Origin of the sequence: Saccharopolyspora flava (assembly GCF_900116135.1) — a bacterium.
GTDB classification, from domain to species: Bacteria; Actinomycetota; Actinomycetes; order Mycobacteriales; family Pseudonocardiaceae; genus Saccharopolyspora; species Saccharopolyspora flava.
This window is the reverse complement of the sequence record NZ_FOZX01000011.1, coordinates 1-57,671: the sequence shown is the minus strand read 5'-3', so window position 1 is coordinate 57,671 and position 57,671 is coordinate 1. Positions and strand designations below refer to the sequence as shown.

At 71.2% G+C, this 57,671-nt stretch carries 50 protein-coding genes and 1 riboswitch (1 of these 51 running past the window's edge); of the genes, 15 read left to right on the top strand and 35 right to left on the bottom strand.

The features are described from left to right. The 9 genes from BM424_RS24585 to BM424_RS24545 all read right to left on the bottom strand — a co-directional run. Nucleotides 1-125 carry the 5' portion of an energy-coupling factor ABC transporter permease gene (locus BM424_RS24585; protein WP_093422796.1) on the bottom strand. It extends 544 nt beyond the left edge of the window, so 125 of the gene's 669 nt are visible here — the first part of the coding sequence; the start codon lies at nt 123-125; its stop codon lies beyond the left edge, outside the window. Nucleotides 126-355: 230 nt separating this feature from the next. Beyond that, nucleotides 356-625: a HesB/YadR/YfhF-family protein gene (locus BM424_RS24580; protein WP_093422580.1), complete on the bottom strand. Its 270-nt coding sequence runs from the start codon at nt 623-625 to the stop codon at nt 356-358. 84 nt (nt 626-709) lie between these two features. After that, nucleotides 710-3,595, bottom strand: a complete 2,886-nt coding sequence (gene gcvP / locus BM424_RS24575) for an aminomethyl-transferring glycine dehydrogenase (RefSeq protein WP_093422577.1) — start codon at nt 3,593-3,595, stop codon at nt 710-712. Nucleotides 3,596-3,758: 163 nt separating this feature from the next. Continuing rightward, nucleotides 3,759-3,861: riboswitch (glycine riboswitch) on the bottom strand. A gap of 103 nt (nt 3,862-3,964) precedes the next feature. Beyond that, nucleotides 3,965-4,543 carry a MerR family transcriptional regulator gene (locus BM424_RS24570; protein WP_093422575.1) on the bottom strand — a complete coding sequence of 193 codons (579 nt, stop codon included), beginning with the start codon at nt 4,541-4,543 and terminating at the stop codon, nt 3,965-3,967. A gap of 281 nt (nt 4,544-4,824) precedes the next feature. Further along, the gene (locus BM424_RS24565) at nt 4,825-5,301 is read right to left on the bottom strand and encodes a bifunctional nuclease family protein (RefSeq protein ID WP_093422794.1); all 477 of its coding nucleotides are present in this window, start codon (nt 5,299-5,301) and stop codon (nt 4,825-4,827) included. Nucleotides 5,302-5,699: 398 nt separating this feature from the next. Next, a complete protein-coding gene (gene garA / locus BM424_RS24560) occupies nt 5,700-6,167 on the bottom strand; it encodes a glycogen accumulation regulator GarA (protein WP_093422572.1) in 468 nt (155 codons plus the stop codon). A 118-nt stretch (nt 6,168-6,285) separates the two neighbouring features. Continuing rightward, a complete protein-coding gene (gene gcvH / locus BM424_RS24555) occupies nt 6,286-6,669 on the bottom strand; it encodes a glycine cleavage system protein GcvH (protein ID WP_093422570.1) in 384 nt (127 codons plus the stop codon). 100 nt (nt 6,670-6,769) lie between these two features. After that, entirely contained in the window at nt 6,770-7,456 is a 687-nt protein-coding gene (gene clsA / locus BM424_RS24550) for a cardiolipin synthase ClsA (RefSeq protein ID WP_093422567.1), read from the bottom strand. Nucleotides 7,457-7,607: 151 nt separating this feature from the next. Continuing rightward, the gene (locus BM424_RS24545; RefSeq protein WP_139274151.1) at nt 7,608-7,853 is read right to left on the bottom strand and encodes a hypothetical protein; all 246 of its coding nucleotides are present in this window, start codon (nt 7,851-7,853) and stop codon (nt 7,608-7,610) included. 330 nt (nt 7,854-8,183) lie between these two features. On the opposite strand from BM424_RS24545, the gene BM424_RS24540 reads away from it, so the two are divergent. Both BM424_RS24540 and BM424_RS24535 read left to right on the top strand, forming a co-directional pair. Next, on the top strand, nt 8,184-10,064 hold the full coding sequence (locus BM424_RS24540; RefSeq protein ID WP_093422561.1) for a propionyl-CoA synthetase: 1,881 nt from the start codon (nt 8,184-8,186) through the stop codon (nt 10,062-10,064). A gap of 119 nt (nt 10,065-10,183) precedes the next feature. Beyond that, nucleotides 10,184-11,761, top strand: coding sequence for a beta-N-acetylhexosaminidase (locus BM424_RS24535; RefSeq protein WP_093422559.1), 1,578 nt, complete (start codon nt 10,184-10,186; stop codon nt 11,759-11,761). 49 nt (nt 11,762-11,810) lie between these two features. On the opposite strand, the gene BM424_RS24530 is transcribed toward BM424_RS24535, so the two are convergent. The 7 genes from BM424_RS24530 to BM424_RS24500 all read right to left on the bottom strand — a co-directional run bounded on the left by BM424_RS24530 (nt 11,811) and on the right by BM424_RS24500 (nt 19,426). Then, complete coding sequence (locus BM424_RS24530) at nt 11,811-12,047, bottom strand: phosphopantetheine-binding protein (RefSeq protein WP_093422556.1); 237 nt, start codon at nt 12,045-12,047, stop codon at nt 11,811-11,813. A gap of 32 nt (nt 12,048-12,079) precedes the next feature. Then, nucleotides 12,080-12,733: an isochorismatase family protein gene (locus tag BM424_RS24525; RefSeq protein ID WP_093422553.1), complete on the bottom strand. Its 654-nt coding sequence runs from the start codon at nt 12,731-12,733 to the stop codon at nt 12,080-12,082. A 39-nt stretch (nt 12,734-12,772) separates the two neighbouring features. Then, nucleotides 12,773-14,398 carry a (2,3-dihydroxybenzoyl)adenylate synthase gene (locus BM424_RS24520; RefSeq protein WP_093422550.1) on the bottom strand — a complete coding sequence of 542 codons (1,626 nt, stop codon included), beginning with the start codon at nt 14,396-14,398 and terminating at the stop codon, nt 12,773-12,775. An 11-nt stretch (nt 14,399-14,409) separates the two neighbouring features. After that, nucleotides 14,410-15,666 (bottom strand): isochorismate synthase DhbC, encoded by a 1,257-nt coding sequence (dhbC, locus tag BM424_RS24515; RefSeq protein ID WP_093422548.1) that lies wholly within the window; start codon nt 15,664-15,666, stop codon nt 14,410-14,412. 27 nt (nt 15,667-15,693) lie between these two features. Further along, nucleotides 15,694-16,479 (bottom strand): 2,3-dihydro-2,3-dihydroxybenzoate dehydrogenase, encoded by a 786-nt coding sequence (locus BM424_RS24510; RefSeq protein WP_093422791.1) that lies wholly within the window; start codon nt 16,477-16,479, stop codon nt 15,694-15,696. 177 nt (nt 16,480-16,656) lie between these two features. Further along, a complete protein-coding gene (locus BM424_RS24505) occupies nt 16,657-17,991 on the bottom strand; it encodes a carboxyl transferase domain-containing protein (RefSeq protein WP_093422545.1) in 1,335 nt (444 codons plus the stop codon). Then, nucleotides 17,984-19,426, bottom strand: a complete 1,443-nt coding sequence (locus BM424_RS24500; protein WP_093422543.1) for an acyl-CoA synthetase — start codon at nt 19,424-19,426, stop codon at nt 17,984-17,986. Before BM424_RS24500 ends, BM424_RS24505 begins: the two co-directional genes overlap by 8 nt. A gap of 171 nt (nt 19,427-19,597) precedes the next feature. On the opposite strand from BM424_RS24500, the gene BM424_RS24495 reads away from it, so the two are divergent. The 4 genes from BM424_RS24495 (at nt 19,598) to BM424_RS29005 (ending at nt 22,690) form a co-directional block, all read left to right on the top strand. Further along, nucleotides 19,598-20,299 carry a FadR/GntR family transcriptional regulator gene (locus BM424_RS24495; RefSeq protein WP_093422540.1) on the top strand — a complete coding sequence of 234 codons (702 nt, stop codon included), beginning with the start codon at nt 19,598-19,600 and terminating at the stop codon, nt 20,297-20,299. A gap of 71 nt (nt 20,300-20,370) precedes the next feature. Continuing rightward, complete coding sequence (locus BM424_RS24490) at nt 20,371-20,853, top strand: VTT domain-containing protein (protein WP_093422537.1); 483 nt, start codon at nt 20,371-20,373, stop codon at nt 20,851-20,853. A gap of 165 nt (nt 20,854-21,018) precedes the next feature. After that, on the top strand, nt 21,019-22,458 hold the full coding sequence (locus BM424_RS24485) for an amino acid permease (RefSeq protein WP_425442065.1): 1,440 nt from the start codon (nt 21,019-21,021) through the stop codon (nt 22,456-22,458). 64 nt (nt 22,459-22,522) lie between these two features. Further along, nucleotides 22,523-22,690 (top strand): hypothetical protein, encoded by a 168-nt coding sequence (locus BM424_RS29005; RefSeq protein WP_175548252.1) that lies wholly within the window; start codon nt 22,523-22,525, stop codon nt 22,688-22,690. A gap of 48 nt (nt 22,691-22,738) precedes the next feature. Here BM424_RS29005 and BM424_RS24480 read toward each other — a convergent pair whose 3' ends face one another. From BM424_RS24480 to BM424_RS24470, 3 genes are all read right to left on the bottom strand, one after another. Beyond that, nucleotides 22,739-24,115 (bottom strand): FAD-binding oxidoreductase, encoded by a 1,377-nt coding sequence (locus tag BM424_RS24480; RefSeq protein WP_093422532.1) that lies wholly within the window; start codon nt 24,113-24,115, stop codon nt 22,739-22,741. 177 nt (nt 24,116-24,292) lie between these two features. After that, entirely contained in the window at nt 24,293-25,558 is a 1,266-nt protein-coding gene (locus BM424_RS24475; RefSeq protein WP_093422530.1) for an SLC13 family permease, read from the bottom strand. Between the two features lie 2 nt (nt 25,559-25,560). After that, the gene (locus BM424_RS24470; protein ID WP_093422527.1) at nt 25,561-26,751 is read right to left on the bottom strand and encodes a pyridoxal-phosphate-dependent aminotransferase family protein; all 1,191 of its coding nucleotides are present in this window, start codon (nt 26,749-26,751) and stop codon (nt 25,561-25,563) included. A 169-nt stretch (nt 26,752-26,920) separates the two neighbouring features. Between BM424_RS24470 and BM424_RS24465 the strand changes: the two genes are divergently transcribed. Continuing rightward, nucleotides 26,921-29,818: an FAD-binding and (Fe-S)-binding domain-containing protein gene (locus BM424_RS24465; RefSeq protein ID WP_245776104.1), complete on the top strand. Its 2,898-nt coding sequence runs from the start codon at nt 26,921-26,923 to the stop codon at nt 29,816-29,818. Between the two features lie 145 nt (nt 29,819-29,963). On the opposite strand, the gene BM424_RS24460 is transcribed toward BM424_RS24465, so the two are convergent. From BM424_RS24460 to BM424_RS24450, 3 genes are all read right to left on the bottom strand, one after another. After that, complete coding sequence (locus BM424_RS24460) at nt 29,964-30,902, bottom strand: NAD-dependent epimerase/dehydratase family protein (RefSeq protein ID WP_093422521.1); 939 nt, start codon at nt 30,900-30,902, stop codon at nt 29,964-29,966. A 165-nt stretch (nt 30,903-31,067) separates the two neighbouring features. Continuing rightward, nucleotides 31,068-31,271: a cold-shock protein gene (locus BM424_RS24455; protein WP_093422519.1), complete on the bottom strand. Its 204-nt coding sequence runs from the start codon at nt 31,269-31,271 to the stop codon at nt 31,068-31,070. A gap of 312 nt (nt 31,272-31,583) precedes the next feature. Beyond that, complete coding sequence (locus BM424_RS24450; RefSeq protein ID WP_093422516.1) at nt 31,584-32,777, bottom strand: Glu/Leu/Phe/Val family dehydrogenase; 1,194 nt, start codon at nt 32,775-32,777, stop codon at nt 31,584-31,586. Between the two features lie 511 nt (nt 32,778-33,288). On the opposite strand from BM424_RS24450, the gene BM424_RS24445 reads away from it, so the two are divergent. The 3 genes from BM424_RS24445 to BM424_RS24435 all read left to right on the top strand — a co-directional run bounded on the left by BM424_RS24445 (nt 33,289) and on the right by BM424_RS24435 (nt 38,085). Next, entirely contained in the window at nt 33,289-34,116 is an 828-nt protein-coding gene (locus BM424_RS24445; protein WP_093422514.1) for a hypothetical protein, read from the top strand. Nucleotides 34,117-34,173: 57 nt separating this feature from the next. Beyond that, on the top strand, nt 34,174-35,772 hold the full coding sequence (locus BM424_RS24440; protein WP_093422511.1) for an amidohydrolase: 1,599 nt from the start codon (nt 34,174-34,176) through the stop codon (nt 35,770-35,772). A gap of 132 nt (nt 35,773-35,904) precedes the next feature. After that, entirely contained in the window at nt 35,905-38,085 is a 2,181-nt protein-coding gene (locus BM424_RS24435; protein ID WP_093422508.1) for a terpene synthase family protein, read from the top strand. Here BM424_RS24435 and BM424_RS24430 read toward each other — a convergent pair. The 7 genes from BM424_RS24430 to BM424_RS24395 form a co-directional block, all read right to left on the bottom strand. After that, on the bottom strand, nt 38,046-38,837 hold the full coding sequence (locus BM424_RS24430) for a serine hydrolase (RefSeq protein WP_245776103.1): 792 nt from the start codon (nt 38,835-38,837) through the stop codon (nt 38,046-38,048). The genes BM424_RS24435 and BM424_RS24430 overlap by 40 nt on opposite strands. A 409-nt stretch (nt 38,838-39,246) precedes the next feature. Then, nucleotides 39,247-39,474: a helix-turn-helix domain-containing protein gene (locus BM424_RS24420; protein ID WP_093422502.1), complete on the bottom strand. Its 228-nt coding sequence runs from the start codon at nt 39,472-39,474 to the stop codon at nt 39,247-39,249. Then, nucleotides 39,461-39,970: a DUF6879 family protein gene (locus BM424_RS24415; protein WP_245776102.1), complete on the bottom strand. Its 510-nt coding sequence runs from the start codon at nt 39,968-39,970 to the stop codon at nt 39,461-39,463. The genes BM424_RS24420 and BM424_RS24415 overlap by 14 nt, the downstream gene beginning before the upstream one ends. 64 nt (nt 39,971-40,034) lie before the next feature. Further along, nucleotides 40,035-40,889, bottom strand: coding sequence for a helix-turn-helix domain-containing protein (locus BM424_RS24410; RefSeq protein ID WP_093422497.1), 855 nt, complete (start codon nt 40,887-40,889; stop codon nt 40,035-40,037). Beyond that, on the bottom strand, nt 40,876-41,385 hold the full coding sequence (locus BM424_RS24405; protein ID WP_093422494.1) for a DUF6879 family protein: 510 nt from the start codon (nt 41,383-41,385) through the stop codon (nt 40,876-40,878). The genes BM424_RS24410 and BM424_RS24405 overlap by 14 nt, the downstream gene beginning before the upstream one ends. Further along, nucleotides 41,382-41,585, bottom strand: coding sequence for a hypothetical protein (locus tag BM424_RS24400; protein ID WP_093422492.1), 204 nt, complete (start codon nt 41,583-41,585; stop codon nt 41,382-41,384). Before BM424_RS24400 ends, BM424_RS24405 begins: the two co-directional genes overlap by 4 nt. A gap of 102 nt (nt 41,586-41,687) precedes the next feature. Next, a complete protein-coding gene (locus tag BM424_RS24395; RefSeq protein ID WP_093422488.1) occupies nt 41,688-42,626 on the bottom strand; it encodes an ornithine cyclodeaminase family protein in 939 nt (312 codons plus the stop codon). A 188-nt stretch (nt 42,627-42,814) separates the two neighbouring features. Here BM424_RS24395 and BM424_RS24390 point away from each other — a divergent pair, with 188 nt between their 5' ends. Genes BM424_RS24390 through BM424_RS24370 form a run of 5 tightly spaced genes read left to right on the top strand, consistent with a single transcriptional unit; the run spans nt 42,815 to nt 49,775 of the window. Continuing rightward, nucleotides 42,815-44,395, top strand: a complete 1,581-nt coding sequence (locus tag BM424_RS24390) for an aldehyde dehydrogenase family protein (RefSeq protein ID WP_093422485.1) — start codon at nt 42,815-42,817, stop codon at nt 44,393-44,395. Beyond that, nucleotides 44,395-45,531 carry an NAD(P)/FAD-dependent oxidoreductase gene (locus BM424_RS24385; RefSeq protein WP_093422483.1) on the top strand — a complete coding sequence of 379 codons (1,137 nt, stop codon included), beginning with the start codon at nt 44,395-44,397 and terminating at the stop codon, nt 45,529-45,531. Before BM424_RS24390 ends, BM424_RS24385 begins: the two co-directional genes overlap by 1 nt. 12 nt (nt 45,532-45,543) lie before the next feature. Next, nucleotides 45,544-46,695, top strand: a complete 1,152-nt coding sequence (locus BM424_RS24380; protein ID WP_175548251.1) for a Glu/Leu/Phe/Val family dehydrogenase — start codon at nt 45,544-45,546, stop codon at nt 46,693-46,695. A gap of 9 nt (nt 46,696-46,704) precedes the next feature. Beyond that, nucleotides 46,705-47,619 (top strand): LysR family transcriptional regulator, encoded by a 915-nt coding sequence (locus tag BM424_RS24375; protein ID WP_093422480.1) that lies wholly within the window; start codon nt 46,705-46,707, stop codon nt 47,617-47,619. Further along, nucleotides 47,616-49,775 (top strand): thiamine pyrophosphate-dependent enzyme, encoded by a 2,160-nt coding sequence (locus BM424_RS24370; RefSeq protein ID WP_093422478.1) that lies wholly within the window; start codon nt 47,616-47,618, stop codon nt 49,773-49,775. Before BM424_RS24375 ends, BM424_RS24370 begins: the two co-directional genes overlap by 4 nt. On the opposite strand, the gene BM424_RS24365 is transcribed toward BM424_RS24370, so the two are convergent. The 6 genes from BM424_RS24365 to BM424_RS24340 form a co-directional block, all read right to left on the bottom strand. Continuing rightward, on the bottom strand, nt 49,765-51,219 hold the full coding sequence (locus tag BM424_RS24365; protein WP_093422475.1) for a carboxylesterase/lipase family protein: 1,455 nt from the start codon (nt 51,217-51,219) through the stop codon (nt 49,765-49,767). The two genes, BM424_RS24370 and BM424_RS24365, sit on opposite strands and share 11 nt — an antisense overlap. Before the next feature lie 182 nt (nt 51,220-51,401). Then, complete coding sequence (locus tag BM424_RS24360; protein ID WP_093422473.1) at nt 51,402-52,802, bottom strand: FAD-binding oxidoreductase; 1,401 nt, start codon at nt 52,800-52,802, stop codon at nt 51,402-51,404. A 68-nt stretch (nt 52,803-52,870) separates the two neighbouring features. Then, nucleotides 52,871-54,382, bottom strand: coding sequence for a carboxylesterase/lipase family protein (locus BM424_RS24355; protein WP_245776101.1), 1,512 nt, complete (start codon nt 54,380-54,382; stop codon nt 52,871-52,873). Between the two features lie 3 nt (nt 54,383-54,385). Next, complete coding sequence (locus BM424_RS24350; protein WP_093422470.1) at nt 54,386-55,735, bottom strand: wax ester/triacylglycerol synthase family O-acyltransferase; 1,350 nt, start codon at nt 55,733-55,735, stop codon at nt 54,386-54,388. Between the two features lie 608 nt (nt 55,736-56,343). Next, nucleotides 56,344-57,231, bottom strand: a complete 888-nt coding sequence (locus tag BM424_RS24345) for a mycobacterial-type methylenetetrahydrofolate reductase (RefSeq protein ID WP_093422468.1) — start codon at nt 57,229-57,231, stop codon at nt 56,344-56,346. Between the two features lie 224 nt (nt 57,232-57,455). Beyond that, a partial coding sequence (locus BM424_RS24340) for an adenosylhomocysteinase (protein WP_175548250.1) occupies nt 57,456-57,671 on the bottom strand: 216 nt, incomplete at its 5' end.

Below are 57,671 nucleotides of genomic sequence, written 5' to 3'. Positions count from 1 at the left end.
ATCGGGGCCGTGCGGTCGTCGAGGTCGGCCCGCGCGCGCACCAGCGCCACCGCGAGGCCGGCTATCGCCACGACGGCGAACAGCACCGCCGTCTGGGCGTTGAGCAGCCCGTCGCTCATGTGCATCGCGAGCGTCGTGGTCGGCACTGGCCTTCCTCTCCCCGAACCGGAGGTCCCCCTGCGGGACTACCGCCGATCCAGGGTAGTTGCCGATCACCCGCTATCACCAGATGGTGGCAAGAGGCGCTCGTCGCAATCCTGTGCGAAAAAAGCCGTCGACCCGGGCATTCCACCCGGGTCGACGGCTCACGAGCCCGGCCGGGCGGTCCCGGTTGCGGGACCGCCCGGCCGGCAGGTCAGTCGCGCACGGCGAGCGCGAGTTCGCCGTTGCTGTCCTTCTCCGCGTCGAGCGTCTTGTCACCGAGGAGCTCGGAGACCTCCTTCTCCAGGAAGACCCGGACCCCGTTCTCCTCGATCACTTCGTCCCCCTCCTGGGGCGACTCGGCGATCGACGCCTGCAGCCCCTCCCCGGCCGGCGCGATGCGCAAGCCCGAGCTGGCCGGAGAGTCGCCGCCGACGAGGACGAGCTTGATGACCTCCACGGCGCTCTCACTGATGGTGAGCATGGTGCTCAACTCCTCTCGGAGCCGGTCGGTTGAAGGGGCCACCGTGTCACCGGCGCGACCGCGCGCGCAAACCGACCCGCCGACTCAGCTCTGGTAGGCCTCCAACGGAGGGCACGAGCACACCAGGTTCCGGTCGCCCTTGGCCCCGTCGATCCGGCGGACCGGCGGGAACACCTTGATCGCGTCGGTGCCCAGCGGGTAGGCGGCCTCCTCGCGGGAGTAGGCGTGGCGCCACTCCTGGGCGAGGCTGGCGGCCGTGTGCGGGGCGCCGACCAGCGGGTTGTCGTCGGCGGGCCACTGCCCGGCCACGACCTTGTCGATCTCGGCGCGGATGGCGATCATCGCCTCGCAGAAGCGGTCCAGCTCGGCGAGGTTCTCGCTCTCCGTCGGCTCGACCATCAGCGTGCCCGCGACCGGGAACGACATGGTCGGCGCGTGGATGCCGTAGTCGGCGAGCCGCTTGGCCACGTCGTCGACGCTGATGCCGCTGGTCTTGCTGATCTGGCGCAGGTCCAGGATGCACTCGTGGGCGACGAAGCCGCCCGCGCCGGTGTAGAGCACCGGGAAGTACTCGCCGAGCCTGCGGGCCACGTAGTTGGCCGAGGCGACCGCGGTCAGCGTCGCCCGGCGCAGCCCGTCGGCGCCCATCATCCGCACGTAGGCCCAGGAGATCGGCAGGATCGAGGCGCTGCCCCACGGAGCGGCGCTGATCGGGCCGACACCGGTGCCGGGACCGGCGGCGGGCTGCAGCGGGTGGTTCGGCAGGAACGGCGCCAGGTGCTCGCGCACCCCGATCGGGCCGACGCCCGGACCACCACCGCCGTGCGGGATGCAGAACGTCTTGTGCAGGTTCAGGTGCGAGACGTCGGAGCCGAACTTGCCCATCCGGGCCAGGCCGATCAGCGCGTTGAGGTTCGCGCCGTCGACGTAGACCTGGCCGCCCGCGTCGTGCACCAGCCCGCACACCTCGCGCACGGTGTCCTCGTAGACGCCGTGCGTCGACGGGTAGGTGATCATGATCGCGGCGAGGTCCTCGGCGTGCTTGCCGACCAGTTCGCGCAGGTGCTCCATCTCGATGTTGCCCTGCTCGTCGCAGCGCACCACGACCACCCGCATGCCGGCCATGACGGCGCTGGCGGCGTTGGTGCCGTGCGCGCTGGCCGGGATCAGGCACACCTCGCGCGCGGTCTCACCACGGTTGTGGTGGTAGGCGCGGATGGCCAGCAGCCCGGCGAACTCGCCCTGGCTGCCCGCGTTGGGCTGCAGGCTGACCGCGTCGTAGCCGGTGACCTCGGCGAGCCAGTCCTGCAGGTCGGAGACGACCTTGAGCAGCCCCTCGGCGTCCTCGGCGGGCGCGAACGGGTGCAGCGAGGAGAACTCCGGCCAGGTGATCGGCTCCATCTCCGCGGTCGCGTTGAGCTTCATCGTGCACGAGCCCAGCGGGATCATGCTGCGGTCCAGCGCGATGTCCTTGTCGGAGAGCTGCCGCAGGTAGCGCAGCAGCGAGGTCTCCGAGCGGTGGGTGCGGAACACCGGGTGCGTCAGGTATTCGGAGGTGCGCGCCAGCGCGCTCGGCAGCGCGTCGGGGGTGTCGGCGTCGAGCGCGTCGACGTCGCCGGTCAGGCCGAAGGCCTCCCACACGGTGGCCAGGTGGGCGCGGGTGGTGGTCTCGTCGCAGCTGATGCCGACGTGGTCGGCGTCGACGCGGCGCAGGTTCACCCCGGCCCGGCGGGCCGCGGCCACCACGTCGTCGGCCTTGCCCGGGACGCGCGCGAGCACGGTGTCGAAGAACTCCGCGTGCACGACCTCCACGCCACCCTTGCGCAGGCCGGCGGCGAGCACGCTGGCCATCCGGTGCGCGCGAGTCGCGATCGCCTTGAGCCCGTCGGGACCGTGGTAGACCGCGTACATCGAGGCGACCACGGCCAGCAGGACCTGCGCGGTGCAGATGTTGCTGGTGGCCTTCTCGCGGCGGATGTGCTGCTCGCGGGTCTGCAGCGCGAGCCGGTAGGCCTGGTTGCCGTCGGCGTCGGTGCTCACGCCGACCAGGCGGCCGGGCAGCTGCCGCTCCAGGCCCTTGGCCACGGCCATGAACCCGGCGTGCGGGCCGCCGAAGCCCATCGGCACGCCGAAGCGCTGGGTGGAGCCCACGACCACGTCGGCACCGATCTCGCCGGGCGCGCGCAGCAGGGTCAGCGCGAGCAGGTCGGTGGCCACCACGACCTTGGCGCCGCGCTCGTGGATCGCGCCGATCAGCGCCTCGTGGTCGCGCACCGCGCCGGAGGCGCCCGGGTAGGACAGCAGGGCGCCGAAGAACTCGCCCTCCGGCAGCTCACCGGCCGACAGGTCGGCCACCACGACCTCGATGCCCAGCGGCTCGGCGCGGGTCTCGATGACGGCGATGGTCTGCGGCAGCGTGTCGGCGTCGACCAGGAAGCGCGGCGACTTCGACTTGCCCGCGCGGCGCACCAGGGTCATGCCCTCGGCCGCAGCGGTGGCCTCGTCGAGCATCGAGGCGTTGGACACCGGCACGCCGGTCAGGTCGGCGACCATCGTCTGGAAGTTCAGCAGCGCCTCGAGCCGGCCCTGCGAGATCTCCGGCTGGTAGGGCGTGTAGGCGGTGTACCAGGCGGGGCTCTCCAGCACGTTGCGCAGGATCACCGGCGGGGTGATCGTGCCGTAGTAGCCGAGCCCGATCATCTCGGTGTGCGGGGTGCAGCGGCCCGCGAGCTCGCGCAGCTCGGCCAGCGCCTCGGTCTCGGTGGCCGGGTCCGGCAGCGACAGCTGCAGGTCGGACTCGCGGATGGTGTCCGGGACGGCCTTCTGGCCCAGCTCCTCCAGGGAGCCGACGCCGATGACGTCGAGCATGCGGGCCAGCTCGGCGGGCATCGGCCCGACGTGGCGGTCCGCGAACGGCCTTCCGTGCTCCAGCGCGGCAAGTGGGATGCGGTCGTGCGTCGCGTCGGTCATCGCCAAAACCTCAATCATCGCGGCGAACAAAGGGCGGCAGCTCACGCTGCTCTCCCCCTCTGTCCCCGTTCGCGAAGCGAACGCCTGAGAGCTTCACCCGGCGGGCCGGGCTTGCACCGTCGGCGGGGCGCACCTGGTGGGTGTGCCCGCTTTCCAGAGGTATCTCGCCCGTGCGGTCCAGGTGGCCTGAGAGGTTGTCGGGGAGAGTTGCTCCTTCGGCGCCTGCCCTGGCCAAAGCCAGGACCGGACTCTCCCGCACGGGGTCGGCGATGCCGCTCAGAGTACCCGATCAACCGCGCTTATCAGACCATCAATGTCGTCTACCGCACAGATGGCCGAGGGTGCTCGCGCAGGTGCGGCCGGTCAGGTTCAGCCGGTCTCGGCCTGGCGGTCGCGGCGGCGGGCCGCGAGCTCGTCGGTCATGGCCGACTCGATGTTCTCGCCGCCGTCGGCGCGCTCGGCGGGGAACTCGTGGATCGTGCCGCTGATCTCGCGCATCGCTCCGCTGACGGCGATGCCGAACACTCCCTGGCCGCCCTGGAGCAGGTCGACCACCTCCTCCGCGGAGGTGCACTCGTAGACCGTGGTGCCGTCGCTGAACAGCGTCAGCTTCGCCAGGTCCTGCACGCCGCGCTTGCGCAGGTGCTCCACCGCGACCCGGATGTTGTGCAGCGAGACCCCGGTGTCGAGCAGTCGCTTGACCACCTTGAGCACCAGGATGTCCTTGAAGGAGTACAGCCGCTGGGAACCCGACCCGGCCGCGCCGCGGATGGACGGGCCGACGAGCTTGGTGCGCGCCCAGTAGTCCAGCTGTCTGTAGGTGATGCCGGCGATCTGGCAGGCCGCCGGCCCGCGATACCCGACCAGTTCGTCGGAAGCCGAAGCGTCGGGGAACAGCTCACCCTGCTCGGCAGCTTCGGCATCCGCGTTCGCCGCTTGCTCCACCACGCCTGCCTCCCCTCGTCCGGCCCGCAGCCGACGACGACGATCACCAGCTCCCGGACCGTGGGCGATCCGGGGCCGCGAAGCCGTACACCGGCTGAATCACACCGGGGCAATTCGCGTACTTCCGAAGGTAGGCCTGCTCAGCAAGCGGGTCAACGCGACGCGCGGGAGGCCCGCGCTCTCGTTCGCCTCGCACAAGATCCGGCCCCCGAGCCGCTCGTGCAACTCGGGGGCCGGGGTGGTCTGTTCGGCCTAGGACCGCTGGTCCGCCACGTCCGGCGCGCTCACGTGTCCGCGCCGCGGAAGTCCTCCGGGGAGACCGAGTCGAGGAACTCGCGGAACTTCTCGACCTCGTCCTCCTGCTCGTCCGGGATGATCAGCCCGGCCTCGTCGAGGACCGACTCGTCGGCGTGGATCGGCACTCCGATGCGCAACGCCAGCGCCACCGAGTCGCTCGGCCGCGCCGACACCCGCACATCGCCGTCGAACACCAGCTCGGCGAAGAACGTGCCCTCCTGCAGATCCGTGATCCGCACCTGCTCCAGATCCCGGCCCAGGGCGCCGATGACGTCCTTGAGCAGGTCGTGGGTCAGCGGCCGCTGGGGCCGCACGCCCTGCTGCTCCAGGGCGATGGCCGTCGCCTCCACCGACCCGATCCAGATCGGCAGGTAGCGCTCGCCCTCGGCCTCGCGCAACAGCAGGATCGGCTGGTTCGCCGGTAGTTCCACTCGCACGCCGACGACGCGCATCTCGCTGCTCATCGTCACATCGCCTCCTCCAGCGCGCCGAAGCGTGACTTCCCCCGTCGAGGGTCCCGCACCGGCGCCTCCGACGCTACCCGCGATACGGCGGACACGCCCTTTCCGACCGGCGGTCCCTGCGGACCGCCCACCGTCGCGGTCGTTGCGAGTCGGGGCCCGCGGCCCGGACCGCCTGCTGAGCTCGTCGTCGAGCATCACCCAGCACGATACACCGCGCAGGAGATCACCGAATCCACCGGAAATGCCCTGCTGTGCTGTGGAAACCGCTTGTGGTTCCGGGAAATTCCCGGTGCGGAGGGGTCGCGCGCACGCGGGTGCGCAGTTGCCTCATGCGTCAGCGGGGCGGCGCCGCACGGCGCCGCCCCGCTGACGGGTTGAAAAAGCCCTGTTCGACGGCCTCAGCGGCCGCCCTGGCCCCCATCGATCGGCCCGGTCAGGAACACCAGGCGGAACTTCCCGATCTGCACCTCGTCGCCGTTGGCCAGCACCGAGGTGTCCACCGGTTCGCGGTTCACGTAGGTGCCGTTGAGGCTGCCCACGTCGACCACCACGAAGTCGTTGCCCTCGCGGCGGAACTCGGCGTGCCGCCGGGACACCGTCACGTCATCCAGGAAGATGTCGCTGTCCGGGTGGCGTCCGGCGCTGGTGGTCTCGCGGTCCAGGAGGAACCGCGAACCCGCGTTCGGGCCGCGCTTGACCACCAGCAGGGCGGAACCCGCGGGCAGCGCATCGACCCCGGACGCGGCGGCAGGCTCCGGGGCCGCGCTCTCGGTGCTTTCCGGCTCCGAGAGGAAGGGCCTGAAGACCGAGGTGGTCTCCGGTGACTGCTCCGGCGGAACGTCGCCGAAGCCGCTGTTTTGGCTCACCTGAGCTCTCCTCTACGCGGATAGATCGTGCCAAGTATGCGCCCAACGTACCGTGCCTGGACACCCCCACGACGAGCGACTCCCGTCATCGTCGCACGGAGGCGGACCCTCCGGACGATCATGCCTGGTCGATCAGGCTCTGGTAAGCCTCGGCGTCGAGCAGACCCCCCAGTTGGTCCGGATCGGCGAGCCGGATCTCCGCCATCCAGCCGCCGCCGGTGGCGTCCGAGTTGACCAGCTCCGGCTGCTCGTCCAGCTCGGTGTTGACCGCCGTGATCTCACCGCCCACCGGGGCGTAGATGTCGGACACGCTCTTGGTGGATTCGACCTCGCCCATCGAGTCCCCGGCGGCGACCTCCTGCCCCACCTCGGGCAGCTGGACGAACACCACGTCCCCGAGCTGCTGCTGGGCGTAGTCGGTGACGCCGATGCGCACGGTGTCTTCACCGACGCGCTGGACCCACTCGTGCTCTTCGGTGTACTTGATCTCCGGGGCCGCCACTGGTCCCGCCTTTCGTCCGCCGTGTGCAACGTGCCGAGTGATCGGCGCGGCGAGCGTATTCACCGGCCGCCGAGGGCCGCAAGACGACGCGCAGGCAAGATCAGGTCCGGGTCGTCCGGGCGACGTGGACGGCGGCGATGACCTGCCCCAGGTAGAGGATGCCCGCCCACAGGTACAGCGCCCCGCCCCAGGCGGTGAACGCGTAGGCGATCGGACGGACCACGTCGGCACCGGTGAAGTCGTCCTGCACGAGCAACAGCAGCGGGAACGCGTACATCAGGCAGAACGTGGCGGCCTTGCCGAGGTAGTGCACCTCGGGCGGCTCGTAGCCGTGCCAGCGCAGCACCGGCAGGCACAGGGTGAGCACGACGTCGCGGCCGACCAGGGCGACCGCCACCCACCACGGGATGACGTCGCGCAGCACGAAGGCGATCAGGGTCGCGACGATGTAGAGCCGGTCGGCGGCCGGGTCGAGCAGCTCGCCGATGCGGCTGTACTGGTTGAGCCAGCGGGCCAGCTTGCCGTCCAGCCAGTCGGTGGCGCCGCTGACCACCAGGACCAGCAGCGCCAGCAGGTCGGCCTGCGGCCCGAGGAGCAACCAGAGGAAGACCGGCACGCCGGCCAGGCGGATCACGCTGAGCAGGTTCGGCAGCGTCCACCAGGGATCGGCCCAGACCCCGCGGGCGACCTCGCGGATCCGGTCCAGGCCCGGATCACCGGGCCCACCGGTCTCGGCCCGCGAGCCGCTCGTGGTGTTTTCCGTGGTGCGCTCAGCGTCCTGCACCACGAGCCTCCCCTGAATGGTTGTGCGCACTGACCCCGCATCGGGTGCACACCTGTGCATCCTTACCCGATCAGGGTCTCATATCGGCAGCGCAACCCACCTGGCGGCCAGCCGGAGCCCGGACCTCCTGCGACGCGGGGAGATCCGGCGCCCGTCAGTCCCGGGTGCGGCTCCAGCCGCGACGGCGCAACTCGGCATCGGTGAGGAACCGGGCTCTGCCGCGATCGTCCACGCCCGCCCAGCGGGCGCCCGCGCTCCCCTCGCGGACGTAGGAGTGACCGCCACTCCACACCACGCTGCACGGCGCGGTCGGGAGGTCGTGGGACTCCTCGGCGGTCGGCGCGCCGTCGAGCGTGGCGGTGGCCGACCCCGGAGTCCGGGAGGGTTCTGCCGGTTCCATCGTGCCCATAGTTCGTAGCACCTCCGATTCATTTGTCGGCGCGGGACACCTCGGTGTTAGCCCGGCCATCGGCTCGCCGCCGATTGTGGGGTCTGGAAGTCGCGCTGTCGCGCCGAAAACGCCCCCGCCGCGCCCAGCGGCCGTGCGCCGTCGCCGAACCGCAGCGGGGGTGAGCGCGACCGAACTCCGTTCGCCCGTTCATCCGAACATCGATGTTTCGCTCGTGACGAACGCGTTTCGGCCGAACGGACGCGCCGGGCTCTGGCGTCGTGATCCGATCTCGGGTACTACACAGGCGGTGTCACAGCGGACGCGGGAGGTAATCGGCCGATGGGCGAGTACGCGGAGAACTACCGGCGGAGCCTGACCGACCGCGAGGGCTTCTGGCTCGACGCGGCGCGGGCGATCGAGTGGGACAGCGAGCCGACGCGGGCGCTGGACGAGTCGGCGGCGCCGATGTACCGCTGGTTCCCGGACGGCGAGCTCAACACCTGCTTCAACGCGCTGGACCGGCACGTGCGCGACGGTCGCGGCGAGCAGCCCGCGCTGATCTGGGACTCGGCGATGACCGGTGTGGTGCGCACCTGGACCTACCGCGAGCTGCTGGACGCGGTCGCCCGCTTCGCGGGGGCGTTGCGCGCGCAGGGCGTGAACCGGGGCGATCGGGTGGTGCTCTACCTGCCGATGATCCCGGAGGCGGCGATCGCGATGCTGGCGTGCGCGCGCATCGGCGCGGTGCACTCGGTGGTCTTCGGCGGTTTCGCGCCCAAGGAGCTGGCGGCGCGCATCGACGACGCCCGGCCGAGCGTGGTCGTGGCCGCTTCCTGCGGGCTGGAGCCCAACCGGGTCGTGGAGTACAAGCCGATCGTCGACGAGGCGCTGCGGCTCACCGAGCACCAGCCGGGCCGGGTGATCGTGCTGCAGCGCGATCAGGCGCGGGCCGAGATGGGTCCGCGCGACGTGGACTGGCAGGACGCGATCGCCGAGGCGCAACCGGCCGAGTGCGTCCCGGTCGCGGCGACCGATCCGCTCTACGTGCTCTACACCTCGGGCACCACCGGCAAGCCCAAGGGCGTGGTCCGCGACAACGGCGGGCACGCGGTGGCGCTGCGCTGGTCGATGGCCAACATCTACGACATCTCCCCCGGCGAGGTCTTCTGGACGGCCTCGGACGTGGGCTGGGTGGTCGGCCACTCCTACATCGTCTACGCGCCGCTGCTGACCGGGGCGACGACGGTGGTCTACGAGGGCAAGCCGGTGGGCACGCCGGACGCGGGCGCGTTCTGGCGGGTCATCGCGCAGCACCGGGTGAAGGCGCTGTTCACCGCGCCGACGGCGCTGCGGGCGATCAAGCGGGTCGACCCGGACGGCCGGCTGATGGCCGAGCACGACCTGTCCTGCCTGGAGACGCTGTTCCTGGCCGGTGAGCGGCTGGATCCGGAGACCTACCACTGGGCGGCCGACCGGCTGAGGGTGCCGGTGATCGACCACTGGTGGCAGACCGAGACGGGCTGGCCGATCTGCGCGAACCTGCGGGGCCTGGAGCCGATGCCGGTCAAGGCGGGCTCGCCGACGGTGCCGGTCCCGGGCTACGAGGTCGCGGTGCTGGATCAGGCGGGCAATCCCCTGCCGCCGGAGACCGACGGCGCGATCTGCCTGAAGCTGCCGCTGCCCCCGGGCACGCTGCCGACGCTGTGGGGCGACGACGAGCGGTTCCGGGAGTCCTACCTGTCGCGCTACGAGGGCTACTACCTGACCGGTGACAACGGCTACGTCGACGCCGACGGCTACGTGTTCGTCATGGGCCGCACCGACGACGTGATCAACGTGGCGGGGCACCGGTTGTCGACGGGGTCGATGGAGGCGGTGCTGGCCGCGCACCCGGCGGTGGCCGAGTGCGCGGTGATCGGCGTGCACGATCAGCTGAAAGGTCAAGTGCCGCGCGGGTTCGTGGTGCTCAAGTCCGGTGTGGACATCGCGCCGGAGACGCTGCGCGAGGAGCTGGTGACGGCGGTGCGCGAGCAGATCGGCCCGGTGGCGGCGTTCCGCGACGTCGCGGTCGTCGACGGGCTGCCCAAGACCCGCTCGGGCAAGATCCTGCGCAAGTCGATGCGCGAGATCGCCGACCGCGGCGACACCACCGTCCCCTCGACCATCGAGGACCCGTCGGTGCTGGACAAGCTGCGTCCGTCGCTGCGCGGGCAGGGCTGAGCCGGGCCGCGGCGAGTTCTCGCCAAACCGAGTCCGATACGTCCGTTCGGAGGCTTCCGGCTCGCGCCGTGGTCTATACCTTTGTGCTCTGCCGTTCCCCGGAGAATGGAGCCACGACGATGAGCGCACGACCCCGATCGAGGGCGGCGAGGGCCGGACTGGCCGTCGTCGCCGGAGCTCTGCTGGCCGCCGGAGGCGTCGTCCCGGCCGGTGCCGCACCCGCGCCCTCCGCGATGGACAGCATCGTGCCCGCGCCGGAGTCGGTGACGCCGGATCCGGCGGCCGAGTTCGAGCTGTCCGAGCGGACCGCGGTGCTGGCGCCCGGCGAGGCCGCCGGGGTCGGCGAGTACCTGGCGGGCGTGCTGCGGCCCGCGACCGGTTTCCCGGTGCCGGTGAACCCGGCCCTGCCGGGCACCGGGGACATCGCGCTGGCGCTCGACGGCGATCCGGCGCTGGGACCGGAGGGCTACCGGCTGCAGGTCACCGACGAGGCGGTGCGGGTGCACGCGACGAGCCCGGACGGGCTGTTCAACGCGGTGCAGACGCTGCGCCAGCTGCTGCCGGCCGGGATCGAGAGCGCCACGGCGCAGCCCGGTCCGTGGACGATGCCGGGTGGCGAGATCACCGACAAGCCGCGCTTCGGGCACCGCTCGGCGCAGCTGGACCCGGCGCGGCACTTCTTCACGGTCGACATGGTCAAGCGCTACATCGACCAGATCGCCAAGTACAAGATCAACCGGCTGCACCTGCACCTGACCGACGACCAGGGCTGGCGGCTGCAGATCAACAGCTGGCCGCGGCTGACCGAGGTCGGCGGGCAGACGGAGGTCGGCGGCACGCCGGGCGGGTTCTACACGCAGCAGGACTACACCGACATCGTGAACTACGCGGCGTCGCGGCACATCTCGGTCGTCCCCGAGATCGACATGCCGGGCCACACCAACGCCGCGCTGGCCTCCTACGCGGAGCTCAACTGCGACGGCGTGGCGAAACCGCCCTACACCGGCATCGACGTCGGGTTCAGCTCGCTGTGCGTGAACAAGGACATCACCTACCGGTTCGTCGAGGACGTCATCCGCGAGGTGGCGGCGCTGACGCCGGGCGAGTACCTGCACATCGGCGGCGACGAGGCGCACTCCACCACCGACGAGGACTACACCGCCTTCATGGCGAAGGTGCTGCCGCTGGTGGAGAAGTACGGCAAGAAGCCGCTGGGCTGGCACGAGTACGGCAAGGCCGCCCCGCAGGGCGACGCAGCGCTGCAGTTCTGGGGCACCACCAACGGTGATCCGCTGCTCGACGACGCGGTGGCGCGCGGCAACAAGATCCTCGCCTCACCGGCGAACAAGTCCTACCTGGACATGAAGTACGACGAGAACACGCCGCTGGGCCTGCAGTGGGCCGGGTTCATCGAGGTCGCCGACGCCTACGGCTGGGACCCGGCCGACCACCTGGGCGTGCCGGAGGAGTCGATCCTCGGCGTGGAGGCGCCGATGTTCAGCGAGACGCTGGAGACCTCGCAGCACATCGAGTTCATGGCGTTCCCGCGACTGCCCGCCATCGCCGAGCTGGGCTGGTCGCCGAAGCAGTCCCGGGACTGGGAGTCGTTCCGCACCCGCCTCGCCGCGCAGGGGCCGCGCTGGCAGGCGGCGGGCCAGGACTTCTACCGGAGCCCGCAGATCCCCTGGACCGAGTAGGCCCGTCGTCCGCGGGAGTCGGCTTCCTCGCCGACTCCCGCGGGCGCGGTCAGCCGAGCTTCGGTTCGATGACCTTCCACCAGTCGGCGAGGGTGGGGCGTTCGGCGAGGTCGGCGAAGGTGATCTGGACGCCCTGCTTGCGCCACTGCTCGACCAGGGTCATGATCCGCACCGAGTCCAGGCCCCAGTCGATGAGGTCTTCGTCGTCGGTGAGTTCCGAGGGGTCCTCGTAGAGGAGTTCGGCGACCTGCTCGCGGACCGCCTCGAGGGTGAGTTCGTCAGCCATGGTTCGGGTTTCTCCTGCTGTGGCGGTCGGTTTCAGGCGACTTCGGATTCCGGCGCGGCGAACTCGCCCGCCAGGTTCCGGGCGGTGTCGACGACACCGCAGTTGCGGGCCGCGTAGGAGACGGCCATGTCGTGGTCGGCGCGGGAGAAGTCGGCGACCGCGTCGGCGACGAAGAACGCCTGGACCTCCTGCTGGAAGGCCTCCGCGGCGGTCATCAGGCAGCCGATGTGGGCGTAGATGCCGGTGATGACGAGCTGGTCGCGGCCCCACTTGCGCATCCGCTCCCGCAGGTCGGTGCGCTGGAAGGCGCTGTAGCGCCACTTGGTCAGCCGGACGTCGCCGGGGCCGGGCGCGAGCTCGTCGATGATCTCCTCCATGGCGGGGTCGGCGACCCCGGGCCCCCACCACTCCAGCTGCAGACCCCGCTGCTCGGGGGTCTGCCCGCCCGGCTGAGCGCAGTAGACCACCGGAACGCCTGCGGCGCGGGCGCTCTCGCGCAGCAGCGCGATGTTCGGCACGACCTGGTTCAGCGGGTCGGTGCCGGGGGCGAAGGCGTTGACGAAGTGCCGTTCCATGTCGTGGATCAGCAGCACCGCGCGTTCCGGGTCGGGTCGCCAGGAGACCTTCCCGGCGGGCAGCTCCTCGGCCTGCGGAACGCGGTAGGGTGCGATGCTCGGAAGCGCCACGGGCTCCCCCTTCACAGTCTGGTACGTGGAAAGTCGTTGTCAGCGACCGAGTTTCGGAACGAGTTCGCGGCTGATGGCCTCGCGCAGGTCGCGCTTGGAGACCTTGCCGACGCCGGTCTGCGGGAACTGCTCGACGAACACCACCCGGTCCGGCACCTTGTAGCCGGCCAGGCCGCGCTCGCGGACGAACTTGATCAGCTCGCGCGCCTTGGGCGCGGTGCCGCGCGGGACGACGAACGCGCAGGTCCGCTCCCCCAGGTAGTCGTCGGGCATGGACACCACGGCGGCGTCGTGCACGGCGGGGTGGGCCAGCAGGTGGTTCTCGACCTCCTCGGCGGCGACCTTCTCGCCACCGCGGTTGATCTGGTCCTTCGCCCGGCCCTCGACGACGATGTTGCCCTCGGCGGTGAACCGGACGACGTCGCCGGTGCGGTAGAAGCCCCCGGGGGTGAAGGCGCGCGCGTTGTGCTCGTCGGCCCGGTAGTAGCCGCGGATGGTGTAGGGGCCGCGGGTGAGCAGGTGCCCGGTCTCCCCCGCCGGGACGGGGTTGTCGGCGTCGTCGACGACCAGCACCTCGTCGTCGGGCGAGATGGGCCGCCCCTGGGTGGTGACGATGACGTCCTCGGGGTCGTCCAGCCGCGTGTAGTTGACCAGGCCTTCGGCCATGCCGAAGACCTGCTGCAGCGTGGCGCCGAGCACCGGGCGCACCCGCCGGGCGACCTCCTCGCTGCACTTGGCGCCGCCGACCTGCAGCACCTCGAGGCTGGACAGGTCGTGGGCGGTCTCGGCGGCGGCGTCGAGCCACAGCAGCGCCAGCGGCGGCACCGCGGCGGTCAGGGTCACCCGCTCGCTCTCGATGAGCGGGAACACCTCGTCGGGGCTGGGCCGCCGGGCGAGCACGACGCGGCCACCGGCGTGCAGCACGCCGAAGGTGCCGGGCGAGCTCATCGGGAAGTTGTGGGCGGCCGGCAGCGCCACCAGGTAGACGGTGTCCTCGGTGACGCCGCAGAGCTCGTTGCTTGCGCGGAACGAGTAGATGTAGTCGTCGTGGGTGCGCGGGATGAGCTTGGGCACGCCGGTGCTGCCGCCGGAGAGCTGCAGGAACGCGATGTCACCGGGCACCGGCTCGTCCAGCTCGCCCGGCTCGGCGTCCACATCGGACAGCGCGGTGAACTCGCCCGCGTCGCCGACGACGAACACCCGCAGGCCCTCCTGCTTCGCGGCGACCTCGGCGGCCAGGGCGCGGTGGTCGAACCCGGCCTCGGTATCAACGGTGATGTAGGCGGCGGCCTCGCTGAACTCGCAGAAGTAGGAGATCTCGGTCAGCCGGTGCGAGGGCAGCGCGAACACCGGGACCGCACCGAGCCGGAACAGCCCGAAGCAGACCTCGAAGAACTCGGCGACGTTGGGCAGCTGCACGACGACCCGGTCGCCCTTGCCGATGCCGCGCTCGCGCAGCCCGGCGGCCAGCCGGTCGGCGCGGGAGTCCAGCTCGCCGTAGGTGATCCGGCGGTCGCCCTCGACGACGGCGACGCGGTCGGGATGCCGGGTGGCGCGCACCCGCAGCATCTGACCGAAGGTGTAGCCCTGCCAGTACCCGGCGGCGCGGTAGCGCTCGGCGAACTCGTCCGGCCAGAGCGTCACGCCCGGCAGATTCGCGATCATGGTGTGTCCCCTCAGACGGCCTGGTCCAGGCCCATCGCGGTGAGCGCGGTGCGGAACTTCGCGGAGGTCTCGGCGAGCTCGTCGGCCGGGTCGGAGCCGGGCACGATGCCGGCGCCGGCGAACAGGCGCATCGCGTCGTCCTCGACCTCGGCGCAGCGGATGGCCACGACCCACTCGCCGTCACCGGCGGCGTCGCACCAGCCGACCATGCCCGCGTAGTAGCCGCGCTCGAACGGTTCGGTCTCGGCGATGACCTCGCGGGCGCGGTCGATCGGCGTGCCGCACACGGCCGGGGTCGGGTGCAGCGCGTCGGCCAGGTGCAGCGAGGTGGTGTCGGGGTCGCGGAGCTCGCCGGTGATCTCGGTGGCCAGGTGCCACATGGCGTTGGTGCTGATCACGCTCGGCGCCTGCGGCACGTGCAGCTCGGCGCAGAACGGGCGCAGCGCGTCGGCCACGGCCTCGACGACCATCGCGTGCTCGCGGTGGTCCTTCTCGGAGGCGGCGAGTTCGGCGGCGCGGCGCCGGTCCTCGGCCGGGTCCTCGCTGCGCGGCCGTGATCCGGCCATCGGGTTGGAGCGGACCTGCGTGCCGCGCCGGGACACCAGCAGTTCCGGGCTGGCGCCCAGGAAGGTGCGCTCCAGCGCGGGCTGCGGGCCGTAGCTGTCGCGGGTGCCGTCCTCGCCGCGGCGCGGCAGGTCGACGGCGAAGGTGTAGCTGGCGGGGTCGGCCATCGCGAGGTTGCGCAGCACCTCGTGGACGTCGATCGATTCGGTCGAGGTCAGCTCCAGGCTGCGGGCCAGCACGGCCTTGGTGAGGTCGCCGTGCTCCATCCGCCGCAGCGCTCGCGCGACACCGCGCTCGTACTCCTCGGGGGCGGGCACCGGGCGCACCGAGTAGCTCGGGGTGGAGACCGGTTTGCGCTGCGGCACCAGCACGTTGAGCGGTTCGGCGCGCACCACCTCCTCGGGCAGCACCAGGTGCGCGGGCAGGGTGCCGCCGAAGGGCACCGCGCCGACGACCATCGGGTTGCGGCGGCCGAATTCGACCGCGCCGTCGAGGAATTCGCGCATCCGCGACGGCAGGTCGGAGCGCGCGCACATGGTCTTGGACATGGTCGCGGCCACGCCGCGGGCCAGCAGCACCCCGCGCGGGCCGGAGAACAGGAAGGACCGGCCCTGCTCGTAGGCGGACAGCAGGCGTGCCGCGGCGTCGTCGGCGAGCGCGTCGTCGACGGTGTCGATGTGCCCGTCGGTCTCGATCGTGGTCATGACAACCTTTCGGCGAATCGCGGGAGGTCAGGCGCGCAGCGTCGCGCCGCCGTCGACGTAGAGGTCGTGCATCGTGATGTGCCCGGCCTCGTCGGAGGCGAGGAAGACGACGGCGTGGGCGACGTCCTCGGGGGTGGCGAGCTTGCGCAGCGGGATGCCGGCCTTGTAGGTCTCGGGCGTCCCGGCGATGACCCGCTCGGGGCCGTTGCCGTCGGTCCACATCCCGCGTTGCATGTCGGTGTCGGTGGAGCCGGGTGCGACGATGTTGCAGCGGATGCCGTGCTCGGCCAGTTCCAGGCCGAGGGACTTGGTGAACATCGTGGCGGCGGCCTTCGAGGCGGCGTAGGCGGCCATGGAGTGCCGGGGCACGCCCGCGGCGTTGGAGCCGACGGTGACGATGGCGCCGCGACGCCGCGAGATCATGTGCTTGGAGACCTCGCGGCAGACGTTGAACACGCCGGTGGTGTTGACGGCGAAGGTGCGCTGCCACTCGGCGTCGGTGAGCTCCTGCACGGTGCCGACCTGCAGCACCCCGGCGACGTTGGCGAGCACGGCGATCGGGCCCTGCTCGGCCTCGACGCGGGTGACCACCTCGGTGACCGCGGCCGGGTCGGCGACGTCGGCCCGGTAGGCCCGCGCCCGGTGGCCTTCGGCGACGAGTCCGTCGACCGTCTCGGCGGCCTTGTCGCCGTTGCGGTCCACGGCCGCGACCTCGGCGCCCTCCTGGGCGAACGCTCTCGCCACGGCGGCGCCAATCCCCTGGCCGGCGCCGGTCACGATGACGACCTCGCCGCTGATCCCCGTCCGGTTCATCTCACCCATCACTCAACTGAGGCTAGCCTAACCTTCGTCAGGCAAGCCTGAGTTTAGAACATGAACCGGACGCGAATCTCCCGCCAATGAGGTGGCATTGATCACCGACGACGCACCGTCATCGGACGAATCCGCTGCTCGCACAGGAGCAGCGGCGAGAACCGGGCGAACCGGCGATCAGCGGATGATTCCCCGCGCGAAGCCGAGTTCCACCAGGTCCTGCGGGCGCAGCTTGAGGCGCTCGGCGAGCTCCGGGACCTCGGCCGGGTCGCGCTTGAGGATCGCGGCGGCGGATTCGGGGGCGATCACCGCGAAGTAGGCGTCGGCGGTGACCCAGGTGTTGTCCGGGGCCGCCAGCGCCAGCGCGCCGCCGGATCCCCCTTCGCCGATGACCAGCGTGGTCACCGGGACCCGCGCCCCGGCGACGGCGCCGAAGACCTCGGCGATGGCCGGGCCGACACCGGCGCGCTCGGCCGCGGCGTCGTTGGCGGCACCGGGGGTGTCGACCAGCGTGAGCACCGGGATGCCGAGCCGGTCGGCGAGCCGGATCAGCCGCGCGGCGGTGCGGAACCCGGCCGGGGTGGTGGCGGTGCCGGTCTGGGCGGCGAAGGCCACCACGCGGCCGTCGTGCTCGCCGAACCCGCAGATCACGCCCTCGTCGCGGCCCCCGGCGCGGTCGCCGCCGATCTCGAACCGGTTGCTGAAGTAGGCGTCGAGGTGGTCGCGGGCGCGGGGCCGGTCGGCCGAGCGGGCGCGCTCGACGGCCCGCATCCCGGTCTCGGGCGAGGTCACCGAGCCGAGCGCGGCCGGGACCGGGGCGGGCTCGGGCGCGGCCGGCCGGGCCGGGTGCAGCAGCGAGACGAGCTCGGTGAGCACCCCGGGCAGCTCGGTCTCCTCGACGATGCGGTCCACCTGGCCGTCGGCCAGCTTGCCCTCGGCGCGGAAGTCGTCGCCGTCCTCGCCGGAGCTGCGCACCCGCGCTCCCCCGAAGGCGATGCGGGCGCCGGGCGCGGCGAGCACGACGTCGGCGGCGGCGCCCAGCGCAGCCCACATCCCGCCGGTGGTCGGGTCGCGCAGCACGGCGATGTGCGGGATGCCGTCCTCCCCGGCCCGCAGGCCGGCGCGGGCGATCACCTGCAGCTGCTGCAGGGCGCGGATGCCCTCCTGCATCCGGCTGCCGCCGGAGGCGATCAGCGAGATCACCGGCAGGCGCTGCTCGCGGGCGTGCTCGAAGGCCGCGACCACGCGGGCACCTGTGTCCTGGCCGACGGAGCCGCCGAGGAAGGCGAAGTCGAAGGCGATGAGCACCGCCTCCCGCTCGCCCAGGCGGGCGCGACCGCACAGCACCGACTCCTCGGAACCGGTGCGCTCGGCCGCGCGGGCGCGCTGCTCGGCGTAGCCCGGCCAGCCGAGCGGGCCGTCGCCGCCGGTGCGCGGCGGCGGTGGCGCGAACTCGGCGAAGTCCCGGCCGATCGCCTCGACCAGCGCGCGCACCGCTCCGTGCTCAGCCATGGCCCGGGCTCTTCTGCAGGGCCTTCTTCTGGACCTTGCCCATCTCGTTGCGCGGCAGCGCGTCGACGAAGCGGACCTCGCGCGGGCGCTTGTGCGGCGTCAGCAACCGGGCCACGTGATCCACCAGCTCGGCGTCGGCGACCTCGGTGCCGGGGGCGCGCACCACCCAGGCGATGATCCGCTCGCCGAGGTCCACGTCGGCCTCGCCGGTGACGGCGACCTCGGCCACCGCCGGGTGCTCCAGCAGGCAGTTCTCGATCTCGCCCGCGCCGATCTTGTAGCCGCCGCTCTTGATGATGTCGGTGGCCTTGCGGCCGACGATGCGGATGTAGCCGTCGGGCGCGCGGGTGGCCACGTCGCCGGTGCGGAACCAGCCGTCGGTGAAGGCGGCCTCGGTGGCGTCCGGGCGGTTGAGGTAGCCGCTGAACAGGTTGTCGCCGCGCACCAGGATCTCGCCGACGGTCTCGTCGTCGCTGGCGGTGATCTCGGCGCCCTGCTCGTCGACGAGCTTGAGCTCGACACCCGCGAAGGGCTTGCCGACGTAGCCGGGCCTGCGGTCGCCGTCGGCGCGCACCCCGCAGTTCATGATCGTCTCGCTCATGCCGTAGCGCTCCACGACCCGCTGCCCGGTGAGCCGCTCGATGCGTTCGTGCTCCACGGCGGGCAGCGCGGCCGATCCCGAGACCAGCAGCCGGGCCTGGCCGACGGCCCGGCCGATCTTCGGGTCGGCCTCGGCGTCCTCGGCCAGCCGGTGGTACATGGTCGGCACGCCGAACATCATCGTGGCCGGACCCGCCAGCTCCTCGGCGATGGCCTGCGAGGAGAACTTGCCCAGGTGGTGCACGGTCCCGCCGAGGCGGACCGGGCCGAGTGTGCCGAGGATGAGGCCGTGCACGTGGAACAGCGGCAGGGCGTGGGCGAGCACGTCGGCGGAGGTCCACTCCCAGGCCTCGGCCAGCGCGTCGAGGTTGGCGCTCAGCGCGCGACGCGGCAGCACCACGCCCTTGGGCGGACCGGTGGTGCCGGAGGTGTAGACGATCAGCGCGGGCGCGTCGGCGGGCGCCTCGGGCGGCAGCGCGCCGCCGCGGGCGGTCAGGTCGATCTCGGCGATCTCCACGCCGTCGAGACCGGCGGGCGGGGTGAAACCCGGTTCGGCGAGCAGGAGTTCGGGCGCGCTGTCGCCGAGGATGTGCGCCAGTTCCCGCTCCCCCACCTTGGGGTTCACCGGCACCACGGCGACCCCGGCGGTGAGCCCGCCGATCACGGCGGCGGCGGTCTCCAGGGTGTTGGTCGCCCACACCGCGACGCGGCTCTTGCCCGCGACGCGCTCGGCGATCGCCCCGGCGAGACCGGCGAGCTCCCGGTAGGTCAGCGCGCGGGTTCCGAACCGCAGCGCCTCGGTGTCGTCGGGTTCGCGCAACTTCGGGAACAGCACCTGCTACCTCCGGGTTCTCTCCGGGTGAATCTGCCACCGCCCGCAGCGCACCGCTGGTCGGCAGTGGTCCACTGGCTGAGCCAACTCTCATCGTCCGGAACGAGGCGCGTCAAGGGAATGTGGCAGAATTGGCTCAGCCAGTTTGCCTCTTGACGATCCTGGAGCGCGCCGGTGTCCGACTCCCTCCGCCCGTTGAACCGCCCTCGCCTCTACGAGCAGGTCGTGCAGCGGCTGCGCGAGCACGTCGCCGACTCCGGACTGCGCGCGGGCGACCGGCTCCCGCCCGAGCGCACCCTGGCCGAGCAGCTCGGCGTCAGCCGCGCCTCGGTGAAGCAGGCGATCGTGGTGCTGGAGGTCCAGGGCCTGGTCGAGGTCCGCCACGGCGGCGGCACCTACCTGCTGCGCGAGTCCCTCGACGTCGAGCCCGTCGAGGAGCTGGTGGAGCGCCAGCGGCGGCTGCCCGACGTGCTCGACGCCCGCGAGGGCCTGGAGACCAAGCTCGCCGAACTGGCCGCGCAGCGGCGCACCGAGGACGACATGGCCGAGATCGACGCGGCGCTGCGGGCCATGCGCGCCGAGATCGAGGCGGGCGAGGTCGGCGAGGACGGCGACCGGCGCTTCCACGCGGCGGTGACCGCCGCCGCGCACAGCGCGCTGCTGGCGGAGTTCATGCGCACCATCGCCCGCGAGATCGCCGAGAGCCGCAGCGAGTCCCTGCGGCAGCCGCGCAGGCCTCCGAAGTCGCTGGCCCAGCACGAGCGCATCGCCGAGGCGATCCGCCGCGGCGATGCCAAGACCGCCGCCTCGGCGATGGCGCGGCACCTGCGCACGGTCAGCCGGGTGCGCCTGCTGGACTGGGACCCCGAAGCCTGACCGGGAGCGGGTGAGCGGGTCGTCACCCGATAGGCTGCCGCAGGTTTTCTCTCCTGGGGGTCGGCGCAGCGGTGATCGGGTGGTTGTTGGGCACGGCGGGCACCGCCGCGCTGGGCGCGGTGTTCCCGCTGGTGAACATCGAGCTCTACCTGCTCGGAGTCGTCCCCACCGTGCAGTCGGTGCCGTGGTGGGCGTTCGCGATCGCCGCCGCGATCGGCCAGGTCGCCGCCAAGACGCTCTTCTTCCTCGCCGGCAAGGGCGGTTTCGCGCTCGGCGAGCGGTTGAGCAAGCGGGTCCAGAAGGAGCGCAGCGGACGCTGGGCCGCCTGGGTCGAGCGGTTCCACGAGCGCACCCAGCAGCACCCGTGGTGGGGCATGGCGGTCCTGGCCGTGACCGCGGTGCCCGGCATCCCGCCGTTCAGCCTGATGTCGCTGCTGTCCGGTGCCGCCGGACTCCCCCTGCTCGGCTACCTCTCGGCGAGCCTCGTCGGCCGGATCGGGCACTTCCTGCTCGTCGCCGGAGCCCCGGAACTGGTGACCTGGCTGGGCTCCTGATCTGCGGTTTTCGCCCGATTCAGGCGTTCTGCGATGATCACCCGTGCGAGCCCGCCGTGCACCCTGCGTCACGTTGAGTACCGGTAAGGTCACACTCCGCGAGGTGAGATGAGCCGTCGCGGGTGGGATCTTCTAACGTGCCCACCCGTGAACTTTCTGCGAACGATGCCCGTCGAGGACATCCTCTCCCGGGGTGAGCGCAGCGGTCTGGTCCGCAGGCTCACCGGCAAGGACCTCATCGGGTTCGGCATCGGCATCATCATCGGCACCGGCGTGTTCACCCTCGCCGGGATCGAGGCCAAGGACCACGCGGGACCCGCCGTGGTGCTGTCCTTCGTCATCGGCGGCGTGGTGGCCGCGCTCGCGGCGCTGGCCTACGCCGAGCTGGCCTCCTCGGTTCCGACGGCGGGCAGCGCCTACACCTACGCCTACGCGACGCTGGGCGAGCTGTTCGCCTGGATCATCGGCTGGGACCTGCTGCTGGAGTTCGCGCTCGGCGCGGCGGTGGTGTCGCGGAGCTGGTCGGGCTACATCGCCAACCTGCTGGGACTGCCGCCGCAGTGGTTCGGCGAGGAGGCGACGGTCAACGTCGGCGCCGTGCTCATCATCGCGGTGCTCACGGTCGTGGCGGTCGCCGGCATCCGCGAGTCGTCATGGGTGACCAACGCGCTGGTCGTGGTCAAGGTCGCGGTGTGCGTGCTGGTGATCGTCGCCGGGCTGTTCTTCGTCACCGGCGCGCACCTGCACCCGTTCATCCCGCCGGCGCAGCCCGCCGAGAGCGGGGCGAGCGTCCTGGAGCAGCCGCTGGTGTCGGCGCTGCTGGGCATGGAGCAGTCGGTGTACGGCTTCGGCGGCGTGCTCACCGCCGCGGCCATCGTGTTCTTCGCCTACACCGGTTTCGAGGCGCTGGCCAACCTCGGCGAGGAGACCAAGCGGCCGCGTCGCGACCTGCCGGTGGGCCTGCTGGGCAGCCTCATCGTCTGCACCCTGCTGTACGTGCTGGTGGCGTTCGTGCTGGCCGCGATGGTCGACTACCGGCAGATCGACGAGGGCGCCCCGCTGGCGGCGGCGTTCCAGTCCGTCGGGCAGCCGTGGGTGGCGGCGCTGATCGCGCTGGGCGCGGTGACCGGCCTGACCTCGGTGATGATGGTGGAGCTGGTGACCATCGGCCGGATCGGCTTCGCGATGAGCCGCGACGGGCTGCTGCCGCCGAAGCTCTCCCAGGTCCACCCGCGCTGGGGCACCCCGCACCGGATGACCATCGGCGGCGCCGTGCTGATCATGCTGCTGGGCGGGTTCATCCCGATCTCGGAGCTGTCGGACATGGTCAGCATCGGCGCGCTGTCCGGGTTCGTCATCGTGGCGCTGGCCGTGCCGGTGCTGCGCCGGACCAAACCGGAGCTGGAGCGGCCGTTCCGGATGCCGCTGTCGCCGGTGCTGCCGGTGATCACCGCGCTGGCGTGCCTGTACCTGATGGCGAACCTGGACGTGGTGACCTGGCTGCGGTTCGCCGCGTGGCTGGTCGTCGGCCTGCTGATCTACTTCGGCTACGGCCGCGGGCACGCGCTGCTGGGGCGGCGCGACGCGCAGCGGGTCGAGGACTGACCGACGCGCGGGCGGGATCCGAGCTACGGTCGCTGGTACCGGAACCCACCACCAGGGAGGTTCGATGAATCCCGAGACGCCCGAAGCCGACGCGGTCGAGCAGGCGCGCCGCGCCGAGGACCTGCCCGACGAGGAGGAGTCCGCGGTGGTCGAGGTCCCGCTCGACGCGGATCCGGCCGACGTCTCCGAGCAGTACCGCGCGGTCCCGGTCGACGACGAGTACGACCGCTGACCCGCGACGACGCGCCGGGCCCCTGGCGAGGGGCCCGGCGCGTCGCGCTCACGGCAGGACGCGGGTGGGGTTGAGGATGTGGTGCGGGTCCAGCGCGTCCTTGATCGCGCGCGAGGCCCACAACCCGGCTTCGTCGAGCTCGCGGCCGAGCCAGGCGCGCTTGAGCTGGCCGACGCCGTGCTCGCCGGTGATCGTGCCGCCCAGGTCCAGGCCCAGCTGCATGATCGCGTCGAACGCCCGCTGCGCGCGTTCGGTCTCCTCGGCGTCGGAGTCGTCGAACGCGACGACCGGGTGCATGTTGCCGTCCCCGGCGTGCCCCGAGCACAGCACCTGCACCCGGTTCTCCTCGGCGATGCGCTCCATGCCGTCGACCAGGTCCACCAGGTGGCGGCGCGGGACGCAGACGTCGTCGATGAGCAGCGCCTTGCCGAGCTTCTCGTGGGCGTCGCCGACGAGCCGGCGGGCCTGCATGAGCATCTCCCCCTCGGCGGCGCTGTCGGAGACCACGACCTCGGCGGCGCCCCTCGCGTGCGCCACCTTCTCGAAGGCCGCCAGGTCTGCGGGAGCCTCGTCGCCGCGGTCGGACTGCACCAGCAGCATCGCGGCCATGCCGTCGGGGAAGCCGAGGTCAACGATCTGCTGGACGGCCGCGACCGAGGAGGCGTCCATGAACTCCAGCACCGACGGCCGGTGCCCTTCGGCGAGATAACCGGACACGGTGCGCGCCGAGTCGGCCACGCGCGGGAAGAACGCGACGGCGGTCAGCGGCTGGGCCGACGCCGGGCGCAGCGCCACCGTCACCTCGGTGACCACGCCCAGGGTTCCCTCGGCGCCGACCATCAGCCGGGTCAGGTCGTAGCCGGCGACGCCCTTGGCGGTGCGGCGGCCGGTGCGCATCACCCGCCCGTCGGCCAGCACGACCTCCAGGCCGCGCACGAAATCACCGGTCACGCCGTACTTCACGCAGCACATGCCGCCGGCGTTGGTGGAGACGTTGCCGCCGATGGTGGAGATGCTGCGCGAACCCGGGTCCGGCGGGTAGAACAGGCCCTTCTCGGCGACGGCGGCGGCGAGCACCCCGTTGACGACGCCGGGCTGCACCACGGCCAGCTGCTCGTCGACGTCGATGTCGAGGATGGCGTCCATCTTCTCCAGCGACAGCAGCACGCAGCCGTCCAGCGCGTTCGCCGCCCCGGACAGCCCCGAGCGCGCGCCCTGCGGCACCACCGGGACCCGGTGGGCGTGCGCCCACCTCAGCACCGCCGCGACGTCGCCGGTGTCGCGCGCCCGCACCAGCGCCGCCGGTGTCCCGGCCGGGCAGAACGTGGCCCGGTCGCGGCTGTGCGCCGCCAGCACGTCCGGATCGTCGAACACCCGCCCCTCGGGCAGCAGCTCCCGCAACCCGCGCACATCGGTGATGCTCATAGCCCCGTCTCTCCCAGGCCCGACATGGTCACCGAAAACCTAACCCCCCGAACACCCACCTCCCCACCCAAAGTGACTCTCACCCCTACCCCACCGGTCAAATACCGCAGGTTTTGTCGGGTCAAAAACTGCGGTATTCGACCCGACAAAACCTGCGGTATTTGACCGCGGGACGGGTCAGGGGATGCCGGGGGCGATCATGGTGAGCCAGACGACGATCGGGGCGAGGACGACCATGGTGCCGCCGTAGAGGGTGAGGCCCTTGAAGACGCGGTCGCGCTCGTCCTCGCGGGAGTTGGCGAGCATGATGGCGCCGCTGGTGGAGAACGGGCTGATGTCGACGACCGTGGAGGCGATCGCCAGGGCGGCGACCATGCCCGCGACGCCGACCTGCCCGGCGGCCATCAGCGGCACCGCCAGCGGGATGAGGGCGCCGAGCAGCCCGGTGGAGGAGGCGAACGCCGAGACCACCGCGCCGATCAGGCACAGCAGGAACGCCGACAGCAGCGGGATGCCGATGCTGCTCACCGCGTGGCTGACGTAGTCGACGGTGCCCAGCTCCTGCAGCACGCTGACGTAGGTGAGCACACCGCAGATCAGCAGCACCGTCGGCCAGGTGACGTTCTTGACGGCGTCGCGGTGCGCCTGCGGCGAGATGATGCCGAGCACCACGGCCACGGTGATGGCGACCAGCCCGATGTCGAGCTCAAGGAACAGCGTCAGCACCACCATCGTCAGGATGCCGACGAGCGTGAGCACCTTGTCGCGGCTCAGCTCCACCCGCGCCAGCAGCGCGTCGTCCCGAGCGGCGCCGGGAACGTCGGCGGGAACGGGTGTTTCGGCTTTCCGGCGCCTGCCGAGCAGCGCGAACGCCGCGGCCGCGAACACGAGGTTGAGCGCGAAGCTGGCGAAGAACAGGAACAGCGGCGAGCCGTCGAGCCCGTTCCGGTCGACCACGCCGTTGACGATCACGCCGAACACCGAGATCGGCGAGAACCCGCCGACCATCGTGCCGTGCACGACCATCACCGACATGAGCAGCGGGCTGATGCCGTGCTTGGCGGCAAGCCCCATCGCGACCGGCGCGATGATCGCGACCGCCGCGGGCGGGACGGCGCCGATGGCGGTCAGCAGCGCCGAGACCGCGAGCATCACCCACGGCACCAGCATCAGCCTGCCGCCCACCAGCCGGACCGCCCGGTAGACCAGCCAGTCGATGGTGCCGTTGGCGCGGGCGATGGCGAACAGGTAGGTGACGCCGACCAGCACCATGAAGATGTCGCCGGGGAATCCGCCGAGGATGTCGTCGGAGCTCATGCCGCCGGCGAGCGTGCCGACGAGGAACGCGGCCGCGAAGGCCAGCGCGCCCATGTTGACCGAGAACACGCCGGTGATGACGAAGATGGCCACCAGCGCCAGGATCGAGATCAGTTCGGCGGACACGGTCACTCCCCCGATCTGCCGGTCAGCTCGGCGATCGCGGCGGTGACCCCGCCCGGCCGGTGCGGCACGTCGGCCAGCCGGAGCCCGGCTTCGACGACGCCGAGCGTGCCCAGCAGGGTGGCGTCGTTGAACGCGCCGAGGTGTCCGATGCGGAACACCTTCTTGGCCACTTTGGACAGTCCGGCGCCTAGCGAGGTGTCGAAGTGCTCCAGGATGACCTGCCGCAGGTGGTCGGCGTCGTGCTCGCCGGGCATCAGCACCGCGGTCAGCACGCTGCTGTAGTCGGTTCCGGGCGCGGTTCCCGGTGCGCGGCAAAGGATTTCGAGCCCCCAGGCGCGCACGGCGGCGCGGGTGGCGGCGGCGTGCCGGTCGTGGCGCGCGTAGACCTCGTCCAGCCCTTCCTCGAGCAGCATCGACAGCGCTTCGCGCAGCCCGAAGAGCATGTTGGTGGGCGGGGTGTAGCGGAAGTAGCCCTGCTTGCCCGCGGTCAGCAGCGGCTGCCAGTCCCAGTAGGACTTGGTCAGCCTCGCCGACTGCGCGGCCAGCAGCGCCTTGGCGCTGATCACGTTCAGGCCGATGCCGGGCGGCAGCATCAGGCCCTTCTGCGAGCAGCTGATCGTGACGTCCACGCCCCACTCGTCGTGCCGGTAGTCCATCGAGCCCAGCGAGGAGATCGTGTCCACCAGCAGCAGCGCCGGGTGGCCGGCGGCGTCGATGGCGGCGCGCACCGCGGGGATGTCGCTGACCACGCCGGTGGAGGTCTCGTTGTGCACCACGGCCACGGCCTTGATCCGGTGCTCGGTGTCGGCCCGCAGCCGCTGCTCGACGGCGGCCGGGTCGACGCCGCTGCGCCAGTCTCCCGGGATCGTCTCGGGACGCAGGCCCAGCGAGCTCGCCAGCTCGGACCACTGCTCGGCGAAGTGCCCGGTCTCGTACATCAGCACCGCGTCGCCGGGCGAGAGCGTGTTGACCAGGGCGGCCTCCCACGCCCCGGTTCCCGAGGACGGGTAGAGCACGACGTCGGCGGAAGTGCGTGCCACGGCGCGGAGTTTGTCGAAGACCTCCAGGGCGAGGTCGGCGAAATCCGGGCCCCGGTGGTCGATGGTGGGGTTGGCGATCGCGTGCAGCACCCGGTCGGGAACGTTGGTGGGTCCCGGAATCTGCAGGAAGTGGCGACTGCTGGCAACGGACATTCGATCCTCCACGATGAGGACGCTCTTCCGGAATGTGAAAACCACGTTTCAGTGGCTTGAATTCTGTAGACAGCGAACCGATCATGTCAAGTGGCTCACTTCCGCCTTGACACCTGCTCCACCTGGTCACCGCCGAGAGAACGGCTGGACAACGCGGGAAGGACACGCAGTGCGCAACGAAGCCACCACCGGGCCGATCACCAGCGGACTCGCCTCCGAACTGGCCCGGAACCTCGACGGCAACGTCCGTTTCGACGACTACTCCCGCCACCTCTACTCCACCGACGCGAGCATGTACCGGGTCCGGCCGGTCGGCGTCGTCTTCCCGCGGCACGCCCAGGATGTCGCGACCGCGGTGCGGCTGTGCGCCCAGGCCGGCGTCGCGGTGCTCCCCCGCGGTGCCGGGACGAGCCACTGCGGGCAGACCGTCGGCGAGGCGGTGGTGCTGGACTTCTCCCGCCACATGAACCGGATCCTGGAGCTGGACCCCGATCGCCGGATCGCGCGGGTGCAGCCGGGTCTGGTGCAGGACGAGCTCAACCTCGCGGCGGGCGCGCACGGGCTGTTCTTCGCGCCGGACACCTCGACGAGCAACCGGGCCACGCTCGGCGGCATGATCGGCAACAACTCCTGCGGGTCCCGCTCCGCCCGCTACGGCATGACCATCGACCACGTCGACGGGCTGGAAGTCGTGCTCTCCGATGGAACTCCGGTGTCCCTGGGCGAGCTCTCGGAGTCCGAGCGGATCGCCAAGTCCACATCGGACACCTTGGAGGGCCGGATTCACCGGCGGCTGCCGGAGATCGTCGACGCCGCCCGGCCCGGGCTGGCGCGGCAGTCCCAGCAGTTCTGGCGCCGCGCGGGCGGCTACCGGCTCGACCGGCTGGCCGACGGGCCGTTCGACCTGGCGAAGTTCGTCGTGGGCGCCGAGGGCACCCTGGTCACCGTCACCGAGGCGCTGGTGCGGCTCACCCCGAAACCGAAGGCGACCGTGATGGTCGTCGGGCACTTCGACTCCACCGAGACCTGCATCGCCGGCACCGACGCGGCGATGCGCACCGGGGCCGCCGGGATCGAGATGGTGGACAACTTCATCCTCGACCTGGCGCGGAGATCACCGCAGCACGCGCACCTCTTCGACGCCCTGGAAGGAGATCCGCGGGCGCTGATGTTCGCCGAGTTCTACGGCGAGACCGTCGAGGAAGCCCGTGCCGGAGCCGAGGGACTCGTCGCCGCCTGGCGCACCGAGGGCCACGGCTACGCCACCCGGCTGGCGGCCACCGACGCCGAGCTGGCGCCGCTGCGCGCGCTGCGCAAGTCCGGGCTCGGGCTGCTGATGGCCGCGGGACGCTCCACCGAGCGCTCGGTGGCCTTCGTCGAGGACACCGCCGTGCCGCTGGAGCACCTTGCCGAGTACACCGCGAAGTTCGCCCGGATCCTCGACGACCACGGGCTGCGCGCCGGGTTCTACGGCCACGCCTCCGCCGGGTGCCTGCACGTGCGTCCGTTCATGGACCTCACCCGGCCCGACCAGGTGGCCACCATGCGCCGGGTCGCCGAGGAGGTCTGCGACCTCGCGCTGTCCTACGGCGGGGTGAACTCCAGCGAGCACGGCGACGGCTACGCCCGCAGCGAGTTCAACCGCAGGATCTTCGGCGACACCGTCTACGAGGCCATGCGCGACGTGAAGGCCCTGTTCGACCCCGAAGGGATCATGAACCCGGGCAAGATCGTCGACGCGCCGCCGATGACCGAGAACCTGCGCGAGCCGACCATCCCGGTGGCCGCGTCGCTGGACACCCACTTCGACTTCACCCGCTACGGCGGGATGCGCGGCGAGGCCGAGCGCTGCCAGCGCATCGGGGCCTGCCGCAAGCCCGAGACCTCGGGCGGGGCGATGTGCCCGTCGTTCATGGCCACCCGCGACGAGGAGCACTCCACCCGGGGCCGCGCCAACGCCCTGGTGCTGGCGCTGTCGGAACCCGATCCGCGCGCGGCGCTGGGCGACGAGCGGCTCAAGGAGGTCCTCGACCTGTGCCTGGAGTGCAAGGCCTGCCAGCACGAGTGCCCGATGTCGGTGGACATGGCCACCCTCAAGAGCGAGGCGCTTGCCCAGCACCACGCCCAGCACGGCACCGACCTGCGGAGCCGGATCTTCGGCGCCACCCGGAGGCTCTACCGGCTCGGTGCGATGGCCGCGCCGCTGACCAACCTGCTCGCCCGGCCCAAGCCGGTGCGGGCGCTGCTGCAGAAGGTCGTCGGCATCGACGCGCGCCGCCCGCTGCCCTCCTTCCGCCGGGACGACCTGCTGCGCTGGAACCGCTCCCGGCCCGCCACGCCCACCGCCGACGGGGTCGCACCGGGTGAGCGGGGCGAGGTGGTGTTCCTCGCCGACTCGTTCACCAGCCACACCGAACCGGACATCGGACGAGCCGCGATCCGGCTGCTGGAGCACGCCGGGTGGCGGGTGCGGGTCGAGTCGGGGGTGTGCTGCGCGCGGCCGCAGATCTCGAAGGGCCTGCTCCCCCGGGCCGAGGAGGTCGCCGGGAAGCTCGTCAGCGCGCTCGCGCCGGAGGCCGAGCGGGGTGCGCGGATCGTGGGGTGCGAGCCCTCGTGCGTGTCGACGCTGCGCGACGAGCACCCCAAGCTGCTGGGCGACTCCCGGGTGGCGGGCGCCGCGGGCCTGGTCGAGGACCTGCTGGTCGAGGCGCTCGACGACGGCACGCTGAAGCCGCGGCGGGGGCCGGACGCGGTGCTGTTCCACGGGCACTGCCACCAGAAGGCGGTGCTGGGCACGGCGTCCTCGGTCCGGTTGCTGCGGGCCCTGTCGGAGGTCGAGGTGCTCGACGCCGGGTGCTGCGGGATGGCGGGCTCGTTCGGTTTCGAGACCGAGCACTACGAGATGTCGATGACCATCGGCGGGCAACGCCTGTTCCCGGCCGTCGAGGCCGCGCCCGGTGCGACGGTGGCCGCCACCGGGGTCTCCTGCCGCCAGCAGGTCGCCCACGGCACCGGCCGCCGGGCCAAGCACCCGGTGGAACTCCTCCACGACGCCGTCTTCGGGTGATCTCGGGGTCACCAGGGGACAGTTTTTCCTCAAATTATCCGGACGAAACGGATGTTGATCTCGGGTGATTCGAGGAAAAACCGTCCCCTGCCAAGCACCCCCACCCGAGCACTCCCACGCGGCGGCGTCGCAGCGGTGTCGTGGGTCAGGCGGGCCAGAGGCCGAAGAGGGCGGCGAAGCCTTCGCGCCAGCTGGGCCAGGTCGGCTTCCAGCCGAGGGTTTCGCGGAGGCGGAAGTTGGTCGCGCCGCGCTGCTCGGTGAGCTGGTGGACGGTCAGCCAGTCCAACTGGGACTTGGCCTGGTCCAGGGTCAGCGACACCGGGGCCGGCGCCCCGGCCATGCGGGCGTAGGCCGGAAGCCACTCGCAGGACTCGGCGGGCTCGTTGTCGACGACGTTGTAGGCGCCCGGATCGCCGCCTTCGAGCAGTTCCAGGATCACCCCGGCGGCATCGTCCACATGGGTGAAGGAGGTCAGCCCGACCCCGTCGCCGACCAGCGGCAGCTCGCTGCCGACGACGCGGGCGTGCACGTCACCGCCGGGCGCGTACTGGGTGTCCGGGCCGTACAGCGCGCCGTAGCGCAGCGACACGCCCTCGATGCCGGAGCGGGTAAACAGCTCCTCCTCCATCGAGGCCACCGCCCGCACCAGATCACCCCAGGTGCCGGGCGCGTCCACCCACAGCGGGGATTCCTCGTCGAGCACGTCGTGGCCGTGCGCGCGGTAGGCGGCGGTCATGCCCTGGGCGATGAACCGCCGGGCTCCGGCCGCGACGGCGGCGTCGAGGAGGTTCTTGCCGCCGCGCTCGCGGAGCTTCGCGGTGCGCCGCAACGCCTCCTGTGGATCGGCGGTGCCGAACGCCGAGGATTCGTCGATGACGACGTCGGGAGCGCACCGGCGCAGCTGGATCCGCAGCGCGTCGGGCTCGAGCAGGTCGGCGGCCACGACCTCGTCGGCCGGAAGTTCTTCGAGCCGGTCGGCTCTGCGCGCCAGCGCGGTCACGTGATGACCGCGTTCCCGCAGCTGCGGCAGCAGAGCTCTTCCGACCACACCGGACGCACCGGCGACAACCACACGCAGGGGCATTCCCCGAAACCTCGCATCTGGTCCAACGTCAGCGAGCCCCGAGGCTACCCCGCGACAGCCTGCCCCATCGGGTGAAACGTGCCGGTGATCGGCGAGAGGAAGATCATCTGCGGTGAGCGGCGGACCAGCGGTCGCGGGCCGCCGCTCACCGAGAACCGCAGCGAATCAGACGGTGCGGATGCCGGCTGCCTGAGGACCCTTGGGGCCCTGCGCGATCTCGAACTCCACGCGCTGGTTCTCCTCCAGCGTGCGGAAACCGGTGGCGTCGATGGCGGAGTAGTGGGCGAAGACGTCAGCGCCACCGCCGTCGGGGGTGATGAACCCGTAGCCCTTCTCGGCGTTGAACCACTTGACCGTACCGCTAGCCATTCCTTGTTCTCCCGTTTCTGCTGGCCGGGGTCAACACCGCGCAGACCCCTGGTTGGCAGAGCTGATCACCGGCAGCGCGCGGAGCCAGGCACCACGGCACAAAAAAAGCGCCTGCGTTCTGGGCAGGCACTCTTCCAGTACTGCAAGGACCAAAACCGCAACCACCGGTCACGCTAGCACCGCAGTTGCGGGTTGTCACACGTTGATCGCAGGCGGTCAACATGAGACCGTACCCGGCCCGCCGCAAGACTTTTCGAGTTCGAACGACGCGGTCCCCGGGTCGCGTGAACCCGGGGACCGCGTCGATGGCCGTCAGGGGATGCTCAGCAGCGCCTGCCCGCTCTCCTCGGCGACCCGGTTCTGCTCGGTGCGCTGCTCGGCCAGCATCAGCGCCGCGTCGCGCGGCGTGTGCCCCTCGGCGTCCCAGGACGCCAGCAGCAGCGGGATCTTGGCCAGCATCTCCTCGCGCAGCACCTGGAAGGACAGCACGGGGTCGGCGTCGACCCGCCCGAGCAGCAGCCACCACGCCCACGCCGCGGCACCGGCGTTGGCCACGAAGTCCGGGATGACTGGGATCCCGCGGGAGGCCAGCAGCTCCTCGGCCTCCGGCGTGACCGGGTTGTTGGCCGCCTCCACGATCACCCGCGCCGCCACGTCCGGCACCCGGTCGGTGCCGATCGCGAAGGACACCGCCGCCGGGATCAGCACGTCGACCTCCTGGGAGAGCACCGCGTCGCGCGGCAGCAGCTCCACATCGGCCGGAACCTGGGCCCGGTCGATCTCGCCGAAGCGGTCGCGGGTCTCCAGCAGCGCGGGCACGTCGAGCCCGTCCGGGTGGTAGAGGGTTCCGGCCGCGTCGGCCATCGCCACCACCTTCAGCCCCGCCTCGTGCAGGTAGAAGGCCGCACCGCCGCCCATCGTGCCCACGCCCTGCACGGCCACGGTGGTCTCCTGCGCGACCCAGTCGCGGGCGTGCACGACGCCCAGGCAGCACTGGGCGACGCCGTAGCCGCCGACCACGTCACCGAGCAGCAGCCCGCCCGGCACCGGTGCGTTGAGCCCGGCGCGGACCCGGCGCAGCGTGCGCTCCACGTCCGGGGAGCGGCGGATCGCGGCGTGGTAGGACTGGTGCATCCCCAGCTCCTCGAACGCCTCGTCGATCAGGTGCTGGGGGACGCCGAGGTCCTCGGCGGTCACCCAGTGCGCGTCCAGCCACGGGCGCATCGCCTGGAGGTAGCGCCGGAGAACTCCCTTGGCCTGCGGGTCCTTCGGGTCGCAGTCGATGCCGCCCTTGGCCCCACCCACGGGCAACTCGAAGACAGCGGTTTTGCGGGCCATGCCGCGCGCCAGGTGCTCGACCTCTTCCATCGTGCACCCGGCACGCATCCTGGTCCCGCCGGTGGCGAGACCCGACACCAGGCTGTGCACGACCAGGAAGCCGTTGCTGCCCGTCACCGGGTCCGTCCAGGTCACCTTCATGAGCGGTTCGCCGCCGACGAGTCCCATGGGCGATACCTCCTTTCAGAGCGCATTCGAGACGGAGTAACGCGATCGGGCTACGACGAGATAGGGCGGATATCCGCCCTATGCGTGGTCGTAGCCCGTTCAGCTATGTGCTAATGCGAGGAGTCTGATCGTGGGAAGAAGTTCCGCAGACCGGGTCGGACGCGGGAAGTTGTTCAACTCGGTTCGCATGAGACCACCTCCCGCGTCCGCCCAATGGCTCGAAGCTAAGGCCGGGGACGAGAGATTGTCAACAATCGTCGGTTCGGACAACCGTTACGGCGTCGGAACGGGTGCATGACGGCAGGTAAAACGGGCGTATCCGGTTGCTGCGTAACGAGATCAACTCACCGGCCCCCGCCGGAGCCGGGTTGGTTCTAAGCTCCTTGTCCGAAGGCGCTCGTGATGCCTTCACCCCCGATCCGGAAATCCGGCATTCCGCACTGGACGGGTCGATTCCGGACTCGGGGAACGGCGTGCACCGCCTCGCTGCACGACTGGAAGGATGGGAGTCATGAGCCAACCTGAGCCGCCGGGATCGCTGGATGAAGCCACGCAGCAGCAGTTGATCCAGGAGATCGGCCGGGTGATCGTGCGCGCGCTTCCACCCGGCTGGCACGAGTCCACGACGGAGTACCGCTCCCTCGGCGGCCACGTCGAAACGGTGTGCCGGTTGATCGCGCCGAACGGCAGCGCGATCCCGCTCGCCGCACCGGCGGAGGTCGGCCCGCTGTTCGAGCGGCTGCGCCGCGGCATGTACCAACCGGATCGGGGGACCTGGGTCAGCGCGGTCTACCGGTTGCAGCGGCCGGGCAGCTACGCCGTGGACTTCAACGGCGACCGCGAGCCCGACTGGCAGTCGCCTCCCCCGCCTGCGGCGCGCGCCGAGGAGCTGCGGCTGCACCCGCGCCCCGCGAACGCCACGCCCCCGTGGCTCGCCGGCGGCGAGCAGGCCGCGCCTCCCCAGTCCGAGGGTCCTCAGCTGCGCACCGCGGAGGTCTTCGACGACCGCGGCAACCCGATCACCGAGCGTGCCGAGATCGGCCGCGCGGAAGCCGATCGGGTGGCGGCGTACCTGGAGACGGCCCCGGTCGTGCTGGCCGCGCGCAGCTACGACGACGACCGGCTGGACCGGCAGCGCACCGGCGTCGTGCCGATGACCTTCCACACCGACGGCACCTGGATCTGGCCGGGCGCGGTGGCCTACTACCTGCGCCAGCACGGCGTGGCCCCCGAGCCCGACCTGCTCAACCACATCCGCGCCCGCGGCTTCCAGCTCCCCGAGGTCACCGAACCCCAGCGCGAGCGGGCGGTCGCCGCCATAACGGGCGAGCGCGTCTAGTCCGCCTGTCCGGAACTGACCAGCGCCACCGCACCGTCCTGCTGCGACAATCAGCTCATGGTCGGTGAGGTGGCGTTCGTCGGTGGTCCGGTGGCCACGATGGACGCCGCCCGGTCGTTCACCGACGCGGTGCTGGTGCGCGGCGGACGGATCGCGGCGCTGGGCGAGCGGGCGGTGCGGGAGCGGATCGGTCCCCGCACCGAGGTGGTGCCGCTGGGCGGGCGGCTGCTGCTGCCGGGCTTCCACGACGCGCACGTGCACCCGGTCTTCGGCGGGCTGCTGCGCGGGCGCTGCGATCTCTCCGACGCCGTCTCGGCGGCCGACTGCCTGCGGCTGATCTCCGAGCACCTCACCGCGCACCCGGACTCGCCCTGGCTGCTCGGCGGCGGCTGGGAGATGGCGCAGTTCCCGGGCGGCACCCCGACCCGGCGCGCCCTGGACTCGGTGACCGGCGACCGGCCCGCGTACCTGGTCAACCGCGATCACCACGGGGCGTGGGTGAACTCGGTGGCGCTGCGGTTGGCGGGCATCGACCGGCACACGCCGGATCCGCCGGACGGGCGCATCGAGCGCGATCCGGCCGGGCGTCCCGACGGCACCCTGCACGAGGGCGCGACCCGCCTGATGGAGCACGTGCTGCCGGTGGCGGGCGCCCGGGAGCACCTCGACGCCCTGGCCGAGGGGCAGCGGCACCTGCACGCGCGCGGGGTGACCTCGTGGCACGACGCGATCATCGGCCGCTACCTCGGCAACGAGGACCTGCTGAGCACCTACGTCACCGCCGACGAGCGGGGGCTGCTCACCGGCAAGGTGCGGGGCGCGCTGTGGTGGGACCGCGATCGCGGGCCGGAGCAGGTCCCGGAGCTGGTGGAGCGCCGGGAGAAGGCGCGGGGCGAGCGGTTCCGGGCCGAGGCGGTCAAGATCATGCAGGACGGGGTGTGCGAGAACGCCACGGCCGCGCTGCGGCTGCCCTACCTGGGAGGGGACGGCAGGGGCCTGTCGTTCGTGCCTCCGGAGGCGTTGGCGGAGGCGGTGCCCGCGCTGACCGCCGAGCGCTTCGGGCTGCACTTCCACGCGGTGGGCGACCGGGCGGTGCGCGACGCGCTGGACGCGGTCCGCGGCAGCGACCCCGCGCTGCGTCACCAGATCGCCCACGCCCAGGTGGTCCACCCGGGTGACCTCCCCCGGTTCCGGGAACTCGGTGTGGCCGCGACGATCCAGCCGCGGTGGGCGGCCCGGGACGCGGCGATGACGGAGCTGACCACACCCCGGCTGGGCCACACCCGCACCTCCTGGCAGTACCCGTTCCGCTCGCTGCGCGCGGCCGGCGCGGTGTTGGCGGCGGGCAGCGATTGGCCGGTGTCGGAGGCCGATCCGATGCTCGGCGTGCACGTGGCGGTCAACCGCCGCGAGCCGGGTTCGGACGATCCTCTGAGCCCGGAGGAGGCGTTGGAGCTGGTCGACGCGCTGGTGGCCTGGACGGCGGGCGCGGCGTGGGTGAACCACGTCGAGGACAGCACCGGCACGATCGAGGTCGGCAAGGCCGCCGACCTGGTGCTGCTGGACGCCGACCCGTTCGCGCTGCCTGCGACCGAGATCGCCTCCTGCGGGGTGGAGCTGACGATGGTCGACGGTGTGATCGTGCACCAGCGGTGATCTTGGGATTGGGCCGGGCGGGCGATGTCGAATCCCGATCGTGTGCCAACGGCGGTCAGGCATTGGCCGCGCTGCGCGTGACTGGTTGCGTCTGCGTACGACGGTGCACATCCCCTGGGAGGCCGCTGACCCATGTCGTTCCGACTGCCCGAGTTCTACCTGTCCTACCCGGCCCGCCTGAACCCGAACCTGCAGCGGGCGCGCGAGCACACCAAGCAGTGGGCCCGGCGCATGGAGATGATCGACGTCCCGCAGCAGGGCAAGGAGATCTGGACCGAGGCGGATCTGGATCGCGACGACTACGCGCTGCTGTGCGCCTACACCCACCCCGATTGCGATGGTGACGAGCTCGACCTGGTCACCGACTGGTACGTGTGGGTGTTCTACTTCGACGACCACTTCGTCGAGCTCTACAAGCGCGATCCCGACCTCACCGCCGCCCGCGAGCACCTCGATCGGCTGCGCGCGTTCATGCCGGTGGAGGGCGAGATCACCGAGGAGCCGACGAACCCGGTCGAGGCCGGTCTGGCGGACCTGTGGCGGCGCACGGTGCCGTCGATGAGCGTCGACTGGCGCCGCCGCTTCGCCGAGAGCACCAAGGCGCTGCTGGACGAATCGCTGTGGGAGCTGCACAACATCAGCGAGGGCCGGCTGTCCAACCCCATCGAGTACATCGAGATGCGCCGCAAGGTCGGCGGCGCCCCGTGGTCGGCGAACCTGGTCGAGCACGCGGTGGGCGTGGAGGTCCCGGCCGAGCTGGCCGGGACGCGACCGCTGGAGGTCCTGCGCGACACGTTCTCCGACGCGGTGCACCTGCGCAACGACCTGTTCTCCTACGAGCGCGAGGTCACCGACGAGGGCGAGCTGAGCAACGGCGTGCTGGTCTTCGAGAAGTTCCTGGGCGTCGACACCCAGGAGGCGGCCGAGACGGTCAACGACCTGCTGACCTCCCGGATGCACCAGTTCGAGCACACCGCCATCACCGAGATCCCGAGGCTGCTCGACGAGCACGGGGTGGATCCGGCCGGGCGGTTCGCGGTGCTGGGCTACGCGAAGGGCTTGCAGGACTGGCAGTCCGGCGGCCACGAGTGGCACATGGCCTCCGGCCGCTACCCCGAGGGCGGCGGGTCGACGGCGGTGCTGGGCGGTCCGACGGGCCTGGGCACGGCAGGCGCCTACATCGCCAAGTCGCTGGCTTCGACCGCGCCGCAACGACTTCGGAGCTTCAGCCACGTCCCGTACCAGGCGGTGGGCCCGGTGCGGCGACCGCGGCTGGAGGTGCCGTTCGAGCTGCGCCTGTGCCCGCACCTGGACGAGGCCCGCGAGCACGCGGTGGACTGGTCGCGGGAGATGGGGATGTTCGCCGAGGTCCAGCCGGTGTGGGACGAGGAGGCGGTGCGGTTCAACGACCTGCCGCTGTGCGCGGCCGGGCTCGACCCGGACGCGAGCCTGGAGGAGCTGGACCTGGCCTCGCACTGGCTGGTGTGGGGCACCTACGGCGACGACCTCTACCCGCAGCGCTACGGCCACGCCCGCGACATCACCGGCGCGAAGGCGCAGAACGAGCGGTTGAAGCAGGTCATGACCGACTCGGGCGAGCCGGGGATCGTGCCGGTGAACATGATGGAGCGCGGTCTGGCGGACCTGTGGCGGCGCACGACGGCGCCGATGAACGCCCGGGAGCGGGCGTCGTTGCGGGACGCGGTCAACGTCATGATCGACAGCTGGGTGTGGGAGCTGGACAACCAGGCGCTCAACCACATCCCGGACCCGGTGGACTACGTGGAGATGCGGCGGGCCACGTTCGGCTCGGACATGACGATGAGCCTGGCCCGCTTCTCGCACGGCGACGTGGTCCCGCCGGAGCTGTACGAGACGCGGGCGGTGCAGAACCTGGAGAACTCGGCGATCGACTGCGCGACCCTGCTCAACGACGTGTTCTCCTACCGCAAGGAGATCGAGTTCGAGGGCGAGGTGCACAACGCGGTCCTGGTGGTGCGGAACTTCCTGGGCTGCGACCAGGATCGCGCCTTCGAGATCGTGCACGAGCTGTTCGACGCCCGGATGTCGCAGTTCCAGCACGTCATCGAGGTGGAACTGCCCGCCCTGTACGAGGAGCGCCAGGTGTCGCCGGAGGCGCGGGAGGCGCTGAACGAGCACGCCGAGGAGCTCCAGGACTGGCTGGCCGGCATCCTCAACTGGCACGAGAAGGTGGCCCGCTACCGGGATGAGGAGCCGCGGCACAACGCCCCGATGAGCGGACTCCGCGCGTTCTACGCGCCGTCGACGCCGTGGGATCCCGTGCTGGGCTGAATCCCCGTGTCGGGCTGAATCATGGCCCGCCACGCGGCTTCTCCGATGGCGGCGGCGGCTTCGACGCCGTCGCCGCCTCGGTAGCCCTTGGTCGAGACCGGGTCGGTGAGCCGGTCGATGAGCACGGCGAGCACGACCTGCGGTGTGTCGTCGGTGCTGAGCAGGGCGACGTCGTGGCGCAGCCCCTTGATCTCGCCGGTCTTGTTCCAGCAGCGCGCGTTCTCCGGCAGCCGCAACGGGATTCGGTCCACGACCTGCTGGCGGGCGAGCACGTCCAGCGCGTGCTCGGTCTGCCGGGCGGGCAAGGCCTCGCCCCCGGCGAGGGCGGCCATGACGCGCGCCTGGTCGAGCGCGGTGGTCTGCAGGAGTCCCGGTGACTCGGTGTCCATGATGTGCCGCTCGACCCGGGTGCCGGTGCACCCGAGGTCGGCGATGCAGTCGGCGATCGCGGGGAACCCGACCTCGTCGATGACGGCGTTGGTGGCCCCGTTGTCGCTGACGACGATCATGAGCGCGATGAGGTCCCGCAGGGACACCGCTGCGACGCTGGGCATCTCGAACAGCACCCCGGTCCCCCGGATCCGCTCGCGCGGCAGCTCCACGAGCCGGTCCAGGTCGAGCCGCCCGTCGGCGACGGCCCGCAGCGCGGCGATCATGACCAGCACCTTGATGGTGCTCGCCGAGTGCTTCTCGACCTCGGCCCCGCGCAGCACGGGCACGCCCTCGCGCAGGTCCCAGCTCGCGATCCCCACGCGCCCGGGAAACTCCAACCCCGCCAACTCGGCCTCGAACCGCGCCGCGTACCCCACTCGTGACCTCCTGATCGTCTCCCCCACCAGCAAAGCACACCACCCGCGAGGTCAACGCCCGCAACACGGGCACGCGCACGCCGAGAAGTGGTTCTCCACGTGCACCTCCAGCGCGTCCCACGCGATCTGCGCCAGCTCCGCCACGACCCGGAAGCACCCCGGCCCACCGATCGGGCACACGAGCCAATTCCGCCCCTCGATCAGAACCGCGTCGCACTCCCGAGCACGACACATCGCCAACGAATCCAGCGACCCCATCACCATGATCCGAAGGTAGAAGCCGAAAGAACCGAGAATCCACTTCTAGTCACGCATCCGCATAAACTCCCCCGCCACAGAATCCAAAATCTCCCTAGCCCCATTTCCGGACACAGCCCGTTCCCAAAAGGGCTCGAAGCAGATTCGAGTGATAGTCGGAAACGGTGGGCACGGTCTTGCCGGATTCGATGCGGCTGATCTTCGGTTGCGACATGGCAGCGCGAGCGGCCAGCCTCTCCCCCGAGAGCCCGGCCGCTTTGCGCAGCTGCTTCAGCGTGTCAGCAAGGTTCTTGCGGTGCTGATCGTTGTCAGGTCCGAGCATTCCACTCACTGAGCGGGACGGCGTGAGCCAACGCCCGCTCTCGCAATTCCAGGTACTGCGTCAGGTCCGGGTCCTCGATCCGCTCGAGGTTGATGAGCGTACCGTCCGACTCGAAGTTGAGGTGGACGACGATCGAGTCGTCGAAGATCCAGAAATCCTGATCAGGCAGATCGAGGTCGAGCTCGGTCACGTCGAGGATCCGGATGTCCTCGCCCGCCTCGATGTTGCCCGGGATGCCCCAATCCAGCTGGTAGCGCAGGTATTCGCTCAACGGGCGACGAACCACGCGAGCACGGCCGATGCTGCGGTCGGATCCGACGATCTCCCCGACCGTGCCGTGCCAGCGGATGTTGTGGTCCTCGGGCTGAGGTTCACCCACACGCCAGCGACGGATTCCGTCCTGCTCCCGCGGCATCGTGTAGGTCTGCTGGCACTCGAACCGCCAGGCGGACCGCTTGCACTCGTCGAAAAGCCTACCCAGCTCTTCCCCGCTCACGATCACTTCAAGGCCTCCCTCAGACAGCTCGGCTCTCCGGGCCGAGCACGACGCGGTTGCGGTTCTACTCGGGCTCTCGCTCGAACTCGCCGGCCACCGAGGCGAGGATCTCTCTCGCCTCGGCATTCGACGCAGCCCGTTCCCGGAAGTAGTTGAAGATGTTCAGGTGGTGACTGATATCGCGGTAGTCGCGCAGTGCGACGGTTCCGGAGAACATCTCGACGGTCACCAATCGCTCGTCGTACACCACGAAGATGTTCAGCGGTGGTGACGTGATCGAGGCCGAGTTCGGCAAGATGGCGAGGTCCACATTCGGCCGCTCGGACACCTCGGCCATGTGCCGAAGCTGCTCCACCATCACCGAAGCCGGTGCTTGTTTCAGTCGCACGGCCTGCTCCGACAGCAGGAAGTGGAACGACCGGGTTTCGTCGTCGAGGACCTCGTGCGCATCCATCCGGCTGCTCACCGCGCGCTCGACATCTCTCGCGGGATCACTTTCGATGGCCGGAGTGAGCACGCTTCTGGCGTAATCGGCGGTCTGGAGGAGCCCCGACGGAATGATCGGCAGGAAGTGGCGCACCGTTCTGGACGACTGGCACAGGGCCTTGATCTCGGCTTGGCGTCGCCAAATCCCCAGCCGGGCCGCCGAGCGAGCCGATACGTAGTCGACGTTGGCCGCCCGCGCCGCTTCCAGGATGTCGCGCTGAGCATCGGCGGGAACTTCGAGCGCCAGCATGATCCGCTCGACATCGGCCACGCTCGGAATGGTGCGGCCCGACTCGATCCTGCTGATCTTCGACTGGGACATCGCAGCACGAGCGGCCAGTCTCTCACCGGAGAGACCGGCTGCTCTGCGCATGTGCCTCAGCGTTGCCGCCAGGTCCTTGCGATCGCGCTTCTCGTTGTCAGGTTCCAGCATGGAAATCGCTGAACGGAACAGCGTGCGCGAGTGCCGTGTCACGCCACTTCCGGTACGTCGACAGGTCCGGGTTCTCCTGCTGTTCCAGGTTGATCAGGGTGCCGTCCGGGTTGAAGTTGAGGTCGACCACGATCTCGTCGTCGAAGATCCAGAAGTCCTGGTCGGGCAGCTCGAGCTCGACATCGGTCACATCCAGGATCCGGACGTCTTCCCCGGCCCGGGTGTTGCCGGGAATCACCCAGTCGAACTGGTGCCGCAGGTATTCGGTGAACGGCCTGCGCACCACGCGGACCCGACCCACCGACACGCCTCGCTCGACATATCCCGCGACGCGCCCGTGCCACGCGGAGTTGAAATCGTCGGGCATGGGTTCCCCAGCACGCCAGAGCTCCAGTTCCTCCTGTTCGCCCGGCATGGTGTAGGTCGGCTGCGCTTCGAACCGCCACGCTGATCGTCGGCATTCCGCGAACCGCTCGCGCAGGTTCGACAGGATCACTTCGCAACCTCCTGGAGGGCTTCGACAGCTGAGAGGACGACTTCCGGAGGCAGCTCGACGGCCGTCTCCCCCGCTCCCAGGGTGAGTCCTTCGGTCGGCGGATTCACCACCGCCCCTTGAATCACCGCCGTCCCCCGGTCAGAAATGTACACAGCAGGGCAGTTGTCGTCCTTGCATTCGGTTACCTTGGTCAGCTTCATGGAGCCACAGGTTGCCGGGGTTGCGGGGGCTGTTCAAGCGCGTGCGCGTTTTATGCACGATGTTGGGTAACGATCACCCGCTTGAGCCGCTCGGAAGGCGCATTACAGCCTTCCCAGGACTGCGTGGGCTGCTGCTGCGTCTTGGGCTGCGATGCCGACGCTGTTGTAGAAGATGCGGTCTTGCGGGGATTTTCGGGCCGGGTGCTGGCCGGTGAGGACCGCGCCGAGCGGGATCAGGGCGTCGTGGGTGAGGTCGCCGGAGTCGAGGGCCGTCATGATCGGACCCGCGTGGTGGGTGGCCGTGTCGACGTCGTCTACGACGATCGTGGTCGCGGTGCGCAGGAGGTCCGCATCGACCTCGCGGCGGTGGGGTTCGAAGCTGCCGACGCTGACCACCGTGGCGCCCGGAGCCAAATCCGACGTGGGGACTACCGGGTCCGCGCTGAGGGTGCAGGCGACGACCATCGCCGCGTCGCGCACCGCTTCGGCGGAGGTGGCCGCCGGGCGGACGTCGAGGTCCAGTTCCGCGGCCAGCTCGGCGGCCGTCGTCTCGCGGCGGGCGGCGTCGCGGCCGTGGATCCGCACCTCGGTGAGCGGGCGGATCCGGGAGATCGCGCGGACGTGCGCCCGGGCCTGGACGCCGGAGCCGATCACCGCCAGCACCTCCGCCTCGGCCGGGGCCAGGGCGTCGAGCGCGACGGCGCTGCCCGCGGCGGTGCGGATCTCGGTGAGCTTCGTGCCCGACATCGTCGCCGCGAGCTCGCCGGTCTCGGCGTCGAGGACCAGGACCGTGGCGTTGATCGAGGCCACGCCGCGCTCGGCGTTGCCCGGGTTGACCGAGACCAGCTTGGCGACCGGGCCGTGCCGGGGCGAGAGCCGGCACAGGTACGACAGGGCGGTGTCCTGACCGGTGCGGATCGCGGTCTTCGCGGCCTGCTGAGCCTCCTCTCGTCCCAGGGATTCGAAGGCCAGCCGTTGCGAGGCGATCGCCGCGTCGTAGTCCAGGGCCGCCGCCACGTCGGCGTCGCTGAGGAAGTTCATGCGCACCGACGGTGGCACACCGGCGGCCCCGCCGGAAGCCCCATACGCCTCACCGGCAGCCACAGCACCACTGGTGCTCAGCCCGACGAGAAATCACTCTTCTGATCCTCAACAGAACACGCGCCGTCGTTCTACGGTGATCTCAGCGTTATTCCCGAGCAGGGTGATCCCCGAACTGGAAGAGGTGCATGGCGGTGCAGGCGACGTTGAGCTCCGTGATCGGTCCGGACGCCCCGGACGTGGTCGACGGCGGAGGCGAGTACCTCTCGAAGAACCCCGCGAACTTCGACGACGTCGTCGCCAAGGTCGCCCTCGGTACCCCCGACACGCTCGTCGCCGCCACCGAGCAGGCCCAGCGCGCGCAGAAGGAGTGGTCGCAGGTGCCCGCGCCGGTGCGCGGACGCGTCATCGCCGGGCTGGGCCGTCTCGTCGAGGCGAACAAGGAATCCCTCGCGAAGCTGGTGACCCGCGAGATCGGCAAGCCCTACGCCGAAGCGCTCGGCGAGGTGCAGGAGATCGTCGACACCTGTGACTTCTTCCTCGGCGAGGGCCGCAGGCTCTACGGGCAGACCGTGCCCTCGGAGATGCCCGACAAGCAGCTGTTCACCTTCCGCGTCCCGGTCGGGGTCGCCGTGGTGATCACCGCGGGCAACTTCCCCGTCGCCGTGCCGTCCTGGTACCTGGTGCCGGCGCTGCTGTGCGGCAACGCGGTGGTGTGGAAGCCCGCCGAGTACGCGGCCGGGGCGGCTCGCGCGGTCGCCGAGCTGGCGTGGAAGGCCGGGGTGCCCAAGGGCGTGCTCAACCTCGTCTACACCGACGGCGAGGCGACCTTCAAGGGCCTGGAGGCCTCGCTCGAGGCGGGCACGGTCAACAAGGTCGGCTTCACCGGATCCAGCGCCGTCGGCACGCGGGTCGGTGAGCTGTGCGGGCGTCACCTGCAGAACCCGTGCCTGGAGCTGGGCGGGAAGAACCCGATGATCGTCACCGAGGACGCCGACCTGGACCTGGCCGTGGAGGGCGCGCTGTTCTCCGGCTGGGGAACCGCCGGTCAGCGCTGCACCTCGCTGGGCAACCTGATCGTGCACCGCGACGTCAAGGACGAGTTCACCCGGCGGCTGGACGAGGCGCTGCGCGCGGCCATCGTCGGCGAGCCCGGCGGCGACGTGCTCTACGGGCCGATGCTGGACCAGAAGTTCGCCGACAACTTCGAGTCCATCTTGGACACCCTGCAGCCGCACCACACCACGCTGGGCTCCGACGCCGTCGGCCGGATCGGGAACGACAAGCCGCGCAAGGGTTTCCACGGCGACCCGGCAACCGGGCTGTACTACCACCCGGTGCTGGTGGACGGGATGCGCACCGACGACCACATCTTCCGCAACGAGACCTTCGGCCCGATCGTCGGCATCACCACCTACGACACGCTCGACGAGGCCATCGAGCTCGGCAACGCGCCCGGCTACGGGCTCTCGGCGGCGATCTACACCACCGACCCGGCCAAGGCGTTCCGGTTCCGGCAGGGCATCGGGGCGGGCATGCTCAGCGTGAACAACTCGACCTCCGGCGCCGAGGCGCACCTGCCGTTCGGCGGGAACGGCAAGTCCGGCAACGGAAGTCGGCAGTCGGGCATCTGGGTGCTCGACCAGTTCACCCGCTGGCAGTCGCTCAACTGGGACTTCTCCGGCAAGCTGCAGAAGGCCCAGATGGACGTCGACACCGTCGAGCCCGAGCTCGACTACCGGCTGCCCCCGGAACTGGGCGGGAACTAGTGCTCCCGGCCGCTGCGGAAGTGGTGGTCGTCGGCGGCGGGGCGGTGGGCGTGAGCACCGCCTTCCACCTCGCCGAGGCCGGCGTGGACGTGCTGTTGCTGGAGCGCGACGAACTCGGTTCGGGCAGCACCAGCAAGGCGGCCGGCGGTGTCCGGGCGCAGTTCTCCGATCCGGTCAACATCGAGCTCGGGCAGCGCAGCCTGCGGGCCTTCGAGGACTTCGCGCGGCGGCCCGGCGGCGACATCGACCTCAAGCAGCAGGGCTACCTGTTCCTGCTGTCGGATCCGGCCGACGTCGCCGCGTTCGAGGGCGGCGTGGCGCTGCAGAACTCGCTGGGCGTGCCGAGCCGGATGCTGACCGTCGCCGAGGCCTGCGAGCTGTCGCCGCTGGTGTCGCCGGAAGGGCTGCTGGCGGCGGCCTTCTCCCCCACCGACGGGCACTGCACGCCCGAGGGCGTGGTGCAGGGCTACGCGCGGGCCGCCCGCGAGCACGGGGCTGTGCTGCGGCGCGGGGTGTCGGTGACCGGCATCGAGACCACCGGCGGCGAGATCAGCGGTGTGCGCACCGATCAGGGCGAGGTGCGCACCTCGACGGTGGTGTGCGCGGCCGGGGCCTGGTCGGCGGAGGTCGGCTCCTTCGCCGGGGTCGAGCTGCCGGTGCGGCCGCTGCGCAGGCAGATCCTGGTCACCGAGCCGATGCCGGACCTGCCGCCGAAGCTGCCGTTCACCATCGACTTCGCCACCAGCTTCTACTTCCACGAGGAAGGACCCGGCCTGCTGGTGGGCATGTCGGACCCGGACGAGGAGTTCGGGTTCCGGCTCGGCACCGACGACCGCTGGCTGGGGCGGCTCAGCGAAGCCGTCGCACGCCGCGCTCCCCGGGTCGCCGAGGCCGGGGTGGCGCACGGGTGGGCCGGGCTCTACGAGATCACCCCGGACCACAACGCCCTGGTCGGCAACGCCGGCCGGTTCTTCTACGCCACCGGTTTCTCCGGGCACGGCTTCCTGCAGAGCCCGGCGGTCGGCGAGGCGATGCGCGACCTGGTCCTGGGCCGCACACCACCGATCGACGTCTCCGGTCTCGACGTGCGCCGCTTCGATGGCGCCGAGGTCCGGCCCGAGCACAACTGCGTGTAGGAAGGGACAACCGTGGTTGATCTGTTGCAGGAGATCGACGAGTGGGGCCCGGAGAAGGTCGTCTGCGTCTCCGACGCGCGCACCGGGATGCGGGGTGTGCTGGTCATCGACAACACCGCACGCGGCACCGGCAAGGGCGGCACCCGGATGGCGCCGACCGTGAGCGTCGGTGAGATCGCGCGGCTGGCGCGGGTGATGACCTGGAAGTGGGCGGCGGTGGACCTCTTCCACGGCGGCGCGAAGGCCGGCATCGTCGCCGACCCGGACTCGCCCGACAAGGAGAAGGTGGTGCGCGCGTTCGCGCGTCGGCTGGCCGACCAGATCCCGGCCAGCTACGTCGCCGGTCTGGACATGGGCATGACCGAGCACGACGCGGCCATCATCCAGGACGAGCTCGCCGACCGCGGCGCGGCCGTCGGCGTCCCGGAAGCCCTCGGCGGGGTGCCCTACGACCAGCTCGGGGTGACGGGCCACGGCGTGGCCGAGGCGGTGCTGGCCGCGCTGGAGCGCGCCGGGAAACCGGTGGCCGGGGCGCGGATCGCGGTGCAGGGCTTCGGCGCGGTCGGCGCGGCGGCGGCCGCCCGGCTGCACGAGCTCGGCGCCCAGCTCGTCGCGCTGTCCACGGTGGACGGTTCGGTGCACGACCCGAACGGCCTCGACGTGCCCGGGTGGCTGGCCGCGCGAGCGGAGTTCGGCGACGCCTGCGTCGCCAAAGCCGCTCCCGCGCAACGCATCGCCCAGGGCGAGGAGCTCGCCGTGGACTGCGACGTGCTGATCCCCGCGGCCCGGCAGGACGTCATCGACCCCTCGGTGGCCGCGCGGATCCGGGCCGGTCTGATCGTGGAGGGCGCCAACCTGCCGACCACGCCGCGGGCCCGGGAAGCGCTGGGCGCGCGGGGCGTGGAGATCGTGCCGGACTTCATCGCCAACGCCGGTGGCGCCATCGCGGCCGGGTTCGCGATGGACGCCCGGCGATCGGCGTTCCGGCCGGAACCGGCCCGCATCCTCGACGAGGTCGCGGCCCGCACCCGGCGCAACACCCTGCTGGTGCTCGACACCGCCGCGCGCGAGGGCGTCCTGCCGCACGCGGCGGCGCTGACGATGGCCGAGCAGCGGGTTCGCGAGGCGATGCGGCTGCGCGGCCGACTGCCCGTCCCCGCCTGAGGAGACGGCGTGCTCAACCCGATTCACCTGCGCACGCTGCAGGAGTGCGTGCGCACCGGCTCGTTCGCCGAGGCCGGGCGCGCGCTCGGCTACACCGCCTCGGCGGTGTCGCAGCAGATGGTGCTGCTGGAGCGGGCGATCGGCGCGCCGCTGTTCGAGCGCTCCGCCCGCTCGGCCCGCAGCACGGCGCTGGCGCTGCGGCTGGCCGAGCGCAGCCGCGACGCGCTCGGCGCCCTGGACGCGCTGGAGCGGGAGGTGCGGGCCATGGTCGTCGGCGAGGAGGGCGGCCTGCGGCTGGCCTCGTTCGCCACCGCCAACTCGCGGGTGCTGCCGGACGTGCTGGCGGCGGTGATCTCGCAGCGCCCGCACGCCGAGGTGCAGCTCGACGAGGGCGAACCCGACGAGGTCGTCGACGGCGTCCTCGACGGCGTGCTGGACGCGGCGCTGGTCTTCGAGTACGACCTGGATCCGCGCCAGTGGCCCCTCGAGCTGTGCGCCGAGGAGCTGCTCGCCGAACCGCTGCACGTCGTCCTGCCCGCCTCGCACCGGCTCGCCGGGCGGCACCGGGTGGAACTGGCGGACCTGGCCGACGACACCTGGATCTGCACCCGCGAGGACACCGCGGGCGCCCGGTCGCTGATCCGGCTCGCCGCGGCGGCCGGGTTCGTCCCGCGGATCACCTTCCGCAGCAACGACTACTCGGTGATCCGCGACCTGGTGTCGCGGGAGCTCGGCGTCGCGGTCCTGCCCGCGCTGGCCATCCCCCGGGACCAGCCCGGCATCGTCCGCATCTTCGGCTTCCAGCCGCGTCGCCGGGTCAAGGTCCTCTACCGCAAGCAGAACACCAACCCGCTGCTACCGATCGCCCTGGAATTCCTGGCCTCGTCCTGCACAGCGGCCGCGTCCGAGTGGGAGCAGTCATGACCGAACCCGTCGACGAGCACTTCCTCCGCACCGTCCCCCGCCTCGGTGACGCGATTTCCGTGGAAATCGGGTCCACCTCGGTCTCGGCCGCGGATCTGGTGGGGTTGTTCGACTCGCAGATCGGGAGTCGACACCTCGACCTCAAGGCCCGTGAGCTGGGGAAACGGGGTGCCGGGTTCTACAGCATCGGGTCGTCGGGGCACGAGTCGAACGCGGCCGTGGCGGCGGCGCTGCGGGCCAGCGACCCGGCGCTGCTGCACTACCGGTCCGGGGCGTTCTACCTGGAGCGGGCCCGGCAGGTCGCCGGGAGCACGCCGCTGCTGGACGTGCTGCTGGGCATCGTGGCCTCGGCCGACGAGCCGATCTCGGCCGGTCGGCACAAGGTCTTCGGGCACGGCGACCTGGCGGTGATCCCGCAGACCTCGACGATCGCCTCGCACCTGCCGCGCTCGGTGGGTCTGGCGTTCGCGCTGGAGCGGGGCGCGCGGCTCGGGGTCGAGGCCGAGTGGCCTGCGGATTCGGTGGTGGTGTGCAGCTTCGGCGACGCCTCGGCGAACCACTCGACGGCCACCGGCGCGATCAACTCCGCGCTGCACTGCGCCTTCCAGGACCTGCCGATGCCGCTGCTGCTGGTCTGCGAGGACAACGGCATCGGCATCAGCGTGCGCACCCCGTCGGGCTGGATCGCCACCGCCTACGGGAACCGCCCAGGACTGCGCTACTTCACCGCCGACGGATCCGATCCCGTTGAGTGCCTGCGGGTTTCACGAGAGGCGGCCGAGTGGGTGCGCGCAAACCGAGCGCCGGCGTTCCTGCACCTGCGGACCGTGCGGCTGATGGGTCACGCCGGGTCCGACGTCGAATCGGCGTACCGGTCGCGCACCGAGATCACCGCCGACCACGACCGCGACCCGCTGCTCGGAACCGCCAAAACCCTCATCTCCCACGGCGTTCTCACCGCCGAGGAGGTGCTGGACCGCTACGAGGCCAAGCGCGCCGAGGTCGACTCGCTCGCCGAGGAAACGCTGAGCCGCCGCAAGCTGGGCAGCGCGGACGAGGTCATGGCCTCGCTGCACCGCCACTCCCCCGACGCCATCGCCACCGCGGCGGCCGAGAACCCGCCGGAGCGCGCGGATTCCGACGGTCCGCTGACGCTGGCGCAGGCGATCAACCGCTCGCTGGCCGACGAGCTCGCCCGCGACAACCGGGTCGTGGTCTTCGGCGAGGACGTGGCCCGCAAGGGCGGCGTGTACGGCGTGACCCGGGGGCTGCGCAAGAAGTACGGCGGCGGCCGGGTTTTCGACACGCTGCTCGACGAGCAGAGCATCCTCGGCACCGCGCTCGGCGCCGGACTGGCCGGCCTGCTGCCGATCCCGGAGATCCAGTACCTCGCCTACCTGCACAACGCCGCCGACCAGCTGCGCGGCGAGGCGAGCACCCTGAGCTTCTTCTCCGACGGCCGCTACACCAACCCGATGGTCGTGCGCATCGCCGGGTACGGCTACCAGAAGGGGTTCGGCGGGCACTTCCACAACGACGACAGCGTCGCCGCGCTGCGCGACCTGCCCGGCGTGGTCCTGGCCTCCCCGTCGCGGCCCGACGACGCGGCGGCGATGCTGCGCACCTGCGTCGCGGCGGCCCGCGTCGACGGCCGGGTGTGCGCGTTCCTCGAACCCATCGCCCTCTACCACACCCGCGACCTGCACGAATCCGGCGACGAGGGCTGGCTGGCCGACTACCCGATGCCGGGCGAGCACCACGTGCCGATCGGTCGCGCCCGCACCTACGGCGACGGCACCGACCTGACGCTGGTCAGCTTCGGCAACGGCGTTCCGATGAGCCTGCGCGTCGCCGAACGCCTCCGGCGGCACGGCGTGGACGCGCGCGTCCTCGACCTGCGCTGGCTCGCCCCGCTGCCCGCCGAGGACCTGCTGGCCGCGGCCGAGGCCACCGGCCGGGTGCTCGTCGTCGACGAGACCCGCCGCAGCGGAGGCGTGTCCGAGCCCGTGATCACCTCACTGGCCGACGCCGGGTTCACCGGCCCGATCAGCCGGGTGACCAGCGAGGACAGCTTCATCCCGCTGGGCGCGGCGGCCTACCACGTGCTGCTCGACGAGGACACGATCGAGGCCGCCGCGCTCAAGCTCACGCGGTGAGCTCCGGGAAGCGGTGCGCCCAGATCTCCCGGGAGGCGGCGATCGGGTCGGACACCGTCGAGCTGGGCAGGTCGAGGATGCGGGTGCGGCGGTCGGTGGGCTGGTAGCGGTCCCAGCCGGGGTCACCGGTGGCGGCGAACGACGTCCAGGAGCGGCGGAACTCGCCGGAGAGGTCCTCGAACCCGTCCGGCACACCGCCGAGCAGCAGCTGCAGCAGCGGGCCGTCGGCGTTGCCGAAGGTGAACGGGATGTCCAGCGCGTGGCAAGCGCCCAGCCCGTTGGGAGCCTGGAGGGTGAGCTCGTAGAGGTGGCTGCGCTCCCCCGCCGCCGCGTGCGCCTCGGCCATCCACAGCGCGGGCACCCGGAACAGCTTGTCGCTGAGCAGCGTGTTGTAGAGCCCGGTGTCGTCGAGATCGGGGTGCGCGGCGCGGTACTGGTCCATCACGCCGTCGCGCAGGTGCAGGTCGGCGGCCAGCTTGTCCGGGTCGAGGGATTCGCGGCGCATCATCGCGGTGAACAGCGTCGCCTCCTGCGCGGTGAACCCGGCGATGAGGTCAATGCCCTTCGCCGCGCCGCCGAGCAGGGCCACCCACGGGAGCTCGCCGAGGGTTTCGCCGTCGAGGATCACGCCGTAGGGCGTGGTGTCGGACCAGGCGGCGCGGCTGCGGGTCATCTCAGCCGTGGCGTCGCGCTGCGCGGCGTGCAGCTGCTCGGCGGGGATCTTCGCCAGCTCGGCGACGATGGGGCGCACGCCGACCGGGCCGGTGATGAGCTCAGCGGCCTTGCGCGCCTCGTCCTCACCCCGGTACATCGCGGCCGGGCTCTGCGCGATCGCGCGGTGAAACAGCCCGGTCCGCGCGGACCCGGCGACCAGGGTGGCGATGGAGGTGCCGCCCGCGGACTCGCCGAAGATGGTGACGTTGTCGGGGTTGCCGCCGAAGGCGGCGATGTTCTCCCGCACCCAGCGCAGCGCGGCGAGGTGGTCGAGGATGCCGCGGTTGGCGGGCGCGTCGTCGACCCAGCCGAACCCCTCGTAGCCGACCCGGTACCCGGCGGTCACCACGACCACGCCGGAGCTCGCCAGCCGCGCCCCGTCGTAGCTGCCCTCGGACGGGCTGCCCGCCAGGTAGGCGCCGCCGTGGAACCACACCATGACCGGCAGGTTCGCGGACGGGTCGGGCGTCCAGACGTTGAGCGTCAGGCTGTCGGTGCCGTCGCCGGGGTTCCACGACGAGGGAAGCCCGTCGGCCATCGGCGGCTGCGGCACGGCCGGGCTGAAGCGCGTGGCCTCGCGCACCCCGTCCCAGCGCTCCGGCTCGGTCGGCGCCTGGAACCGCCGAGGCCCGTCCAGGGGAGCCGCGAACGGGATCCCCTTGAACACCTGCACATCACCCTCGGCAGCGCCCCGCACCGCCCCGAACTCGGTCCGCACCACGAACTGCATGTATCCATACAACCATCTGACCGGCTCACCGAGCCACCACGGGGCACTCCCGGTGGCCATCGTCGCTGGAGGGGGACAGTTTTAGCCAGAATCACCCGGGGTCGATGTCCCTTTTGTCCGGTCAATTATGGCTAAAACTGTCCCGCTCCAGGAGCCCCGCCCTCGCGTGAGGCGGCCTCGGATCAGGAGGGGTCGCCGAAGACCTTGCCGGGGTTGAAGATCCCGGTGGGGTCGAGGGCGTTCTTGATGTCGTGGTGCATGCCGATGACCTTGGGCGAGAGCTCGGCGTGCAGGCCCTTGCGCTTGAGCAGGCCCACGCCGTGCTCGCCGGTGACCGTGCCGCCGAGCTCGATGGCGTCGGCGACGATGTCGTCGAAGGCGCGCTGGGCGCGCAGCCGGGCGTCGTCGTCCCCGGGCGGGGTGATGATCAGCGGGTGCAGGTTGCCGTCGCCGGCGTGGGCGATGTTGGCGATCTGCGTGTCGTGCCGCTGCGCGGCGGCTTCGATGCGCGCGAGCATGTCGGGAACCAGGGCGCGCGGGACGCAGACGTCCTCGGTGAGCAGCGGGCCGAGGCGCTCCAGCGCCGGGTAGGCCAGGCGGCGGGCCGAGAACAGCGCGTCGGCCTCCTGCTCGTCGGTGGAGCGGGCGCTCCAGGTCGCGCCGGCCTCATCGAAGCAGCGCACCAGGGTGTCGACCTCCTGCTCACCGGCCTGCCCCGGGGTGTCGGAGCGGCCCAGCAGCAGGACGTTGGCCTCGGCGGACAGGCCCATGTTCTTCCAGTCGTCGACCGCGCGCAGGCAGTGCTGGTCGAGCAGCTCCAGGGCGGAGGGCACCACTCCGGAGGCCGCGACGGCGGCCACCGCCTCCCCGGCGGCGACCAGCGAGTCGAAGTAGCCCACCACGGTGCGCTCGGGCGCCCGCAGCCCGGGCAGCAGCTTCACCGTCACCTCGGTGACGATGCCGAGCGTGCCCTCGGAGCCGACGAACAGGCCGCACAGGTCGTACCCGGCGACGCCCTTGGCGGTGCGCCGGCCGAGCCGCACGACCTCCCCGTCGCCCACGACGGCCTCGAGGCCGAGCACGTAGTCCCTGGTCACGCCGTACTTCACGCAGCACACGCCACCGGCGTTGGTGGAGACGTTGCCGCCGATGGTCGACCACGGCGAGCTCGCCGGGTCCGGCGGGTACCAGGCGCCGTGCTCGCGGCAGGCGGCGCGCAGGTCGTCGTTGACGACGCCGGGCTGCACCACGGCCAGCTGCTCGCGCGGGTTGATCTCCAGGATCTCGTTCATGCCCTCCAGCGAGATCAGCACGCACCCGTCGACGGCGTTCGCGCCACCCGACAGGCCGGTTCCCGCACCTCGGGGCACGACCGGAACCCGGTGCTCGGCGCAGACCCGCACCGCGGCGACGACGTCGTCGGTGCCGCGGGCGCGCACGACGGCGAGGGGCTTGCCGTAGGGCGCCCACTCGGCCTCGTCGTGGGAGAACCGCCCGGTGGAGTCCGGATCGGTGAGCAGCACCTCGTCGGGAAGAGCCGCTCGCAGGTCCCGCAGCGCAGCGTTGTCCGAATCGTCCACCATTGGTCTACCTCCCACTGCACGAACCGCCCTCACACTAACCCGGCGGACGGGACGAACAGCTTGAGGCCTCAACCAAGTTCCGGGAAGCGGCGCTCCCAGATCTGCCGGGACCCGCGGATCGGGTCGCCGACCAGCGATACCGGGTTGTCGAAGATCCGCGTCTGCCGGTCGAGCAGGCGGTAGCCGGGCCAGCCCGGGTCGCCGGTCGCCGCGAACGACGTCCAGGACCGGCGGATCTCGGCCGACAGCTCGTCGAACCCGGCGGGCTCGTCACCCAGCATCTGGACCGCGAGCGGGTCGTCGCACCGGCCGAAGGTGAACGGCACGTCGAGCCCGTGCGCGGCGCCGAGCGCCCCGCCGCGCTGCGGGGTCGGCCAGGTGAACTCGTAGAGGAACGCGCGCCCGCGCGCCGCGGCCACGGCTTCGGCCATCCACACCGCGGGCATCCGGAAGAGCTGGTCGCCGAGCAGCACGGTGTGCAGGTCGGAGTCGGGCAGGCCCGGGTAGGCCGAGCGGTACTCGGCGGCCGTCGAGTCCGGCAGGCTCAACGAGCGCGCCAGCTCCTCGACGTCGAGCGCCTCGTCCGGCAGGTCGGCGGTGAAGGTCGTCGCCTCGTCGCGGTTGAACCCGGCGATCACGTCGATGCCGTGCGCCGCGCTGCCGCGCATCGCCACCCACGGCAGTTCGGCGAGCACCTCGCCGTCGAGGACGACGTTGTAGGGCAGGCCGTTGGTCCAGGCCGCCCGGTTCGCGCTGATCTCGGCCATCGCCGGCGCCTGCGCCGCGTGCAGGGCCTCCGGCGGCACGTCGGCGAGCCCGCTCGCGGTCGGCGGGATGCCGAGCGGCCCGGTGATGAGCTCGCCGAGCTTGCGAGCCTCGTCCTCGTCGACGTACATCGCCGCCGGGCTCTGCGCGATGGCGCGGCGGAACAGCCCGCGCCGCCCGGATCCGGCGACCAGCGTCGCCACCGACGTCGCGCCCGCCGATTCACCGAAGATCGTGACGTTGTCCGGGTTGCCGCCGAAGGAGATGATGTTGTCGCGCACCCAGCGCAGCGCCGCGAGCTGGTCGAGGACGCCGCGGTTGGACGGCGCGTCCTCGACCCAGCCGAACCCCTCGTAGCCGACCCGGTAGTTGACCGTCACCACGACCACGCCGTCGCGCGCCAGGACGGACCCGTCGAAACCGTCGGTGGCGGCCGTGCCGCCGAGGAACGCGCCGCCGTGCAACCACACCATCACCGGCAGGTGCCCGCCGCGATCCGGTGTCCAGACGTTGACCGTAAGGCACTCGGTGGAGTCACCGGGACGCCAGATCGCGGGCATCGGCGGGAGGGCGGCCTGCGGCACCGAGGCGCTGTAGCGGGAGGCGTCGCGCAGCCCGTCCCACCTCGGCGGCGCCACCGGCGCCTGGAACCGGCGCGGGCCGTCCAGCGGCGCGGCGTACGGGATGCCCTTGAACGCCATGACGTCGCCGTCGGCGACGCCTCGCACGGCGCCGTGCTCGGTGCGGACGATGAGGTCCATCCCGCCGTACAACCACCGGAAACCGGATAACGCGGACGATTTCTCCTCGGTCATCTCTCACGCCCCGTCGCAGAGTTCGGCGACCGCCTGCGGCAGCGCCTCGGCGAGCTTCTCCATGTCGGGCAACGCCGCCCGGTTCGCCTGCACCCCGATGTGCACGGTGTCGCGGAACTGCGAGACCGCGATCGACAGCGCGTGTCCGGAGGCCAGCGGCGCGATCGGGAACAGCTCGGCGACCTCGGCGCCGTCGAGGGCGGCGTGGAACCGCGGCAGCGGCACGTTGGTGACCATCGTGTCGAACAGCAGCGGCGCGCCCTGGGCGACCAGCGGGGTGGCGAGGTGGTGCAGCAGCTGCGGCAGCCGTCCGGCCAGCACGGGGAACGCGCCCGGCCCGCGCAGCGGACCACCGCTCTTGTTGGCGCTCATCTCCTCGCGCAGCGACCGCAGCCGCTCGCCCGGGTCGGGTTCGTCGACGGGCAGTCCGCACAGGTAGCCGGAGAGCTGGTTGTTGCCGCTGCGCGGCTGGTTGCTGCGTCGCCGGCACACCGGGATCAGCGCGCGCACCGGCACGCCGCCGACGTCGGCGCCGCGGTCGGCCATCCACCGGCGCAGCGCACCGGTGATGATCGCGAGCACGACGTCGTTGGTGGTGCCGCCGCCGTGCCGGGAGCGGATGCGGCGGATGTCGGCCAGGTCGACGGGCACCAGCGCGAGTTTGCGGGCCGGCGAGGTGCTGGCGTGCATCGGCGAGGACTGCAGCGGGATGCGCACGTGGCGCACCACCGAGGCGGCGATGCCCAGCGACTCGCCGGACTTCGACAGGGTGCCGCGCAGCGCGCCGACCAGCTTGTCCGGTTTGCGCAGCAGCCCGAGGGCGTCCTCGATCGGATTGCTGGGCGGTGTCGCGGGCGTGTCGGTGAGGTCGGTGAACTCGTCGAGCAGCCGCACCCCGACCTCGACGGCGTCGTGCCCGTCGACCAGGGCGTGGTGGAACTTCATCAGCACCGCGAACCGGTTGTCGGCCAGGCCGGTGATCAGGTGCAGTTCCCACAGCGGGCGGCGCTGGTCGAGCGGATCGGCGATCAGCTCGGAGGTCAGGATCGCGAGCTCCTCGCGGCCTCCCGGGCTGGGCACCTCGTGGTCGTGGACGTGCTCGGTGGCGTCGAAGTCGCGGGCCTCGCGCCAGTGCGGTTGCAGCCAGGAGCGTTCCAGCCGCATCCGGAGGCGGCCGATGCGCTGGGCCCGTTCGGCGAGCAGCCGCCGCAGCCGGTCGCGGTCGACCGGTCCTTCGGCGCGGAAGACGGCGACCGCGCCCACGTGCATGGGCGTGTCCTCGTTCTCCATGCACAGAAATGCCCAGTCGAGTGGTGTCAGTTCACTTCGGGCGGGTGTTTCGGTTGCGGTCATCGCCTATTCCCCGTCAACGATGAATTGGTCGTTCGCGTTACGCATCAGTTTCCGATGGGATCTCTCGGTGGTCGGCGATCCAATCCGAATCCGGTTCGCAATCGGACGTTCCGGTGAACAGGCGACCTCGCGTGCGGTCCTGAACCTGCTGGTGACGAGCACATCGACGGGTTCCTTCCGGTGCTGTCGGCAGTCGGCGTGCGCGCACCGATCACCGCAGCAGTGAGAGTTTTCGGGTCGGCGCACGTGGTCAATTCGCAAACCGGTGCGCCGTTGCACAATTCGTCAGGGTAACCGCTGACCAGTGCGTCGACCTTAGCGAAGAAATGATCGGTTGAGAACGACCGCGATCGGCCGCGCCGAAACTCGGAAGGGTTTTGATCACTGCGTTCAGTGCCGGTTCGGGGATTCGAGATCACCCGAACGGACGCCGATGTCTCCGCGGTGGACCCACCGAGCGGACGGCGATGACGCCCCGCACCGGCCCGGTGGCCGAGGAGGCCTCGGATTCTCACTCGAACGCTGGTCCGGGCAGCACGAAGCCCCGCCGCCGCAGGCGTGTCGCGCTGCGGTGGCGGGGCTTCGTGATTCCCAGCCGGGTGGTTCGGTTACTTGCCGGGCTCCCAGTGGTCGAGGAGCGCGGCGAAGGTCTCGAAGGCCGGGGCGTTGTAGCCGTAGGGCGCTTCGAGGTGGATGCCGATCGGGAATCCGAGGTCGTGCACGCCGTCGATGACCCGCTTGTAGAGGTCGACGACCGCCTGCTTGCGCTGCTCGAAGCCGAGCTCGGCGGTGCGGGCGACGAACTCCTGCTCGGCGGCCACGGCCTGGTTGCCCGGGTCCTGGATGAGCCACTGGATGAGCTTCTTCTTGCTCTCCACGCCCGGGATGAACCCGAACGACAGCAGGATCTCGGGGCGGTGCGGCGTGGTGCGCGCGAATTCCTTCAGGAAGTCGACGATCGCCTCGGAGTACAGCAGCTGCGTCATGCCGTAGGTGGCGCCGCGCTCGCACTTGAACCCGAAGCGGCCCTGCTCGCCCTCGCGGGTGGGGATGAGGATGGAGCCGCGGTGCGGGACGACGTCCTGGAACTTGGTGAGCGCGTCGACCGGCGCCACGCCGGGGCCCTCGCCGTCGGCCATGGTGCGCGGGACGCCGACGAAGGCGATGCCGTCCATGTCGGCGTCGCGCAGCGACTGGAGGCGCTCGGTCAGGGCGGGCTCGTCGTGGAAGGCGGTGACCTGCGTGCACAGGCCGCGGACGTCGCCGCCGAGCTCCGGGCGGATGGTGCGCCAGAAGTCGATGGTGTCCATCTTGGGGCGGAAGTCGACCGGGCGGTCGCCGTCCTCCTGGATGATCCCGGGGATCATCACGTGCCGGATGCGGCCGGTCAGCCCGAATTGGCGGCTGAGCTCGGCGATCTTCTGTCCTTCTTCAACGGCCCTCTGCACACCGCCGTCGAGGTCGGGCGGAACCAGTTCGAGTGCGATGGTGGTCATGTCGGCCTCAGGTATTCCTTCTGTCGACTTCGGTCACCGCAGCGCTCGCTAGACACGCCTGCGAACCTGCACCTAGTGGCAGGGACCGTTTTCATTTCAGGAGAAGGTTTTTCCGACGAGGCCGGCGTTCCCGGGAACGTTCGAACGCGGAACGTCCCCGGGCTCACCGACTTTCGCGGGAACCGGGGGTGGTCACCGCACGCGGGCGGTGACCACCGGCCGGATCAGTAGCGGTAGTGCTCGGGCTTGTACGGGCCTTCGACGTCGACGCCGATGTAGGCGGCCTGCTCCTTGGTGAGCTTGGTCAGCTTCACACCCAGCGCGTCCAGGTGCAGACGGGCGACCTTCTCGTCCAAGTGCTTCGGGAGCACGTAGACGTCGGTGTTGTACTCGCCCGGCTTGGTGAACAGCTCGATCTGCGCGATCGTCTGGTTCGTGAA

Coding starts and splice junctions, on each gene's coding strand:
- BM424_RS24360 (WP_093422473.1), bottom strand. CDS start 52,802: ATGGTGGACGATTCGGACAACGCTGCGCTGCGGGACCTGCGAGCGGCT.
- BM424_RS24545 (WP_139274151.1), bottom strand. CDS start 7,853: ATGGAACCGGCAGAACCCTCCCGGACTCCGGGGTCGGCCACCGCCACG.
- BM424_RS24345 (WP_093422468.1), bottom strand. CDS start 57,231: ATGACCACCATCGCACTCGAACTGGTTCCGCCCGACCTCGACGGCGGT.
- BM424_RS24485 (WP_425442065.1), top strand. CDS start 21,019: ATGCCCGTCGAGGACATCCTCTCCCGGGGTGAGCGCAGCGGTCTGGTC.
- BM424_RS24535 (WP_093422559.1), top strand. CDS start 10,184: ATGAGCGCACGACCCCGATCGAGGGCGGCGAGGGCCGGACTGGCCGTC.
- BM424_RS24540 (WP_093422561.1), top strand. CDS start 8,184: ATGGGCGAGTACGCGGAGAACTACCGGCGGAGCCTGACCGACCGCGAG.
- BM424_RS24520 (WP_093422550.1), bottom strand. CDS start 14,398: ATGATCGCGAATCTGCCGGGCGTGACGCTCTGGCCGGACGAGTTCGCC.
- gcvP (WP_093422577.1), bottom strand. CDS start 3,595: ATGACCGACGCGACGCACGACCGCATCCCACTTGCCGCGCTGGAGCAC.
- BM424_RS24505 (WP_093422545.1), bottom strand. CDS start 17,991: ATGGCTGAGCACGGAGCGGTGCGCGCGCTGGTCGAGGCGATCGGCCGG.
- BM424_RS24365 (WP_093422475.1), bottom strand. CDS start 51,219: ATGCAGTTCGTGGTGCGGACCGAGTTCGGGGCGGTGCGGGGCGCTGCC.
- BM424_RS24580 (WP_093422580.1), bottom strand. CDS start 625: ATGCTCACCATCAGTGAGAGCGCCGTGGAGGTCATCAAGCTCGTCCTC.
- BM424_RS24410 (WP_093422497.1), bottom strand. CDS start 40,889: ATGCTGGAACCTGACAACGAGAAGCGCGATCGCAAGGACCTGGCGGCA.
- BM424_RS24370 (WP_093422478.1), top strand. CDS start 47,616: ATGACCGAACCCGTCGACGAGCACTTCCTCCGCACCGTCCCCCGCCTC.
- BM424_RS24530 (WP_093422556.1), bottom strand. CDS start 12,047: ATGGCTGACGAACTCACCCTCGAGGCGGTCCGCGAGCAGGTCGCCGAA.
- BM424_RS24450 (WP_093422516.1), bottom strand. CDS start 32,777: ATGGGACTCGTCGGCGGCGAACCGCTCATGAAGGTGACCTGGACGGAC.
- BM424_RS24350 (WP_093422470.1), bottom strand. CDS start 55,735: ATGACCGCAACCGAAACACCCGCCCGAAGTGAACTGACACCACTCGAC.
- BM424_RS24390 (WP_093422485.1), top strand. CDS start 42,815: ATGGCGGTGCAGGCGACGTTGAGCTCCGTGATCGGTCCGGACGCCCCG.
- BM424_RS24565 (WP_093422794.1), bottom strand. CDS start 5,301: ATGAGCAGCGAGATGCGCGTCGTCGGCGTGCGAGTGGAACTACCGGCG.
- BM424_RS24460 (WP_093422521.1), bottom strand. CDS start 30,902: ATGCCCCTGCGTGTGGTTGTCGCCGGTGCGTCCGGTGTGGTCGGAAGA.
- BM424_RS24510 (WP_093422791.1), bottom strand. CDS start 16,479: ATGAACCGGACGGGGATCAGCGGCGAGGTCGTCATCGTGACCGGCGCC.
- BM424_RS24480 (WP_093422532.1), bottom strand. CDS start 24,115: ATGAGCATCACCGATGTGCGCGGGTTGCGGGAGCTGCTGCCCGAGGGG.
- BM424_RS24400 (WP_093422492.1), bottom strand. CDS start 41,585: ATGAAGCTGACCAAGGTAACCGAATGCAAGGACGACAACTGCCCTGCT.
- BM424_RS24435 (WP_093422508.1), top strand. CDS start 35,905: ATGTCGTTCCGACTGCCCGAGTTCTACCTGTCCTACCCGGCCCGCCTG.
- BM424_RS24420 (WP_093422502.1), bottom strand. CDS start 39,474: ATGCTCGGACCTGACAACGATCAGCACCGCAAGAACCTTGCTGACACG.
- BM424_RS24445 (WP_093422514.1), top strand. CDS start 33,289: ATGAGCCAACCTGAGCCGCCGGGATCGCTGGATGAAGCCACGCAGCAG.
- BM424_RS29005 (WP_175548252.1), top strand. CDS start 22,523: ATGAATCCCGAGACGCCCGAAGCCGACGCGGTCGAGCAGGCGCGCCGC.
- BM424_RS24395 (WP_093422488.1), bottom strand. CDS start 42,626: ATGAACTTCCTCAGCGACGCCGACGTGGCGGCGGCCCTGGACTACGAC.
- BM424_RS24470 (WP_093422527.1), bottom strand. CDS start 26,751: ATGTCCGTTGCCAGCAGTCGCCACTTCCTGCAGATTCCGGGACCCACC.
- BM424_RS24455 (WP_093422519.1), bottom strand. CDS start 31,271: ATGGCTAGCGGTACGGTCAAGTGGTTCAACGCCGAGAAGGGCTACGGG.
- BM424_RS24440 (WP_093422511.1), top strand. CDS start 34,174: ATGGTCGGTGAGGTGGCGTTCGTCGGTGGTCCGGTGGCCACGATGGAC.
- BM424_RS24355 (WP_245776101.1), bottom strand. CDS start 54,382: ATGACCGAGGAGAAATCGTCCGCGTTATCCGGTTTCCGGTGGTTGTAC.
- dhbC (WP_093422548.1), bottom strand. CDS start 15,666: ATGACCACGATCGAGACCGACGGGCACATCGACACCGTCGACGACGCG.